Annotated in this window: 49 protein-coding genes and 1 tRNA gene (2 of these 50 running past the window's edge); 8 read left to right on the forward strand and 42 right to left on the reverse strand. The window is 67.0% G+C overall.

Annotated features, from left to right (window positions below; genetic code table 11):
* The 10 genes from MYL53_RS10170 to efp all read right to left on the reverse strand — a co-directional run.
* Window positions 1-573: the 5' portion of a tetratricopeptide repeat protein gene (locus MYL53_RS10170; RefSeq protein WP_247853672.1), read on the reverse strand. The gene continues 288 nt to the left of window position 1, outside the view; the window shows 573 of its 861 coding nt (coding positions 1-573); its start codon is at window positions 571-573; its stop codon lies beyond the left edge, outside the window.
* 139 nt (window positions 574-712) lie between these two features.
* Window positions 713-1633 carry a tetratricopeptide repeat protein gene (locus MYL53_RS10175; protein ID WP_247853674.1) on the reverse strand — a complete coding sequence of 307 codons (921 nt, stop codon included), beginning with the start codon at window positions 1631-1633 and terminating at the stop codon, window positions 713-715.
* 82 nt (window positions 1634-1715) lie between these two features.
* Entirely contained in the window at window positions 1716-2699 is a 984-nt protein-coding gene (locus MYL53_RS10180; RefSeq protein ID WP_247853676.1) for a tetratricopeptide repeat protein, read from the reverse strand.
* A gap of 19 nt (window positions 2700-2718) precedes the next feature.
* Complete coding sequence (locus MYL53_RS10185) at window positions 2719-3714, reverse strand: tetratricopeptide repeat protein (protein WP_247853678.1); 996 nt, start codon at window positions 3712-3714, stop codon at window positions 2719-2721.
* 2 nt (window positions 3715-3716) lie between these two features.
* On the reverse strand, window positions 3717-7178 hold the full coding sequence (locus MYL53_RS10190; protein WP_247853679.1) for a LysM peptidoglycan-binding domain-containing protein: 3462 nt from the start codon (window positions 7176-7178) through the stop codon (window positions 3717-3719).
* Window positions 7166-8038, reverse strand: a complete 873-nt coding sequence (locus MYL53_RS10195; RefSeq protein ID WP_247853680.1) for a DUF4123 domain-containing protein — start codon at window positions 8036-8038, stop codon at window positions 7166-7168. Before MYL53_RS10195 ends, MYL53_RS10190 begins: the two co-directional genes overlap by 13 nt.
* Window positions 8023-10155, reverse strand: coding sequence for a type VI secretion system Vgr family protein (locus tag MYL53_RS10200; RefSeq protein WP_247853681.1), 2133 nt, complete (start codon window positions 10153-10155; stop codon window positions 8023-8025). Before MYL53_RS10200 ends, MYL53_RS10195 begins: the two co-directional genes overlap by 16 nt.
* Window positions 10156-10394: 239 nt before the next feature.
* Window positions 10395-10913, reverse strand: a complete 519-nt coding sequence (locus tag MYL53_RS10205; RefSeq protein WP_247853682.1) for an Hcp family type VI secretion system effector — start codon at window positions 10911-10913, stop codon at window positions 10395-10397.
* Between the two features lie 225 nt (window positions 10914-11138).
* Window positions 11139-12113: an EF-P lysine aminoacylase EpmA gene (gene epmA, locus MYL53_RS10210; protein WP_247853684.1), complete on the reverse strand. Its 975-nt coding sequence runs from the start codon at window positions 12111-12113 to the stop codon at window positions 11139-11141.
* A 200-nt stretch (window positions 12114-12313) separates the two neighbouring features.
* The gene (gene efp, locus MYL53_RS10215; RefSeq protein WP_247853686.1) at window positions 12314-12880 is read right to left on the reverse strand and encodes an elongation factor P; all 567 of its coding nucleotides are present in this window, start codon (window positions 12878-12880) and stop codon (window positions 12314-12316) included.
* 108 nt (window positions 12881-12988) lie between these two features.
* Between efp and epmB the strand changes: the two genes are divergently transcribed.
* Window positions 12989-14014 carry an EF-P beta-lysylation protein EpmB gene (gene epmB, locus MYL53_RS10220; RefSeq protein ID WP_247853688.1) on the forward strand — a complete coding sequence of 342 codons (1026 nt, stop codon included), beginning with the start codon at window positions 12989-12991 and terminating at the stop codon, window positions 14012-14014.
* A 164-nt stretch (window positions 14015-14178) separates the two neighbouring features.
* On the opposite strand, the gene leuA is transcribed toward epmB, so the two are convergent.
* The 7 genes from leuA to pgi form a co-directional block, all read right to left on the reverse strand.
* Window positions 14179-15885, reverse strand: coding sequence for a 2-isopropylmalate synthase (gene leuA, locus MYL53_RS10225; protein ID WP_247853690.1), 1707 nt, complete (start codon window positions 15883-15885; stop codon window positions 14179-14181).
* 357 nt (window positions 15886-16242) lie between these two features.
* Window positions 16243-16500, reverse strand: coding sequence for a TIGR02647 family protein (locus MYL53_RS10230; protein WP_247853692.1), 258 nt, complete (start codon window positions 16498-16500; stop codon window positions 16243-16245).
* Between the two features lie 77 nt (window positions 16501-16577).
* Complete coding sequence (serB, locus tag MYL53_RS10235; protein WP_247853693.1) at window positions 16578-17801, reverse strand: phosphoserine phosphatase SerB; 1224 nt, start codon at window positions 17799-17801, stop codon at window positions 16578-16580.
* Between the two features lie 82 nt (window positions 17802-17883).
* Complete coding sequence (gene parC, locus MYL53_RS10240) at window positions 17884-20145, reverse strand: DNA topoisomerase IV subunit A (protein WP_247853695.1); 2262 nt, start codon at window positions 20143-20145, stop codon at window positions 17884-17886.
* Between the two features lie 144 nt (window positions 20146-20289).
* Window positions 20290-22170 (reverse strand): DNA topoisomerase IV subunit B, encoded by a 1881-nt coding sequence (gene parE / locus MYL53_RS10245; protein WP_247853697.1) that lies wholly within the window; start codon window positions 22168-22170, stop codon window positions 20290-20292.
* Between the two features lie 39 nt (window positions 22171-22209).
* The gene (locus MYL53_RS10250; RefSeq protein WP_247853698.1) at window positions 22210-22836 is read right to left on the reverse strand and encodes a YqiA/YcfP family alpha/beta fold hydrolase; all 627 of its coding nucleotides are present in this window, start codon (window positions 22834-22836) and stop codon (window positions 22210-22212) included.
* A gap of 259 nt (window positions 22837-23095) precedes the next feature.
* Window positions 23096-24787, reverse strand: coding sequence for a glucose-6-phosphate isomerase (gene pgi / locus MYL53_RS10255; protein WP_247853699.1), 1692 nt, complete (start codon window positions 24785-24787; stop codon window positions 23096-23098).
* A gap of 82 nt (window positions 24788-24869) precedes the next feature.
* On the opposite strand from pgi, the gene cmoA reads away from it, so the two are divergent.
* On the forward strand, window positions 24870-25613 hold the full coding sequence (gene cmoA / locus MYL53_RS10260) for a carboxy-S-adenosyl-L-methionine synthase CmoA (RefSeq protein WP_247853700.1): 744 nt from the start codon (window positions 24870-24872) through the stop codon (window positions 25611-25613).
* A gap of 1 nt (window position 25614) precedes the next feature.
* Window positions 25615-26607 carry a tRNA 5-methoxyuridine(34)/uridine 5-oxyacetic acid(34) synthase CmoB gene (cmoB, locus tag MYL53_RS10265; RefSeq protein WP_247853702.1) on the forward strand — a complete coding sequence of 331 codons (993 nt, stop codon included), beginning with the start codon at window positions 25615-25617 and terminating at the stop codon, window positions 26605-26607.
* Between the two features lie 114 nt (window positions 26608-26721).
* Here cmoB and cysN read toward each other — a convergent pair whose 3' ends face one another.
* The 6 genes from cysN to MYL53_RS10295 form a co-directional block, all read right to left on the reverse strand.
* Window positions 26722-28149: a sulfate adenylyltransferase subunit CysN gene (gene cysN, locus MYL53_RS10270; RefSeq protein WP_247853704.1), complete on the reverse strand. Its 1428-nt coding sequence runs from the start codon at window positions 28147-28149 to the stop codon at window positions 26722-26724.
* Window positions 28150-29127, reverse strand: coding sequence for a sulfate adenylyltransferase subunit CysD (gene cysD / locus MYL53_RS10275; RefSeq protein WP_425591746.1), 978 nt, complete (start codon window positions 29125-29127; stop codon window positions 28150-28152). It abuts the gene before it with no gap.
* A gap of 122 nt (window positions 29128-29249) precedes the next feature.
* Window positions 29250-29984 (reverse strand): metallophosphoesterase, encoded by a 735-nt coding sequence (locus tag MYL53_RS10280; protein WP_247853706.1) that lies wholly within the window; start codon window positions 29982-29984, stop codon window positions 29250-29252.
* Window positions 29985-30051: 67 nt separating this feature from the next.
* Window positions 30052-30498 (reverse strand): DUF1249 domain-containing protein, encoded by a 447-nt coding sequence (locus tag MYL53_RS10285; RefSeq protein ID WP_016856122.1) that lies wholly within the window; start codon window positions 30496-30498, stop codon window positions 30052-30054.
* Window position 30499: 1 nt separating this feature from the next.
* Window positions 30500-31147, reverse strand: coding sequence for an NUDIX domain-containing protein (locus tag MYL53_RS10290; protein ID WP_425591747.1), 648 nt, complete (start codon window positions 31145-31147; stop codon window positions 30500-30502).
* A gap of 98 nt (window positions 31148-31245) precedes the next feature.
* Window positions 31246-31893, reverse strand: a complete 648-nt coding sequence (locus MYL53_RS10295; RefSeq protein ID WP_247853707.1) for a hypothetical protein — start codon at window positions 31891-31893, stop codon at window positions 31246-31248.
* Window positions 31894-32042: 149 nt separating this feature from the next.
* Between MYL53_RS10295 and greB the strand changes: the two genes are divergently transcribed.
* Together greB and MYL53_RS10305 are read left to right on the forward strand one after the other, a co-directional pair.
* Window positions 32043-32576, forward strand: a complete 534-nt coding sequence (gene greB, locus MYL53_RS10300) for a transcription elongation factor GreB (RefSeq protein WP_247853708.1) — start codon at window positions 32043-32045, stop codon at window positions 32574-32576.
* A 278-nt stretch (window positions 32577-32854) separates the two neighbouring features.
* The gene (locus tag MYL53_RS10305; RefSeq protein WP_247853709.1) at window positions 32855-33277 is read left to right on the forward strand and encodes a hypothetical protein; all 423 of its coding nucleotides are present in this window, start codon (window positions 32855-32857) and stop codon (window positions 33275-33277) included.
* 99 nt (window positions 33278-33376) lie between these two features.
* Here MYL53_RS10305 and MYL53_RS10310 read toward each other — a convergent pair whose 3' ends face one another.
* Window positions 33377-34375 (reverse strand): methyltransferase, encoded by a 999-nt coding sequence (locus tag MYL53_RS10310; protein ID WP_247853711.1) that lies wholly within the window; start codon window positions 34373-34375, stop codon window positions 33377-33379.
* Window positions 34372-35169: a methyltransferase domain-containing protein gene (locus tag MYL53_RS10315; RefSeq protein ID WP_247853713.1), complete on the reverse strand. Its 798-nt coding sequence runs from the start codon at window positions 35167-35169 to the stop codon at window positions 34372-34374. The genes MYL53_RS10310 and MYL53_RS10315 overlap by 4 nt, the downstream gene beginning before the upstream one ends.
* Window positions 35170-35281: 112 nt before the next feature.
* On the opposite strand from MYL53_RS10315, the gene MYL53_RS10320 reads away from it, so the two are divergent.
* Window positions 35282-35358 (forward strand) — tRNA-Arg (locus tag MYL53_RS10320).
* A gap of 87 nt (window positions 35359-35445) precedes the next feature.
* Here the strand turns inward: MYL53_RS10320 and MYL53_RS10325 are convergent.
* The 10 genes from MYL53_RS10325 to MYL53_RS10370 all read right to left on the reverse strand — a co-directional run bounded on the left by MYL53_RS10325 (window position 35446) and on the right by MYL53_RS10370 (window position 47037).
* Complete coding sequence (locus MYL53_RS10325; protein ID WP_247853714.1) at window positions 35446-36573, reverse strand: alkene reductase; 1128 nt, start codon at window positions 36571-36573, stop codon at window positions 35446-35448.
* 153 nt (window positions 36574-36726) lie between these two features.
* Window positions 36727-38721 (reverse strand): diguanylate cyclase, encoded by a 1995-nt coding sequence (locus tag MYL53_RS10330; RefSeq protein ID WP_345740370.1) that lies wholly within the window; start codon window positions 38719-38721, stop codon window positions 36727-36729.
* Window positions 38722-38867: 146 nt separating this feature from the next.
* Window positions 38868-39872 carry a hypothetical protein gene (locus MYL53_RS10335; RefSeq protein ID WP_247853716.1) on the reverse strand — a complete coding sequence of 335 codons (1005 nt, stop codon included), beginning with the start codon at window positions 39870-39872 and terminating at the stop codon, window positions 38868-38870.
* Window positions 39873-39974: 102 nt separating this feature from the next.
* Complete coding sequence (locus MYL53_RS10340; RefSeq protein ID WP_247853718.1) at window positions 39975-41108, reverse strand: porin; 1134 nt, start codon at window positions 41106-41108, stop codon at window positions 39975-39977.
* A 476-nt stretch (window positions 41109-41584) separates the two neighbouring features.
* Window positions 41585-42643 (reverse strand): ProQ/FINO family protein, encoded by a 1059-nt coding sequence (locus MYL53_RS10345; protein WP_247853719.1) that lies wholly within the window; start codon window positions 42641-42643, stop codon window positions 41585-41587.
* A gap of 98 nt (window positions 42644-42741) precedes the next feature.
* Window positions 42742-43281 (reverse strand): dihydrofolate reductase, encoded by a 540-nt coding sequence (locus MYL53_RS10350; RefSeq protein ID WP_247853721.1) that lies wholly within the window; start codon window positions 43279-43281, stop codon window positions 42742-42744.
* Window positions 43278-44129 (reverse strand): thymidylate synthase, encoded by an 852-nt coding sequence (locus MYL53_RS10355; RefSeq protein WP_282103477.1) that lies wholly within the window; start codon window positions 44127-44129, stop codon window positions 43278-43280. Before MYL53_RS10355 ends, MYL53_RS10350 begins: the two co-directional genes overlap by 4 nt.
* Window positions 44130-44210: 81 nt before the next feature.
* Window positions 44211-44999 carry a prolipoprotein diacylglyceryl transferase gene (gene lgt, locus MYL53_RS10360; RefSeq protein ID WP_247853723.1) on the reverse strand — a complete coding sequence of 263 codons (789 nt, stop codon included), beginning with the start codon at window positions 44997-44999 and terminating at the stop codon, window positions 44211-44213.
* 101 nt (window positions 45000-45100) lie between these two features.
* Window positions 45101-45895 (reverse strand): sulfite exporter TauE/SafE family protein, encoded by a 795-nt coding sequence (locus MYL53_RS10365; RefSeq protein ID WP_247853725.1) that lies wholly within the window; start codon window positions 45893-45895, stop codon window positions 45101-45103.
* Window positions 45892-47037, reverse strand: coding sequence for a response regulator (locus MYL53_RS10370; protein ID WP_247853727.1), 1146 nt, complete (start codon window positions 47035-47037; stop codon window positions 45892-45894). The genes MYL53_RS10365 and MYL53_RS10370 overlap by 4 nt, the downstream gene beginning before the upstream one ends.
* 107 nt (window positions 47038-47144) lie before the next feature.
* Here MYL53_RS10370 and MYL53_RS10375 point away from each other — a divergent pair, with 107 nt between their 5' ends.
* The gene (locus MYL53_RS10375) at window positions 47145-47939 is read left to right on the forward strand and encodes an NRDE family protein (protein WP_247853729.1); all 795 of its coding nucleotides are present in this window, start codon (window positions 47145-47147) and stop codon (window positions 47937-47939) included.
* Window positions 47940-47943: 4 nt separating this feature from the next.
* On the opposite strand, the gene ptsP is transcribed toward MYL53_RS10375, so the two are convergent.
* A complete protein-coding gene (ptsP, locus tag MYL53_RS10380; protein ID WP_247854021.1) occupies window positions 47944-50208 on the reverse strand; it encodes a phosphoenolpyruvate--protein phosphotransferase in 2265 nt (754 codons plus the stop codon).
* Between the two features lie 75 nt (window positions 50209-50283).
* Window positions 50284-50778, reverse strand: a complete 495-nt coding sequence (locus tag MYL53_RS10385; protein WP_035594262.1) for an RNA pyrophosphohydrolase — start codon at window positions 50776-50778, stop codon at window positions 50284-50286.
* Window positions 50779-50962: 184 nt separating this feature from the next.
* Here MYL53_RS10385 and MYL53_RS10390 point away from each other — a divergent pair, with 184 nt between their 5' ends.
* Window positions 50963-51619 carry a histidinol-phosphatase gene (locus MYL53_RS10390; protein ID WP_247853731.1) on the forward strand — a complete coding sequence of 219 codons (657 nt, stop codon included), beginning with the start codon at window positions 50963-50965 and terminating at the stop codon, window positions 51617-51619.
* A gap of 134 nt (window positions 51620-51753) precedes the next feature.
* Here the strand turns inward: MYL53_RS10390 and MYL53_RS10395 are convergent, their stop codons facing one another.
* The 5 genes from MYL53_RS10395 to MYL53_RS10415 all read right to left on the reverse strand — a co-directional run.
* A complete protein-coding gene (locus MYL53_RS10395) occupies window positions 51754-52728 on the reverse strand; it encodes a malate dehydrogenase (protein WP_247853733.1) in 975 nt (324 codons plus the stop codon).
* 139 nt (window positions 52729-52867) lie between these two features.
* On the reverse strand, window positions 52868-53359 hold the full coding sequence (rsd, locus tag MYL53_RS10400) for a sigma D regulator (RefSeq protein ID WP_247853735.1): 492 nt from the start codon (window positions 53357-53359) through the stop codon (window positions 52868-52870).
* Between the two features lie 85 nt (window positions 53360-53444).
* The gene (locus MYL53_RS10405) at window positions 53445-53996 is read right to left on the reverse strand and encodes a disulfide bond formation protein B (protein ID WP_247853737.1); all 552 of its coding nucleotides are present in this window, start codon (window positions 53994-53996) and stop codon (window positions 53445-53447) included.
* Window positions 53993-55624, reverse strand: coding sequence for a glutamate--cysteine ligase (gene gshA / locus MYL53_RS10410; protein ID WP_425591748.1), 1632 nt, complete (start codon window positions 55622-55624; stop codon window positions 53993-53995). Before gshA ends, MYL53_RS10405 begins: the two co-directional genes overlap by 4 nt.
* Before the next feature lie 226 nt (window positions 55625-55850).
* Window positions 55851-57671, reverse strand: the 3' portion of a protein-coding gene (locus MYL53_RS10415) for a Tex family protein (protein WP_247853739.1). 543 nt of this gene lie beyond the right edge of the window; 1821 of the gene's 2364 nt are visible here — the last part of the coding sequence; its start codon lies off the right edge, out of view; its stop codon occupies window positions 55851-55853.

Here is a 57671-nt window from a genome sequence, read left to right on the forward strand (position 1 = left end):
TGCGCCAGAGACTTTAACTTCCCACTCCCAAGACTCTTGCTCTTTACCTTGCTCCTCCAACATACTAGAAACTGTTCGCATCGCAGGCACATATCCTTGTTCTGCCGCCTGTCGTGCAAGTTTTTCCGCGTCTTCTAGACGACTCTCTTCCGACCAATAAAAGCCATATCCATCTCGAATCATCTTGGCCAGACGATCCTGGGCTTCAGGGTTACCGGCTTCTGCGGATTTCTCCAGCCATTCATGGCCTTCATCTCTATCGTCCAGAGCGCCATAAATGTAATACAGCGCCAACATGGCGTCGGTGTCTCCGTCCTCGGCTAGAGGCAACTGTTCATCGCGCGCCTTTTCGCGCCAGCCTTCGTCATCTTCGGGGCACTCGCCACCAGCGACGCAGGCGCCGCCGCTCCATAGGCGCAGCATCGAATAAGGATCATCATGTCCTGCAGCCTGGAGATACCAATCCATGGCCTCGTGTGATAGTCCTCTAGCCAGCAGACGGTTCGCCTCCCCCAGATAGTACATGGACTCGACATCTCCCGCCTCGGCGGCCTTCTCAAGATAGGGCTGCATCTTGATCCACTCTGACAGCCCCCAGAGCCGCATGCCTTCGTCTTTAGCGGCCTGAACCTCGGGCTCGAAGGCCCATGCCGACAGAGGGCATACTAGACATGTAACGAGTAGCAGGGCGGTACACCATGATCGCCGCATCCTAGTAACCAAAACGCGGTGGGAAGTTAGATAAAGGGGGCTCTTTTTCGACCCACTCTCTTGCTAACATCTTGGCTTGCTCAATTTCTTCAGAGGTTATTTCGTCTTTGTTACGCCTCATTGCACTTTGCGCAGAATGGTTGCTAGTTTCTTCCACCATAGCTAACAGGATTGCCCATCCAAGAACGACGTCTTGCTTATTCTGACACATGTCGATTCCAGCTTCGGAATTAAGCTCTTGCGGATTTAAATAGCACCACCCTATCCCGAAGCGCTCCCCGACATCGCCATGTTCAGAGGCTTTTACAGTCCACTCCCAAGCTTGCTCAGGCTTCTCTTGTTTCTCCAGCACACCTGCTAAGTCACTCATCGCAGGCACATAGCCCTGTTCTGCAGCCTTACGAAACCACTCCTCAGCGGCTTCCAGACGCCTGGATTCCAAGAAGTACCAGCCCTGGCCGCCACGAATATTCATCCCCAGCCGCGTCTGGGCCTCGGGGTTGCCCGCTTCCGCCGCTTTTTCCAGCCATTCCTGTCCATCTCCACTATCGTCCACCAGGCGATAGATATGGTAGAGTGCCAGCATGGCGTCAGTATCCCCTGCCTCGGCCTTAGGTAGAGTCTCGGCCAGGGCCTTCTCTCGCCAGCCCTCAGCGTCCTTCGGGCATTCGTCACCGGCGATGCAGGCGCCGCTCTGGAACAGGCGCAGCATGGCATAGGGTTCGCCTTGCTCGGCAGCTTTGAGATACCAGTCCAGGGCCGCTCGCGTCATATTCATCATGCGCTGACGACGCTCCGCTTCTCCCATGTAATACATGGCCTCAACATCACCGGCCTCGGCAGCTTGCTCTAGATAGGGCAAAGCCGAAGTCGAGTGCTGGATGTTGTAAAGGCGCATGCCTTCGTCCTTGGCGGCCTGCACCTCGGGCTCGAAGGCGGAGGCCGATGGAGGACATACCAACCATGCCAGGATCAGCGGGGCTGTGAACCATGATCTACGCATCCTAGAAGCCAAAACGGGGTGGGAAGTTGGATAGAGGCGGCTGCTTGTTTAGCCATTCATCGAACATGGCTTCAGCTTTGTTCTTCTGACGGTCATTAAGCTCGCCCTCATTCCACTCAAGGACTCTTTCGGCAGCCCGAAGCTCTATTCCTCTTTTAAGGGCCGTCAATATGGCCCAGCCTTTCATTACATCTCTCTTATTACTGCAAACATCAACACTTGTTTCCTTGTTCAGCTCTTCAGGGTTGAGGTAACACCAACCCAGAGTCAAACGGTCATCTACATGACCATTATCAGAAGCTCTAACCTTCCATCTCCAAGCCTGGTCATGCTTATCTAATTTTTCTAATACGTCAGACAAACTACTCATCGCCGGCACATAGCCCTGCTCCGCGGCTTTACGAAACCATTCCTCGGCAGCCTCCAGGCGCCGGGATTCCAGGAAGTACCAGCCCTGACCGCCACTAATGTTCATGCCTAGCCGCGTCTGGGCTTCGGGATTGCCCGCTTCCGCCGCTTTTTCCAGCCATTCGACGCCCTCTCCGCTGTCGTCCATCAGGCGATAGATATGGTAGAGCGCTAGCATCGCATCGGTATCGCCCGCCTCGGCCCTGGGTAGAGTCTCGGCAAGCGCCTTCTCGCGCCAGCCCTCGGCGTCCTCCGGGCATTCGTCGCCGGCCACGCAGGCACCACCCTGGAAAAGGCGCAGCATGGCATAGGGATCGCCCTGTTCGGCGGCCTGGAGATACCAGTTCATGGCTTTCAGGGTCATCCCGCCCATCTTCTGACGTCGCTCAGCTTCACCCATATAGTACATGGCCTCCACATCACCAGCCTCGGCGGCTTCTTCCAAATAAGGCAACGCTCTTGTCGACTCGCCAATATTATAGAGTCGCATGCCTTTGTCTTTGGCGGCCTGGTTCTCAGGCTCGAGGGCGGTGGCCGATAGAGGACACGCCAGCAATGCTAGAGTCAGCAAGGCCATGCACCATGATCGCTGCATCCTAGAAACCAAAACGCGGGGGAAAATCAGACACATCTGGCCCTTTATTCACCCATTCCTCAACAAGAGCTTCTGTGCGTCTTTTTTGCTCTTCGGTGAGTAGATTCTTATTGTCTTCAAGGATGTCTGAAGCTGTCTCATTACCCACTTCTTCTTTCAAAGCAGCTAAAATCGCCCACCCCTTTACGGCATCTTGCTCGACAGGGCAAAGATCAACCTCTGCGAGATTCTCATATTCACCTGGATTCAAATAACACCAGCCCACTCGGGTCCGCAAACTTTCATCACCCAGATCAGAGCCCTTGAGACTCCACCTCCAAGATCCTTCAAAGTCCTCAAGCTTGATTAACACCTCACTTAGGCTTTTCATCGCCGGCACATAGCCCTGTTCAGCGGCCTTTCTAAACCATTCTGCGGCAGCCTCCAAACGCCTGGACCCCAGAAAGTACCAGCCCTGACCGCCACGAATATTCATGCCCAGCCGCGTCTGAGCTTCGGGATTGCCCGCTTCCGCCGCTTTTTCCAGCCATTCGACGCCCTCTCCGCTGTCGTCCATCAGGCGATAGATATGGTAGAGCGCCAGCATGGCATCAATATCCCCTGCTTCGGCCTTGGGTAGAGTCTCGGCAAGCGCCTTCTCGCGCCAGCCCTCGGCGTCCTCCGGGCATTCGTCGCCGGCCACGCAGGCACCACCCTGGAAAAGGCGCAGCATGGCATAGGGATCGCCCTGTTCGGCGGCCTGGAGATACCAGTTCATGGCTTTCAGGGTCATCCCGCCCATATTCTGACGTCGCTCAGCTTCACCCATATAGTACATGGCCTCCACATCACCAGCCTCGGCGACTTCTTCCAAATAAGGCAACGCTCTTGTCGACTCGCCAATATTATAGAGTCGCATGCCTTCGTCCTTGGCGGACTGCACCTCGGGCTCGAGGGCGGTAGCGATGCCAGGCAGGATTATCAGAATACTGGCGAGTAAAATATGGGTAAGGCGCATCCTTACGACTCCCGGTAGGTTACATGTGTGCCGCCTGGTGTCGTCACCCGTTGGCATTGAACATCTGCATCTCGTCCCAGGCGGTTGGCTATATCGATATACTTGTTTCTCGCCCTGAGGACTTCAGGCAACACAGATCCTTTCTCTTCCATGAACTGATCCAGTCGATAACGGTTCTCGCAATAGGCCTGTCCGCGAGCTGCCTTATTATCGCGTTCATTTTCGCTGTCCTCGGCGCCGGCATAATCGCCATCGGCCGACATTCGGGCCACGGCCTTCTCGAACAATCGCTGGGCGGCGCTGCGACGATAAACCCCATCGCGATGCCCCTGCTCTATCCACTCCAGGCATTGAGCAATGGCGATCTGCTGCAGATCGATGGCATCGTCATACTCGTCTCCCTTCATATAGCTCCACAGGCTCGGCCGGGTGGCCAGCACGTTCAGCAGCGGCCCCAAGGCCTCGGGGGTAAGATGTTGAACCCAAGCGGACATTTGAGAAGATAGCTCGGAGTTCCCCGAGGTATCGACAATGGCAAAGGCGATAACCCCAGCGCGATCGCTCTGGGTCAACTGGTTGTAGAGTCGCCGAATGCCGTCCCGTCCTCGAGCCGCCAGCAGCCCCACGTCCAGCAGCGTGGTGGTGGCCAGATAAGTCAGCTGACTGATGCTATCGAAGGCGTCCTCATCGACCCAGTCGACGAAGCCATAGTCGTTGTCGCGCAGGGCCTGGCCGATCATCATCAGCCACAGATCCAGCTGCTCGAGGTCCAGCTCGACGGCAATCTTCCCGCCCACCGTGACGCCGGCGAACACCTTGGCCTTGGCGTAGGCCACAAACCGGCCATTGCGAAGCCCCAGCCGGAACCCCAGCTCGGCCCCGATACCCACGCCGACCTCCCCACCCAGCAGAGCTTGGCCGAGGCCACGCCACTGGTCCAGGTCACGTTGCTGTGTCTTGAGGCTGAGCCAATCCTGATCCGCAAGCTGGGGCAGCTGACGGGTGATATCCTCGGGCGGCTGCCAGCGCAGCTCACACTGGGTCTGCAACCCGAGCGTCGCGCCGGCGAAGGCCTTGAGGGTCGCGCCTTCGGCCTCGCGCTGGGCCCAATCGACGCCGGTCAACTGCAAGCCGTTCTCATTGAACGCCAAACCGGTCTCGGCGCCCAGGGCCACGCTGGCGCCGGCGAAGCCCTTGGCCACCAGTTCCATGCGGATGGAGTAGCATCCCATGCTGCGCCTTTCTCCATCGCGGTTGGCCAAGACCGCGTCGAAGGGAACGGCCTCATCCTCCCCCGGAAGATGCAGGGTACCCAGGCTGATTTCCCCTCGGGCCAGACTCCAGGTGCCCTTTACCTCCCACTGGAAGCCGGCCTTCACTCCGGCGCCATGATCCTGGCCAGCCTCCCAGCCACCGTCTTGCCTTTCTAGGGTTCCCTGACGCTTCTGCTCGGCGCCAAGTTGACCACCGCCGCTGCTCTCTACCTTGACGTCGAAAAGCTCAAGGCTAGCGTCCCGCTCGAGCAGCGTCAGTGATTCGTCAAACTCGTGGGAGAGCGCCTGATTCAGCTCGCCATGAGGCATGCCGACCAGGCGCAGCATCTGTGCCTGGGCACTGGCGTCGAACAGACGCAGCGTCTCACGGGCAGGACCGGTGAACAGCATACGCTGCAGGGCCTCACCCCATTGCGACCTGGCACCATCGTCCCTTAGCGAGGCCACCTCATACGCCTGGTCGTCGAGATACTGGAAGAACGTCTCCGGCCGGAAGAAGCCGAGGCCTTCATCGAACCACTCGGCTCGGCGCTCGATCTTCTCGCAGCCCTGTCCCTCCAGCCACTGCGACAAGGCGGTTTCCGGGGCCTCCCATAGCGTAGCCGGCAATGCCCCATCCGCCTCCAGTTGGCGACTCAATTGCTGTCGCTCGTCCTCACTCATGTCTCGCTGGAGCTGATGCAAGCTGAGATGACTCAGCGCACGCGCTCCCTGCGGCGAGCTGAACTCGCGCAGCGGAAAATCCTTGCGCACCAGCACATCGATGCTCTGCTTCTCGTACCCCAGTGCATGGCGCTGATCTTCTAGATCAGCCTGCCAGAACAGCACACGTTGGGGCTGCATGGCCGCCACCGCCTGACGGGCAGTGGCATAAAGCGCGTCGAGCTGTGAGGTCCGGCGCTCGAAGCGGCGACGCTCCTCGGCGAAGAGGTGCATGGGCAAGGCGGCATTGCCGGCGGTGGCGGTCGTCCACTCCTCCAGCCTGGCCTCGACGTCGTCGTAGATATCCACCGCCTCCTTGAGAAGACGATTGTAGTGATTGAAGGCATCGATGCCGGGATCAAGGTCCGCTCTCGAGGTCTTGAGCGCTGGATCCGCCAAGGCCCACTCGGGAGTGGCGATGCCCAGCGTCGCGAGCGCCACGATACTGTCCCGGTAGGCTTTGATATCCTCGTTCATCAGCTCGACGCGCTCGGAGAAGTAGTCGACGAGCGCCGTGCAGCGGGACGAGTCCTTGGGAGACATGCTTTCGCAGTCGGCAAGGAAGTCTTGATATTCCTTGAGAGCTTCCTGGAGGGGGAGCAACTCGCCAGGCTGAGTCACGGAGATAGCGTCGCCCACGACCCTCGCTCGACAGAGGCGATAGGTTTCCAGCGCCTCGGCGATATCGTCCTCCCAGGGCCCGTAGTAGCGACTCCCATCGATGACGTAGCCTTGCGCCTGTGCCCGCTCGCTCCCCTTGCGATAGAGCGCATTCAGTTCATCGAGTAGCTGCGTTTCTTCGGGATGTTGAGCCCGCTCATGATAGTAGGAAATCGACACGATCAGCGGGGATACCCAAAACCAATCAGTCTCGGTCAGGCCTTCGTGCTCGGCCACGCGACGGGCGGCATCCCCCTCGGCCTCTCCGCTAAGTTCGGCCAAGCGACTCAACATGTTACGGCACTGTTGTCGCTCGCCCTCGTTGAGGAAGTTTTCCGGCCGCGCTGGCAGAAAACACTCCATCAAACCGGCGTCATCGTTCAAGTGAACCTGCCGCGCCTCCGGATCTTCCACTGCGACCCAACCCGCCAGCTCGTCTGCCGCTTCATGCAATGACTCGGCGACGCTTTCGGTCAGTAGCCAGAAGGTACCAGTGCCGGTCAGGTAGAGAATATCGGCCCAAGCATCGTCCTCACAGGGAGGCGGGGCGGCTTCCTGTACTTCCCCGCCTGCAGCGGGCGGCGGATCGAAAAATGGCAACTGCAGCACCGTGAACTCTAGCGGCGAGGATGAGGCGGAAGACGCCTTCGCGATCCAGTCTCCAGTCTTTCGCCTTGCCCCCGTACCGGGCAGCGTCAGGGTCCCGTCGCGCAGGATCATATCCGGGTCTTGGATCTCCGGATTCAGCTCCAGTAGTTTTTCGACCGAGACCTCCCAGGTCTCGGCCAGTTCGCTCAGGGTATCGCCATCCTTGATCACATAGTCCATTCGAGCGTGTTCCTATCTTGTGCCTGAAGCATCTCCATGCGTTCGCGAAGGGCCTTGACCTTGCGCCAGGCCGGCTGATCCGAATCGAGGATCTCGCAACTCTCCTCGCTCTCGCGCCATGCCGTCTGCTGCACATAGGGCAGCAGACTCTCCAGGTGGCGGGCCCGGGTGATGCCGTGACGGTTGAGCACGGCCAGCCCTTCCAGCCAGGCGGCGTCGACCTCGTCGAGCCGACCCCCCAGCCGCTCGGCCAGGAACCAGGCCTGAGGGGCCGCCTTGAGCGCCGCTTCCATGTCGGGCGTCAGGCGCGGCGGGGCATCCAGCGCATCGGCTGCCTCGAGCCTCTTCCAAGCCTGCCAATGCCCCGTGGGCGTGGGGATGGCGAGCTCGCCTAGCGGCGACAAGATTTGCGCCAGCGCTGCGGGCTCGGCGCTGGCCAGTAGAGCGGTCAGGGCCGCCGGGTCCTGCAGGTTGACCAGCGACTGCCCGCCGTGAGGGTCCGCCCAGACGAACAGGTCCTGCAGGTGGGCGATCAGCTCGGCAATGTCCGTCGTCGGTAACGGCTGACAGCACCAACCCAGGCGGCGTTCACGACACAGGGCCTCGCCGACGCACCAGGCGTCGCTGCCGGGCTCGAGAAGCACGGCCCAAGGGCCGGCCTCCTGCAGCGGGGCAAGCGGCGTGGCGGCGAACAGCGGCACGTGTTCATGGATGCCCTCGTGGCCCAGCAGCGCGCCACTTGCCTCGGAGGCACGGCGCTGGTCGAGGACCATCACCAGGGAGCGTTCGGGCGACAGCCAGGCCTCGGGCTCGCCGCTGAGGTAGGCCCGCTCGGGCAGGCGCGCTAGCCAGCCAGGCATGGGCAATCCTCCCGGCTGCACTGAGTCTCGCTGATCTTGCCGCACAGCGGCATCAGCGACGCTTCCGAGAGCTTGTAATCGAGCAGCGGGGGCAGCGCGATGGGCGTGATTGCCTCATGTGTCTCCGGCTCGGCATGGCCGGGCAACAGCGGCGCCTGGGCGCCCTGGCCGGTGCCGCTGCCGGGGCTGCCGCCAGCGTTGACCTTGACGCTGGGGCCGACGATGGTGATGCCGCCGCCGTCGATCTTGAGGAAGCTGCCGCCGGCCTTGAGGGTCAGCTCGCTGCCGGCTTCCATGACCACCTTCTGGCCGGCCTTGATGTGCAGTTCGCGGCCGCTCTCGGTGAGCCAGGCCTGGCCGGCACTGAGGTGCAGGCTGCCGTCGATGGTCAGGTGCTGGGCGCCATCGTTCTTCTCGCGCCGCTCGCCGTGCACGCTGTGATGATCATCGCGGTCGATCTCGGCGATGCGGTCGCGCTCGATCTTGAGGTCGCTGTCGCGGCGGATCTCCTCAAGACGGTCGTTCTCGGTCAGCAGTTCCAGATCTTTCTGGGCGTGCACCCAGATCTGCTCCTGGTCGTGCTGGTCCTCGAAGCGCAGTTCGTTGAAGCCTTCACCCTGGTGGGTCTGGGTGCGCAGCACGGTGCGCGTCTTGTGTTCGGGCAGCGAGTACGGCGGCGTGTTGACCGCGTGGTAGGTGCGGCCAGTAATCAACGGCTGGTCCGGGTCGCCTTCCAGGAAGGAGACGATCACCTCGTGGCCGATGCGCGGGATCGCCATCATGCCGTAGCCGCCGCCGGCCCAGTCCTGGCTGACCCGCAACCACGCACTCGCCGTCTCGTCCGGCGCCGCATAGCGGTCCCAGGGGAACTGGCAGCGCACGCGGCCGTGCTCGTCGCAGTGGATCTCCTCGCCCTCGGGGCCGACCACGAAGGCTACCTGGGGGCCGTCGACTCGCGGCTTGGGCTGAGGCGCGGGGCGCCAGGCGGCGTCGTCCGGGGTCAGGCTCAGGGTGTTGTGATACCGCGTCATGGCTTCCGAGCCTGACTCTCCGGCCTGGCCCCGCAGGCCATCACGGTCACTGGCGGTAATGCCGACGGCATCTTCCTCCAGCGCCTGGGGCTGCTCGCCCTGGTGGACCACCTTGATGACCTGCCAGCCGCGATTGAACTCGCCGACGTCATGATCGGCCAGGGTGAAGCGCGCGCCCGGGGTGAGCTCGGGCAGGTCGCTCTCGCCGTCGAGCGTCAGGGCGTCGTGGCGCAGGTGCTCGAGGCGATGGCGGGTGAAGGCTCGACCCGAGGCATCGGCCTTGTAGCGGCCTGGGTAGTCGTAGTGTTCGTAGTCCGACCGTTGTGAGTGCGCGTCCAGGCCCGCGGCCTCCCGATCATGAAGCTGATCGTAGGCCGGCTGCTTGAACGAATAGTCCTTGAGCTGGGCCCGGGCCGGGCGCACCCGGGCGGTCTGGGTCAGCCGCCGCAGGTGGCCCTTGGGCGCGCTGCCGCCGGCGCGATGCAGATAGGTGCGCTCGCCGAGCCCGGTGAGCACCTGGGGGGCGTCGGCGAACACCAGCCGATGGGCGCCGAGATCGGCGTCCTCGAATTCATGGAAATAGAACAGCCCTTCCTCGGCGGCCAGGCGCTCGAGAAAGGCGAGGTCGGTCTCGCGGTACTGCACGCAGTACTCGCGCTCGGCGGGCTCGCGACTCACCGCGAAGGCCACGTCGGTCAGGCCGCGTTCCTCGCACAGAGTATTGAGGATGGTCAGCGGCGAGACGCGCTGGAAGATGCGCGAGTTCTGACGCAGCGAGAGCCGCCACAGCGAGGGGCGGATCACCACCTCGTAGTGGCTGCGGCGATGGCCGCGGTCGCCACGGCCGAACTCGGCCACGATGCCGTGGACCCGGCGCTGGGCCACGCCGTCCTGCCACACGGTCAGGCTCGCCGGGCGATCGAGCAGTGTCTGTGGCGAGAGGTCCGCGGCGCGGCTGGCGACGCGCACCTGCAGATGGAAGGGCGCCGAGAGCGCCTCTTCATGGGTGAAGTCGACGACGGCCAGGTCGGCCTCATCGGCCCCCGTGAGGCTCAGGGTGAACTGCAGTCCATTGGCCTGGGTCATGGCATCCCTCCTGGAGGCCGTGTCCGATCCTTGGATCACCGGCCGCGAAGGGCCGGCGAAAGGGCTAGATTACGCGAGTGCGGCGCCGACACAAGTCGACGGCGGCATGGCTCAGGGCTCGCCTGACGGACGAGAACGACCAGCGCTGAGACATGCCGCCGCCAGGGCCGAGGCCCTGGCGACGAAGACGGTGCCCGCCGGCGCGAGCATTGGCTGGGGCACCGCAGGGCGCGAGGCGATCAGGCCTCGATCGGGGCGCGCCAGTCGTCGGAACCGGAGGTGCCGGCGACGGTGTGTTCCCAGTCGATCTTGCGATAGGCCAGGGACACGTCCATCAGCTGGGTGAACTCGGAGCTGTTGGAATCCTGGGCATGGGGCATGCGCAGGTTGATGTCGACGATGGTGGCGTCGGTCAGCGAGGTGGTGAAGAAGTGCTCCTGCTTGCCCTCGACGGAGGTGCGGTACCACTTCAGCTCGACGTTCGGCAGCATCTCGCCGGAGGCCAGGGCGTTGTACATCAGCGGCACGGCCTTGTTCAGGGCCACGGTGAAGATGAACGGCTTGTGGGCGCGCTGGCCGGAGGGCTGACCGGACTGCGGGTCGGTCGGCACGGTGACGATGTGCTTGAATTCCTGCACCAGCATCTGGTCCTCGTGACCCTCGACGTAGATGTTGCCGACGGACTCGGGGGTGAAGGCACCGGCGGTGATGTTGCCCTGGGTCTGGCCTTCGATGCTGATATAACACGGCGTAGGCATGTGTCTGCTCCTTGACGATGAATGACGGTGTCCGATGGACACCCTGAATAAGCACTTCCTGGGCCAATGTATAAATAATTATTAAAAATCAGTTTGTTATAGAATTCATGCCGCACATGGATAAATATACTTAGGCAAGATATTGCCCAGACCGAGCAAGAAGTTGCCCAGCGGGCAAGATCTTGCCCGTCTTGCTCAAGACCACTCAGATCCACCCAGGCCCGCTCAGGCCCTTGGCGTGGCGAAAGCCATCACCTCGGCCACGCTGTCATGCCCCAACGCCAGCTGGAACAGCCGATCGAGCCCCAGAGCCACGCCGCTGCCCGCCGGCATGCCGGCCTCGAGCGCGGCCAGCAGGCGCTCGTCCACGTCGACCTCGGGCAGGCCGGCAGCTCGACGGGCGACGTTGTCTTCCTCGAAGCGGGCGCGCTGCTCCGCGGCGTCGGTGAGCTCGTCGTAGCCGTTGGCGAGCTCCAGGCCGTGGCGGTAGACCTCGAAGCGCGAGGCGACCCACTCGCCGTCTTCGGGGTCGCGATGGCGCCGCGCCAGCGCCGCCTGGCCGGCCGGGTAGTCCACCACCACGTCGATGCCCTCGCGTCCCAGCTGCGGCTCGATGGTAAGGCTGATCAACAGATCCAGGCAGTCATCGCGCGAGGCCTCGGCAATGTCGAGCCCGCCGGCCTCAGCGGCCCGGCGACGCAGGGCGTCGAGCGGTTCGCGGAAGGGATCGAGCCCGAGGTGTTCGCGAAACAGCTCGCGGTAGCGGCGGCGACGCAACGGGCCGGGATCTTCCGGCAGCGCCCGGCGGATCAGCGCCTCGGTCTCGGCGATCAGGCCCTCCAGGTCGAGGCCCGGGCGATACCACTCCAGCATGCTGAACTCGAGGTTGTGGCGCCCGCCCACCTCGCCGTCGCGGAAGCTGCGGGCGATCTGGAAGATCGGCCCGCTGCCGGCGGCCAGCAGCCGCTTCATATGGAACTCCGGCGAGGTCTGCAGCCACAGCCGCTCGCGGCCGGCCGGCGTCACGGCCTCGCAGGACAGCGAGGCCAGGTGCACGTCGGTGCTGCCGCCGTGGCCGAGCACCGGTGTCTCCACCTCCCACACGCCGCGCTCGGCGAAAAAGGCCCGCACCTCAGCCATCAAGCGTGCACGCTCGCGCAGCGTCGCGATCTCGGCCGTGGGCCGCCAATCAACCGTCATCGATATGTCTCCTGAAACAACAGAAGGCCACACCCGAGAGAGTGTGGCCTTCTAAGGGCGAGGTTCGCCGCGCTAGCGCCCTCTCCGAGCGACGCTCAGGGAAGGCGGATCCCGGTGAGGCGGCGGAGTTTAGCAGCGCTAAATGAGCAAGCCGATCCGGGATTCAACGCCGCCTGAGCGAGCGCAGGAAGGGCCCGACATCAAGCGCGGGAGACGTACTCGCCGGTACGCGTATCGACTTTCAAGACTTCGCCCTGGTTGATGAATAGCGGCACGCGCACCACGGCGCCGGAGGACAGGGTCGCCGGCTTGGAGCCGCCCTGGGCGGTATCGCCCTTGAGGCCGGGATCGGTCTCGGTGACTTCCAGCTCGATGAAGTTCGGCGGGGTCACGGCGATGGCGTTGTCGTTCCACAGGGTCACGGTGTAGACGACCTGCTCCTTGAGCCACTTGTCGGTCTCGCCCAGGGCCTTCTTCTCCACCGCGTACTGCTCGAAAGAACCGTCGGTCTTCATGAAGTGCCACATGTCACCGTCGGTGTAGAGGTACTCCATGTCCAGCTCGAGCACGTCGGCGCCTTCCAGCGACTCGCCGGACTTGAAGGTGCGCTCCCAGACGCGGCCGGTCATCAGGTTGCGCAGCTTGACGCGATTGAAGGCCTGGCCCTTGCCCGGCTTGACGTAATCATTCTCGAGGATGGCGCAGGGGTCACCATCCAGCATGACCTTCAGACCGCCCTTGAATTCGTTGGTAGAATAGTTCGCCATGATGATCGTTCCATATTCCAGCGCGCCGCTGGCCGAGGCCAAGGGCGCGCGCAAGCAAATGACAGTGGCCGAGGGGCAATCCCTCGCTCGCCTCGAAGTGTGCCCCGCATGATAACCCGAAGCCCGATTCCTTTGCAGTGCCGGCCCGCCGAGCCCGCCCCCGGCGCCTGGCAGGCGCAGCTGGCCGGCGCGATTCGCGACCCGCACGAGCTCTGCCGCCGGCTCGGCCTCGCGCCCGACTGGTTGCCCGGCGCCGAGGCCGGCCATCGTCTGTTCGAGGTGCGCGTGCCGGAGGCCTATCTCGCCCGCATCCGCCCCGGCGACCCGAGCGACCCGCTGCTGCGCCAGGTGCTGCCGCTCGGCGAGGAGGCCGAGGCCGCGCCCGGTTTCGTCGCCGACCCGCTCGAGGAGGCCGGCCATACCCCGAAGCGCGGGCTGATCCACAAGTACGCCGGCCGGGTGCTGCTGATCGCGAGCCCCGCCTGCGCGGTGAACTGCCGCTACTGCTTCCGACGCCACTTCCCGTATGAAGAGAACGCGCCCTCGCGGGCCCAGTGGGAGGAGACGCTAGCCTACCTGCGCGACGACGCCTCCATCCACGAGGCGATCCTCTCCGGCGGCGACCCGCTGGCGGCCAGCGACCGCCAGCTGGCCTGGCTGGTCGAGCGCCTGGAGGCCATCCCGCACCTCAGGCGGCTGCGGATTCACACCCGGCTGCCGGTGGTGATCCCCGACCGCATCGACGGCGCCCTGCTCGACTGGCTCGGCAGCACGCGGCTGCAGAGGGTCATGGTGCTGCATATCAACCATGCCCAAGAGATCGACGACGCCGTGGTCGAGGCCTGTCGGCGGCTGCAGGCCGCGGGCGTGACCTTGCTCAACCAGAGCGTGCTGCTGCGCGGGGTCAACGACGATGTCGACACGCTGGCCGCGCTCTCTGAGCGGCTGTTCGAGGCCGGCATCCTGCCCTACTACCTGCACGTGCTGGACCCGGTCGCCGGCGCCGCCCACTTCGATATCGACGACGACGCGGCCCGCGCGCTGGTCGCCGAGCTCAGGACGCGACTGCCCGGCTTCCTGATGCCGACCCTGGTGCGCGAGGTGCCGGGCGAGGCCAGCAAGACGCCGCTATAGGCGGCACGGAAACGGGAGGCGGCACGGGGTCAGACCCTTAAGCCCCCTTAGGGATTTTGTCCCTAAGGGGGCTTAAGGGTCTGACCCCACAGCGGGCTTCCACAGCAGGCTTAAAGAAAACCCGAAGGCCTGGGCCTTCGGGTTTTCTTGTAGCTAGGCGCTGGTCAGGCCAGCGTTTCGGCGGTCACGTTGGCCGCCGGCTCCTCGGTGGAGTGCTTGCGGTTGATCGCGCTCAGCACGCCCTTGATCGAGGCGCTGGTGATGCTCTCGTCGGTGCCGACGCCAAACACCGCCTCACCGTTGACGCGCACCTCCACATAGGCGATCGCCTCGGCGTCGGCGCCCTGGCCGCGGGAGTGCTCATGGTAGTCGATGATCTCGACGTCATGGCCCTCGCTGGCCAGCGCCTTGACGAAGGCCGCCAGCGGACCGTTGCCCTGGCCCTGGATGACGCGGCGCGCCCCCCCCTCCTCGACGGTGGCGTCGAGGGTCACGGTGGGGCTGTCCGGCTCGGAGGACATGCGATGGCTGATCAGGGCGAAGGGCTCGCGCTGCTCGAGGTACTCGTCGACGAAGGCCTGGTAGATCATCTCGGAGGTGATCTCCTTGCCCAGCCGGTCGGCCACTTCCTGCACCACCTGGCTGAACTCGATCGACAGGCGGCGCGGCAGCTCGATGCCGTGCTCCTGCTCGAGGAGGTAGGAGACGCCGCCCTTGCCGGACTGGCTGTTGACGCGGATCACCGCCTCGTAGCTGCGGCCCACGTCGAGCGGGTCGATCGGCAGGTAGGGTACCGCCCAGACGGCATCCGGGTTCTCGCGGCGCTCGGCCATGCCCTTCTTGATGGCGTCCTGGTGGGAGCCGGAGAAGGCGGTGAACACCAGGTCGCCGACGTAGGGATGACGCGGGTGCACCGGCAGCTGGTTGCAGTACTCCACCTCGCGCATGATCGGCGTGATGTTGGAGAAGTCGAGGTTCGGATGCACGCCCTGGGTGTAGAGGTTCATGGCCAGGGTGACGAGATCGACGTTGCCGGTGCGTTCGCCGTTACCGAACAGGCAGCCCTCGACGCGGTCGGCGCCGGCCATCACCGTGAGTTCGGCGGCGGCCACGCCGGTGCCACGGTCGTTGTGCGGATGCACGCTGACGATCAGGTGATCGCGATGGGCGACGTGGCGACAGAACCACTCCACCTGGTCGGCGTAGTTGTTCGGCGTGGCGCATTCCACGGTGGCCGGCAGGTTGACGATCATCGGCTTCTCGACGCTCGCCCCATAGGTCGCCTCGACGGCGTCGACGATCTCCACCGCGAAGTCCATCTCGGTGGTGGTGAACAGCTCCGGTGAGTACTGGAAGGTCCAGTTCGTTTCCGGCGCCGCCGCCATGTGCTCGCGGATGCGGGTGGTGGCGTCGACCGCGATCTGGATGCACTCGGGCTTGCTGACGTTGAACACCACGCGGCGGAACACCGGATCGGTGGCGTTGTAGACGTGAACGATGGCGTTCTTGGCGCCCTTGAGCGCCTCGAAGGTGCGGTCGATCAGATGCGGGCGCGCCTGGGTCAGCACCTGGATGGTGACGTCGTCCGGCACCTTGTCGTCTTCGATCAGCGAGCGCACGAAGTCGAAATCGGTCTGCGAAGCAGAAGGGAAGCCAACCTCGATCTGCTTGAAACCGATCTTCACCAGCAGGTCGAAGAAGCGCTGCTTGCGCTCCTGGTCCATGGGATCGATCAGCGCCTGGTTGCCGTCGCGCAGGTCGACGGCGCACCACTGGGGCGGCGTCTCGATGCGCTTGCTCGGCCACTGGCGGTCGGGCAGGTCGACGGCCACGAAGGGGCGGTACTTGGTGGAGGGGTTATCGAGCATCATGGCGGCGTTCTCCCGGGCGGTTTATTGGAGTCAGAAACGGCGACGCCCCGTCTGCCGGTGGGCAGACGGGGCGTCGTCGCAGTGTTCAGCGCGGCTCGTCACGACTCCGCAGACCGGTCGTACGGCGCGAGAGACACGAGGAGCGAAAATGTTCATGGAGATAACGGTAGCGGTGCGGGACATGTGACAACCTCGAATTCGACCTGGACATGGGCGATGCAAACGGCATCGCCCGGCGCGCTCAGCGGCGGGCTAGTAGTCGTAGGTCGAGAACGAGGTTGTGCGATGTCATGTTCATGCCCTCTAGAAAATCAGCCTGGCGGCGGCTTGTCAACTCTCGCCGGCCGACGGGGGCATTCAGGTCGTCGCGTCGGCCGTCCCGAGGAGGACCAGCAGGTCGCGTGCATGCTCGGCGGCCTCCTGGCCAATGGCGGTGAGATAGCCACCATCGGCCTGGGTCACCAGGCCCTTGCGATGCAGACGTCGAGTGGCCTCGATCATGGCCGGCTCGGCGCTCGAGTGCACCTTGATGCCCTCCTGATGGTTGATCGGATTGAACAGGCCGAGCACCTTGAGTTCGTCGAGCAGTTCCGGAGTGAAGCTGGGCTGTGGCATGGCACTTTCCTTGGTGTTGTTGTGTGCGTCTTCCGACGCTACCGCGACCGGGCCGACGACGCCAGCGCAAAAAACCCTCAGCGCTCCTCGAGATCGCCTTGGCGATAGCCGATCAGGTACAGCACCGCATCCAGCCCCAGGGTCGAGAGCGAGTGCCGGGCCTGCTGGCGCACCAGCGGCTTGGCGCGGAAGGCGATGCCGAGGCCGGCGGCGGCCAGCATCTTCAGGTCGTTGGCGCCGTCGCCCACGGCGATGGTCTGCTCCATGGAGAGCCCTTCGCGCTCGGCGATCTGGCACAGAAGCTCGGCCTTGCGGTCGGCGTCGACGATCGGCTCGCGCACCTCGCCGGTCACCTTGCCGTTCTCGATCACCAGCTCGTTGGCATGAACCTCGTCGAAACCGAGCCGATCCTTCAGGTAGTGGGCGAAGTAGGTGAAGCCGCCGGAGAGGATCGCGGTGCGATAGCCGAGCCGCTTGAGCTGGCTCATCAGCCGCTCCAGGCCGTCCATCAGCGGCAGCTCCTCGGCGATCTCGGCCAGCACCGACTCGTCGAGGCCCTTGAGCTTCGACATGCGCTCGCGGAAGCTCTGCTGGAAGTCCAGCTCGCCGCGCATGGCCCGCTCGGTGACCTCGGCCACCTCGTCGTAGACGCCGTGACGACGCGCCAGCTCGTCGATCACCTCCGCCTGGATCAGGGTCGAGTCCATGTCGAAGCACACCAGCCGGCGGTGGCGACGCCAGATGGAATCCTCCTGCAGGGCGATGTCGACGCCGTGGGCGGCGCCCAGCGCCAGCGCCTTCTCGCGCAGGGCCTCGAGGTCGACGTTGTCGCCGCGCAGCCAGCACTCGACGCAGGCGCCCTGGATGGCGTCGTGCTCGCCGGGCACGCCGCCATCCAGCGGCTCGCGGCCGGAGAGCCGGTGGATCAGCTCCACGGTCAGGCCCTGCTCGGCAGTCAGCGCGCCGACCTCGGCCAGGATGCCGGCCGGAAGATGCGGCGCCAGCAGGGTAAGGATCAGCCGCGGCTGGCTGGCCTGCACGCTCCAGCGGTGATAGTCCTCGGCGCCGATCTGGATCGCCTGGACATCGAGCCCCAGCCGATCGCCGGCGGCGGACAGCGCGCCTTCCAGGTCGCTGTCGTGGTCGAGCCCCACCAGGGCCTCCAGCGACACGATGCCGAAGGTCACGCTCTGGTTGATGTCCAGCAGTCGCGCGCCGCTCTGGGCCAGGGCACGGCCCAGGCCGGCCAGCTGACCGGGCTGGGCGGCGCCGGTGGCACGGATCAATAGTCGTCTCGTCATTGCAACCCCGATAGCTAGAAGCTCAACGCTTGAAGCCGGAAGTATGCCGGTTTCCAGCGCCGAGCCGGGTTTTCTTCACGCTTCAAGCTTCCGGCTTCAAGCTTTCCAGGCGGTCGACCTTCTGCAGGCCACGGGGCAGCTTGCTGCCGCGCCGGCCGCGTTCGCCTCGATAGTAGTCGAGATCGTCGGCCTTGAGCGTCAGCTTGCGCTTGCCGGCGTGCACGATCAGCGCGTCGCCGGGCGCCAGCAGCGTCAGGTCGCGCAGGAACTCCTCCCGCCGCGCGGCCCGGCCGCCGGGGATATCGAGCATCTTGTTGCCCTTGCCCTTGGCCATCTCCGGCAGCTGGTCGAGCGGGAACACCAGCAGCCGACCCTCGTTGGAGACCGCCGCCACGCTGATGCCCTCGCCTTCCGGCACCGCCCGCGGCGCGACCACGTTGCAGCCCTGGGGCACGCTGAGCACCGCCTTGCCGGCCTTGTTCTTGGCGACCAGCCCTTCGAGGCGGGCGACGAAGCCGTAGCCGCCGTCGGTGGCCAGCAGATAGCGGGTGGTCGGCGGCGCCAGCAGCACCCCGGCCATGTGGGCGCCGGCGGCTACGTTGACGCGCCCGGTGACCGGCTCGCCCTGGCTGCGCGCGCTGGGCAGGTTGTGGGCGGTCAGCGTATAGGCGCGGCCGGTGTCGTCGAGCAGCACCAGCGGCTGGTTGGTCTTGCCGCGGGCGGCGAGATGGAAGCGGTCGCCGGCCTTGTAGGAGAGCCCTTCGGGGTCGATCTCGTGGCCCTTGGCGGCGCGGATCCAGCCTTTCTCGGAGAGCACCACCGTGATGGGGTCGGCGCCGAGCAGCTCGACCTCGGACAGCGCCTTGGCCTCCTCGCGCTCGACCAGCGGCGAGCGGCGCTCGTCGCCGTAGTCGGTGGCGGCCTGGCGCAGCTCTTCCTCGATCAGGTCGGTCAGCGCGGCCTCGGAGCCGAGCAGCTCCTCCAGGCGGGCACGCTCGGCCTCGAGGTCGTCCTGCTCGCCGCGGATCTTCATCTCCTCGAGCTTGGCCAGGTGACGCAGGCGCAGCTCGAGGATCGCCTCGGCCTGACGCTCGCTGAGCCCGAAGGCCTCGATCAGCGCGGCCTTGGGCTCGTCCTCCTCGCGGATGATGCGGATCACCTCGTCGATGTTGAGGTAGGCCGTGAGCAGGCCCTCGAGGATGTGCAGGCGATCCTGGACCTTGCCCAGCCGATGCTCGAGGCGACGACGCACGGTGCTGCGGCGGAAGCGCAGCCACTCGCCGAGCAGGTCGGGCAGCGGCATGACCCGCGGCCGGCCATCGAGGCCGATCGCGTTCATGTTGACGCGCACGTTCTTCTCAAGGTCGGTGGTGGCGAACAGGTGCGCCATCAGCGCCTCGATGTCGACCCGGTTGGAACGCGGCTCGATGACCAGCCGGGTGGGCTCCTCGTGGGTCGACTCGTCGCGCAGGTCGGCCACCATGGGCAGCTTCTTGGCCTGCATCTGGGCGGCGATCTGCTCGAGCACCTTGGCGCCGCTGACCTGGTAGGGCAGCGCGGAGATCACCACGCTGCCCTCCTCCAGGCCGTAGCGGGCACGCATCTTCACCGAGCCGCGGCCGCTCTCGTAGATCTTGCGCAGCTCGCGGTGCGGGGTGATGACCTCGGCGGCGGTGGGGAAATCCGGCCCCGGCAGGCGCTCCATCAGGTCGACGGTGGTGGCCTCGGGATGGCGCAGCAGGTGGCAGGTGGCCTCGACCACCTCGCCCACATTGTGCGGCGGGATGTCGGTGGCCATGCCCACGGCGATGCCGGTGCCGCCGTTGAGCAGCACGTGGGGCAGCCGCGAGGGCAGCACCACCGGCTCCTGCATGGTGCCGTCGAAGTTGGCGGTCCAGTCCACGGTGCCCTGGCCAAGCTCGCTGAGCAGGGTCTCGCTGAACTTGGACAGCCGCGCCTCGGTGTAGCGCATGGCGGCGAAGGACTTGGGATCGTCGGGGCTGCCCCAGTTGCCCTGGCCGTCCACCAGCGGATAGCGATAGCTGAAGGGCTGCGCCATCAGCACCATCGCCTCGTAGCAGGCGCTGTCGCCGTGGGGGTGGAACTTGCCGAGCACGTCGCCGACGGTACGCGCCGATTTCTTGTACTTGGCGCTGGCGTTCAGCGCCAGCTCGCGCATGGCGTAGACGATGCGCCGCTGGACCGGCTTCATGCCGTCGCCGATGTGCGGCAACGCCCGGTCGAGGATGACGTACATCGAGTAGTCGAGGTACGCCTTCTCGGTGTACTCGCGGAGGGACAGGCGCTCGACGTCGCCCTCCGCCACCTGGATATCCATGGTCATGGGTTCGGGGCCCTATCTGCCATCATGGAAACTTCGCGGGCCGTGCCCGCACGATACGTTCTGGAAAAGCTCGAAGCTGAAAGCTTGAAGCTGGAAGTTGCCCCCCGAAACATCGCGGGTTTTCTCCAGCTTCGAGCTTCGAGCTTAAACCTCGATCTCGGCGAGGTTGCCGTAATCTTCCAGCCAGCTCTTGCGATCGGAGGCGCGCTTGCGGGCCAGCAGCATGTCCATCATCTCGAGGGTACCGTCGCCCTCCTCGCGGGTCAGCTGCACCAGCCGCCGGGTGTCGGCGGCCATGGTGGTCTCGCGAAGCTGCAGCGGGCTCATCTCGCCCAGGCCCTTGAAGCGCTGCACATTGGGCGTGCCGCGCTTGCCTTCGAGGCGCTTGAGGATCGCCGCCTTCTCGCTCTCGTCCAGGGCATAGAAGACCTCCTTGCCGAGGTCGATGCGATACAGCGGCGGCATGGCGACGAAGACGTGGCCGGCGTCGACCAGCGCCGGGAAGTGGCGCACGAACAGCGCGCACAAGAGCGTGGCGATGTGCAGGCCGTCGGAGTCGGCGTCGGCGAGGATGCAGATCTTGTGATAGCGCAGCTTGCCGAGGTCGTCGCTGCCGGGGTCCATGCCGATCGCCACGGCGATGTCGTGGACCTCCTGGGAGCCGTAGATGTCGTGGGACTCCACCTCCCAGGTGTTCAGGATCTTGCCGCGCAGCGGCAGGATGGCCTGGGTGTCGCGGTCGCGGGCCTGCTTGGCGCTGCCGCCGGCCGAGTCGCCCTCGACCAGGAACAGCTCGCTGGCCGCCGGGTCCTGCCCCGAACAGTCGGCCAGCTTGCCGGGCAACGCGGGGCCGGAGGTGACCTTCTTGCGCGCCACCTTCTTGGCGCTCTTCTGGCGACGCTGGGCGGCGCTGATGACCAGCTCGGCCAGCGCCTCGGCCTGGTCGACGTGATGGTTGAGCCACAGCGAGAAGGCGTCCTTGACCACCCCGGAGACGAAGCCGGCCACCGCGCGCGACGACAGCCGCTCCTTGGTCTGGCCGGCGAACTGCGGGTCGAGCATCTTCACCGAGAGCACGAAGGAGACTCGCTCCCACAGGTCCTCGGCGGTCAGCTTGACGCCGCGCGGCAGGAGGCTGCGGTAGTCGCAGAACTCGCGCAGCGCCTCGAGCAGCCCGGCGCGCAGGCCGTTGACGTGGGTGCCGCCCTGGGGCGTGGGAATCAGGTTGACGTAGCTCTCGAGCAGCGGCTCGCCGCCCTCCGGCAGCCACTGCACGGCCCAGTCGACGCCGTGCTCCTCGTCGGCGAAGTGGCCGACGAAGGGCGAAGCCGGCAATACCTCGTAGCCGTCGGTGGCCTGGGCCAGGTAGTCACGCAGGCCGTCCTCGAACTGCCACACGCTCCGGGTGCCGTCGGCCTCGGTCAGCGAGACCTCGAGCCCCGGGCACAGCACCGCCTTGGCGCGCAGCAGGTGCTTGAGCCGCGTCAGCGACAGCTTCGGCGAGTCGAAGTAGCTCGCCTCCGGCCAGAAGCGCAGGACGGTGCCGGTGGCGCGCTTGGCGGCACTGCCGATCACCTCCAGCGGCGAGGCCAGCTCGCCGTGCTCGAAGGCCATGCCGTGGCGCTCTCCGCCCTTGAGCACCTCGACCTCGAGGCGCTTGGAGAGCGCGTTGACCACCGAGACGCCGACGCCGTGCAGGCCGCCCGAGAAGCGGTAGCTCGAGTTGGAGAACTTCCCGCCGGCGTGGAGCTTGGTCATGATCAGCTCGATGCCGGAGACGCCGTGCTCCGGATGGATGTCGATGGGCATGCCGCGCCCGTCGTCGCTGACCTCGACGCCGCCGTCCTCGAACAGCCGCACGCCGATCTTCTTGGCGTGGCCGGCTAGCGCCTCGTCGACGCTGTTGTCGATGACCTCCTGCACCAGATGGTTGGGGCGCGCGGTGTCGGTGTACATCCCGGGGCGCTTGCGCACCGGTTCGAGCCCGGCGAGCACCTCGATCGAGCTGGCACTGTATTGGGTCATGGCGTCGTCTGTGTCCTATGCATGTTCGAATCCGCGCGCTCAGCCGCGGGGCGCCACCCGCCCGGCTTCCAGGGCATGGCCGCCCTGGGCGAAGATGGCCGGCAGGTAGTCGGCCAGCGTCGAGAAGCCGTGGTCGCCGCCGGGCTCGAGGATCGTCCGGGCGCCGCGATAGAGCGCGAAGGCGTCGCGGGCGTCCAGGGTCTCGTCGGCGGTGCCCAGCAGCAGCAGGTAGCGCGCCGGCGTGACCCGCTCGGGCGTCAGCGCCTCCAGCGCCCGCCGATGGGCGGCCTCCACCGTGAAGCGCTCACCGTGATACGGGTTGACGAAGGCTTCGCCGATCCAGGCCTCGACCAGCCGCGCCGGGGCCACCGCCGGATTGATCAGCGCCGCCGGCAGGTCGTGGCGCTCGGCGAGCACCGTGGCCAGAAAGCCGCCCATCGAGCTGCCCACCACCAGCGGCCGGCTGCCCAGCTCGGCGAGCCGGGCCTCGGCCGCTTCCAGGGCGCGGTCAGGGCGATGCGGCAAATCCGGCGCGGCGCAGGGCAGGCCGACCGCCTCACAGGCCTCGCGCATCAGCGCCGCCTTGGGCGAGGCGGCGCCGCTGTTGAAGCCGTGCAGGTAGAGCACGCCGCTGGCCGGCACGCGCGGCAGAGCGGCGCTCAGCATACCCGACCCCCTGTATAAATGGCCAGCCGAATTCCCGGTAAAGCCAGGCCGTCGACAGGTCTACGAGAGGCGCTGTAAACCCTTCCCTGGGCGCTACTTTTGCCCTGCGGCGCTCTCGCATCCCGCTCCGCTTGCAGGTCCGGTGCTGGCCTTCCTTGGCCAGCCCGTTCGTCGGAATCCGCCTCACCCTTGGCAAAAACCCTCTCTTCGACCTGTCCCCGGCACTCCCCGGCCGGAACTGACACAGTATTCAGCCGGCTCACGCGTCCGCCTGGGGCTCGGCCGCCCATACCGCCTCGATCAGGCCGCGGGTGGAGTCGTCCATGCCCTCGAGGCCGGCCTCGTGCTGGAGGATGCGCTGGGTCTCGCCGGCCATGGTCTTGCCCAGCTCCACGCCCCACTGGTCGAAGGGATTGATGTCCCAGATCGTCGCCTGCACGAACACCTTGTGCTCGTAGAGCGCCACCAGCGCGCCCAGGGTCTGAGGCGTGAGGCGGTCGAGCAGCAGGGTGCTGGAGGGCTGGTTGCCGCGATAGCGACGGTGGCCCGGGCGCGGGCCGTCCTCGTCGTCGGCCACGGCGGCGTCGCCGAGCATCAGCGCCCGAGACTGGGCGAAGCAGTTGGCGAGCGTCAGCCGATGCTGACCCATCAGGTGATCGCGGGTAGCCGGGTCCGGCACGTCATCGTAGCGCACCTTGGGCGCGATGAAGTCGCACTCCACGGCCTGAGTGCCCTGGTGCAGCAGCTGATAGAAGGCGTGCTGAGCGTTGGGCCCGAGCTGGCCCCACAGCACCGGGCAGGTGGAGTAGTTCACGCTCTCGCCGTCGTGGGTCACCGACTTGCCGTTGGACTCCATCTCCAGCTGTTCGAGGTAGGCGGCGAAATACTCGAGGCGGCCATCGTAGGGCAGGATGGAGTGGGCGCGGATGTCGAGGAAGTTGACGTTCCAGATGCCGGCCAGCGCCAGCAGCACCGGCAGGTTGTCGGCAAGCTCCGCCTCGCGGAAGTGACGATCCATCTCGTGGGCGCCGGCCAGCAGGCCGCGGAAGTGCTCCATGCCCACCACCAGGGCGATGGGCAGGCCGATGGCGCCCCACAGCGAGTAGCGACCGCCGACCCACTCCCAGAACTCCAGCTGGTGATCGTCGGCGATGCCCCACTCGCTCATCTTCTCGGGGCTGGCCGAGACGCCGATGAAGTGCTGGCGCATCAGCAGCGCCTCGTCGACGCCCTCCTGGCGGGCGCCGCCCAGCAGCCGCGCCTTGAGCCAGTCCCGCGCGGTGCGCGCGTTGGACAGGGTGTCGATGGTGGTGAAGGACTTCGACGACAGCACGAACAGCGTGGTCTCGGGATTCAGCCGCGCCAGGTAGTCGGCCAGCTGGGAGCCGTCCATGGTCGAAGCGAAGTGCACGTCGATGCGCTGCTCGACGTCGGGGCGATAGTCGGCCAGGGCATGGGTGACCATCAGCGGGCCCAGATCGGAGCCGCCGACGCCGAGGTTGACCACGTCGCGGATCGGCTTTCCGGTGGCGCCGCGCCACTGGCCGGCGTGGAAGCGCTCGACCATGGCCTCCATGCGATCCAGAGTGGCATGGACCGAGGCCACCAGGTCCTGACCCTCGACCTCGAGGCGGGCATCGGCGGGCAGGCGCAGGGCGGTGTGCAGCGCCGGACGATCCTCGCTGCGGTTGACGCGCTCGCCGGCCAGCAGGCCGCGGATCGCCTCGGGCACGTCGGCCTCGCGGGCCAGGTCGAGCAGCAGCTCGAGGGTCTGGTCGGTCCAGCGCTGCTTGGAGAGGTCGAGGGTCAGCCCCGCGGCGCTGCGGCCGAAGGTGGCGTAGCGGCTCGGCTGCTCGACGAAGAGGTCGCGCAGGTGCCGGCGCCCCATGCCCGCGGCATGCTCGGCGAGGGCGCACCAGGCCCTCCGCTGATCGATGGGGGTATGGCTCATGGAATTTCTCCTGGACATCCTGTCGTGCAGCCGACAACAGGGGAGTAGAATGTCGGGCTTCCAGCCCATGAATCCCTGCGATATGAGTGACGCATCTTACCGTGACGCCATCTTTTCCACACCCCTGGACCGGGTGGCGCGCTTTTCGTTCGACGAGCGGGTGGTCTCCTGCTTCCCCGACATGATCCGGCGTTCGGTGCCGGGCTATGGCCAGATCCTGGCCATGCTCGGCCCGCTGGCCCGGCGCCACCTGCGCCACGGCGGCCACGTCTATGACCTGGGCTGCTCGCTGGGCGCCTCCGGGCTCGCCCTGGCCGGCCAGCTGCCGCCGGCGGCGTTCCGCTATACCGGGGTCGACCTGTCTCCGGCCATGGTCGAGCGCGCCCGTGAGACGCTGACCAGCGAGAGCCCGGACCACGACCTGACGGTGATCGAGGGCGATATCCGCGCCCTCGACTACGAGCCGTCGGGGATGATCCTGCTCAACTTCACCCTGCAGTTCCTGGCCCCGCAGGATCGCGACGCCGTGATCGCCCGACTCTATGAGGCCCTGGAGCCCGGCGGCGTGCTGGTGCTCTCGGAGAAGATCAAGGCCGCCGACGAGCAGGAGAACGCCTGGCTGGTGGAGCGCTACCACGACTTCAAGCGCGCCAACGGCTACAGCGACCTGGAGATCAGCCAGAAGCGCACCGCGCTCGAGAACGTGCTGGTGCCGGACACCCTGGACGCGCACCGGGAGCGGCTGGCCCGCGCTGGCTTCTCGCGCTCGCTGGTGTGGTTCCAGTACCTGAACTTCGCCTCGCTGATTGCCTTCAAGGAAGACTGACGTGCCGATTCCCGACGCCCATCGCCCGCTCTATCGGGCCTTCCTCGACCAGGGGCTCGACGCCTGGCTGGCCCGGCTGCCCGAGCAGCTGGCCCGCGGCCTCGACCGCTCGCGCTTCGGCGACCTGCCGGCCTGGGAGAAGGCGGTGGCCAAGCTGCCGCCACTGCCGGAGCACCGCGAGGTGCGCCTCGATGCCGACCACGTCACCGTGGACGCCGACCTCGACGCCTCGCGCCGCCGCCAGAGCGAGAGCCTGCTGCGCGTGCTGGCGCCGTGGCGCAAGGGTCCCTACCGGCTCGGCGGCGTGACCATCGACACCGAATGGCGCTCCGACTGGAAATGGCAGCGGGTGGCGCCGCACTTGGCGCCGCTGGCCGGCCGGCGGGTGCTCGACGTGGGCGGCGGCAACGGCTACCACGCCTGGCGCATGGCCGGCGACGGCGCCAGCTTCGTGCTGGTGATCGACCCCTCGCCGCGCTTCTACTGGCAGTTCCAGGCGGTGCGCCACTTCGTCGGCAATGCCGACCACGGCGCGGTGCACTTCCTGCCGGTGGGCATCGAGGACGTGCCGGAGGCGCTGGCCTTCTTCGACACCGTGTTCTCGATGGGCGTGCTCTACCACCGCCCCTCGCCGCTGGAGCACCTGGCCCAGCTCAGGGCTGCCCTGCGCCCGGGCGGCGAGCTGGTGCTGGAGACGCTGGTAGTCGAGGGCGACGCCACCACGGTGCTGCTGCCGGGCGAGCGCTACGCCGCCATGCCCAACGTCTACTTCCTGCCCTCCGCCGCCGCGCTGTGCGGCTGGCTCGAGCGCGCCGGCTTCGACAACGTCCGGGTGGTCGACGAGGCCGACACCTCGCTCGACGAGCAGCGCGCCACCGAGTGGATGACCTTCCAGTCGCTGGCCGACTTCCTCGACCCCGACGATCCGACCAGGACCCGCGAAGGCCATCCGGCGCCGCGCCGCGCGGTGCTGGTCGCCAACCGGCCACGCTGATACCGCTTTCAGCTGCCGCCACCGGCTTGTACAGCGCCTGCATACCCTAAAAACAACGAGGCCCCGCCGCTTTCGCGACGGGGCCTCGTATCGTCCGCAAGGCGGATCGGGGCATCAGCGGCCGAGCAGCTGGCTGATGTCCTTGGCCTCCCAGTGCGGGAAGTACTTGCGCACCAGGGCGTTGAGCTCGACCTCGAAGCCGGCCCAGTCGACGTCGCCCGCGGCCCCGCTGCCGGCCTCGGCGGCGCCGCGGATCATTCCCGCGCCCACGGTCACGTTGGACAGCCGGTCGATGACGATGAAGCTGCCCGTGCCCGGGCTGCGGTCGTAGCTGTCGATCGGCACTTCGCCGGTCAGCGCCACGCGGCAGCGGGCGATGGCGTTGAGCTCCAGGCGCTCGGCCTGATGCTGCTCCAGGGTGTTGACGTCCACCTGGTAGTGGATGGTGTCGACACTGCCCGCCACCGAACGGCCGGCGAGGCGGATGTCGACCTGACGACCCGGCTCCAGGGCCTGCTCGCTCATCCACACGATGTCGGCGTCGAAGGCCGCGGCCTCGGTCACCTCGGCATCGGCGGCCACGATCCAGTCGCCGCGGGAGATGTCGATCTCGTCGGCGAGGGTCACGGTGATCGCCTGCCCCGGCCAGGCGTCGTCCAGGTCGCCGTCGAAGGTGACGATGCGCTCGACCTTGGAGGTCTTGCCGGACGGCAGCACCTTGACCGCCTGGCCGGGGCGCAGCACGCCCGCTTCCAGGGTGCCGGCGTAGCCGCGGAAGTCCAGGTTCGGGCGGTTCACGTACTGCACCGGCAGGCGCAGGTCGGTGAGGTTGTGATCGGCGCGGACCTCGACGCTCTCGAGCAGCTCGAGCAGCGCCGGACCGTCGTACCACGACATGGCCTCGCTCGGGTTGACGACGTTGTCGCCCTTGAGCGCGGACAGCGGTACGAAGCGGATGTCGTCGGCGCCCAGCTGCTCGGCGAAGGCGCGGTACTCGGCGACGATCTCGTCGAAGCGCGCCTGGCTGTAGTCGACCAGGTCCATCTTGTTGACCGCGATCACCAGGTGGCGAATGCCCACCAGGTCGGCGATGAAGCTGTGGCGCTTGGTCTGGGTCTGCACGCCGTAGCGGGCGTCGATCAGGATCACCGCCAGACCGGCAGTGGACGCCCCGGTGGCCATGTTGCGGGTGTACTGCTCGTGCCCCGGGGTGTCGGCGATGATGAACTTGCGCTTGTCGGTGGAGAAGAAGCGATAGGCCACGTCGATGGTGATGCCCTGCTCCCGCTCGGACTGCAGACCATCGACCAGCAGCGCCAGATCCACCTCCTCGCCGGTGGTGCCGCTCTTCTTCGACGCCTGGGTGATGGCCGCCAGCTGGTCGTCGAAGATCATCTTGGAGTCGTGCAGCAGCCGGCCGATCAGGGTCGACTTGCCGTCATCGACGCTGCCGCAGGTGATGAAGCGCAGCAGGTCCTTGTTCTCGTGCTCGTGCAGGTACTGCTCGATGTTGTCGGCGATGAGATCGGATTGATGTGACATTTAGAAGTACCCCTCGCGCTTCTTCTTCTCCATCGAGCCGGCCTGGTCGTGGTCGATGGCGCGGCCGCTGCGCTCGCTGGTGCGGGTCAGCAGCATCTCCTGGATGATCTCGGGCAGCGTGGTGGCGGTGGATTCCACCGCGCCGGTCAGCGGGTAGCAGCCGAGCGTGCGGAAACGCACCCACTTCTCTTCCGGCACCTCGCCCTCCTCGAGCGGCAGACGGTCGTCGTCGACCATGATCTGCATGCCGTCGCGCTCGACCACCGGACGCGGCGCGGAGAAGTACAGCGGCACGATCGGGATCGACTCGAGGTAGATGTACTGCCAGATGTCCAGCTCGGTCCAGTTGGAGAGCGGGAAGGCGCGGATCGACTCGCCTTTGTTGACGCGGGCGTTGTAGAGGTTCCACAGCTCGGGACGCTGGTTCTTCGGGTCCCAGCGGTGGTGCTTGTCGCGGAAGGAGAACACGCGCTCCTTGGCGCGGCTGGCCTCCTCGTCGCGGCGCGCGCCGCCGAAGGCGGCATCGAAGCCGTACTTGTCCAGTGCCTGCTTGAGCGACTGGGTCTTCATCACGTCGGTGTAGCCGCTGGAGCCGTGATCGAAGGGGTTGATGCCGGCGGCACGCCCCTCTTCGTTGATGTGCTCGATCAGCTCCATGCCGGATTCCGCGGCCATGCGGTCGCGGAACTCGATCATCTCGCGGAACTTCCAGGTGGTGTTGACGTGCATCAGCGGGAACGGCGGCGGCCCGGGATAGAAGGCCTTGCGCGCCAGGTGCAGCATCACCGAGGAGTCCTTGCCGATGGAGTACAGCATCACCGGGTTGGCGAACTCGGCCGCCACCTCGCGGATGATGTGAATGGACTCGGCTTCCAGCTGCTGCAGGTGCGTCAGCCGCCGCGGCGTCAGGCCGGCAGCGGCACTGCTGCCCTCGGCCGTGACGGCACTATCGCGTGTCGGTGCATGAAGACTGTTCATGGCCCGGCTACCTCGCATGACGTGGGCGGAAAAAGGATCATGCGCCGGAGAGTACCGCCTAACCAATAATAACGTAAAAGAATTAATATCTATCTTTTTATACGAAATGGAGCTACCTGTCCTCAGATCTCGACGCGCTCCACCCAGGTAGCGAAACCTTCCCGAGTCAGATCGATGATCCTGAAGCCAGGCCGCGAGGCCTCGTCCACGGCGAAGTCCGCGGCACCGGGCAGAAACTGGTCGCTGGTCGAGGGGCTGCCGTAGACGGGCACGCCGCCGGCGGCCTCGGGGCCACGTCCGGCGAAGGCCTGATGGATATGCCCGCAGATCACCGCCTCGACGAGCGCATGGCCGGCCACGACCTCCCAGAAGGCCGCGGCGTCGGTCAGGCCGAGCGCGTCCATCCAGGCGGAGCCCACCGCCACCGGTGGATGGTGCATGGCCACGAGCGTCGGCCGGTCGTCCTCGGCGAGGCGGGAGGCGAAGGCCGCCAGCCGCGCCTCGCCGAGCTCGCCGGCCTCCTGACCGATGCGCTGGGTATCGAGCAGCAGCAGGCGGCGCTCGCCCAAGTCCACGGTCTCATGAAAGGGACGGCAGTCGGCCATCAGCCCGGACTCGTCGTGATTGCCGGGCAGCCAGAACCAGGGACAGTCGAGCGGCGCCAGCAGCCGCTCGGCCTGAGCATAGGAAGCGGCGGTGCGGTCCTCGCTGATGTCGCCGGTCAGCAGCACCATGTCGGGGCGCTGGCGGACGGCGGCGGCCACCACGCGTTCGAGCTGGCGATGCGGCAGGCCGGTGCGCGAACGAGCCTCGGGGTCGGCGTGCAGGTGGCAGTCGGTGAGCTGGATCAGTCGCATCGGGCCGGGGCGTCCTTGATGACGGCCCTCTGGCGGGGCCTGGGTGTTTCCGGGGTCGTTCGGCGCGTCACGGCAGCTCGGGCAGATCCATGGAATGGCCGTGGGCCAGGCCGTGGTCGAGCCACTCGCCGAGGAAGCGGTTGAGCTGCAGCTTCTCGTCGGGCTGGTGCATGCGCGCGTTGGGATAGCGATAGCGGCCGTCGAAGTGGCGCTGGCGCTGGAAGTCGTTGACCTCGGCCATGCGCACGTCGTGGTAGAGATGCACGCGCATGCGCGGCGCCTCGAGCACGCCGTCGAGCACGCCGCGCTGGGAGACCCGCACGATGCTGGTGTAGGGCGCTCGCTCCAGGAGCTCCAGGCACAGCGCGCCGACGCGACGCCCATGGCTGACCAGCTCCACCTCACGCGTCTCGCCGACCTCCATGTCGCCCAGCAGGCGGGTGAGCCGCACGTAGTTGGCGGTGCACTCGCCCTGCAGGGTCTTCAGGTCAGTCACATAGGCGTTTCTCGACACGCTACCTCCTCGCTCGCAATGAGGCCCGCTCCGCCGCCAGCCAGTGGAAGGCGATCAGGCACATGGCATTGTCGAGTCTTCCAGCCCGCATGAGTTCCCAGGCCCGGGCGAAGGAGAGCACGTGCACGCGGATGTCCTCGTGCTCCTCGTCGAGGCCGTGAATGCCGCCCAGGCCCTGGCTGTCGATGAGCCCGCAGAACAGCGTGACCCGCTCGTCGCAGGCCCCCGGGCTCGGGTAGTAGGTATGCAGCTCGATCAGCTCACCTACCGGGCAGCCAGCCTCTTCCTCGGCCTCGCGGCGGGCGACGTCGGCGCGGCTTTCGCCGCGCTCGACCAGCCCCGCCACGACTTCCAGCTTCCAGGGCGAGGCCGGATCATCCAGGGCGCCGGCGCGAAACTGCTCCACCAGCGCCACGGCGTCCCGTTCCACATCGTAGAGCAGCACGCCCACGGCGTCATGCCGGCGATGCACCTCGCGCACCACCGGCGCGCTCCAGCCGCCCTCGAACAGGCGGTGTCGCAGGTGCAGCTCCTCGAGGCGGAAGAAGCCCTGGTGCAGGCAGCGCCGCTCGATCATCTCCACGTCGCCGGCATCGAAGGGCGCGGCATCGAGCGCATCGGCGGCGTGCTGTGGATCGTGTTCCGACATGAACTCTCCGGTGATCGCGAAAGCGCCCATTATCCCGGTGCGACAGAAGCCTGCCAACCTCGCCGCCCGCCTCGCCCTTCATGCCGATAGGCGCCCGCCTACTCTTCGAGTCGAGCGACCATGGCCCTGGCCTCGTCGCGCAGCGCCGCGTCGGAGGCCTCACGCCCTTCGCGAGGCACCCCGTTGAGCGCCCGCCGGGCATGCGCCAGCGCCTCGGCGTCCCTGCCCTCGTCCTCGAGGAAGGCCGCGTAATAGACATTGACGTCGATGCCTTCGGGGCGGATTTCCTCGGCGCGGCGGAACATCCGCTCGGCGGTCTCCTCGTCGCCGAAAGCCACCGGCCAACCCGGGGCGCGATCATAGAGCGCCCCCAGGGTCACGTAGGCCGAGCCCTGGAGCCCACGCGGGTCCTGCTCGAGGGCCGATTCCAGCACCCGGCGCGCCTCCTTGGCCGCCCCCAGGGCGTCGAGGCCACCGCTTTCCCGGGCCAGGGACGCCAGGATGATGCCGTGCCAGACGCTCGCCTCCGCCCCCTCGGGATGCGACTCGGTCAGCGCCTTCGCCTCCGCGGCGAGGGACTCGAGGGCGGCAACGCGACGCGCCTCCGGCATGGCGGTGGTGGTGTGCTCCCAGCGGCTGCGAAGCGAGAAGAGCTCGTCCTGCGGGGCCTGAGACTGAGCCTGGAGCAGCGGGGCGAACACGAGCCCCATCCCGAGAACGAGGGTCGGCAGGCGACGTGACGACATGGCGCTTTCCTCATGCGTTGTGATTGTGGTTGTCCGGATGACGCCTTGAAAATGTAACGAACGTTTGAATCAATCGCCAATCTGGCCTCGACTGTTCCCTCGCCTCACAATGGAGGCCTTCGCTTCGCATCCACAGGAGGGCGCCGCCGATGAAAGGCCGCAACATGACCCGCTGGCGCGATCCCGCCAAGGACCCGCGCCAGGAACCCAAGAGCAACCTGATCACCGCCGAGGGCGCCGAGCGCCTGCGCGGCATCCTCGACCACCTGTCGCGGGTCAAGCGTCCCGCCCTCTCGACCAAGGTCGGCGAGGCCGCCGCGCTGGGCGATCGCAGCGAGAACGCCGACTACACCTACAACAAGAAGGAGCTCAACCGGGTGATCGCCCGGATCCGCTACCTGACCAAGCGCCTCGACGAGCTGCAGGTGGTGGACCGGCTGCCCGAGGACACCGAGCGGGTGTTCTTCGGCGCCTTCGTGACGCTGGAGGACGAGGACGGCGAGGAGATGCGCCTGCGCATCGTCGGCCACGACGAGACCGACACCGGCAAGCACTGGATCAGCGTCGACGCGCCGCTGGCCAAGGCGCTGCTCGGCCGCTCGCTGGACGACGAGGTCACGGTGGCCGCGCCCGGCGGCGAGAGCACCTATCTCATCACCGAGATCGACTACCGTCGGCCCTGAACGGCCCGCTCTTTCCCGCTCGCCATACGCGCGATGGCGACAGCCATAAAGCCTTCCATATCAATCGCTTGAACGGAACATGAATGGCACGCCGTCGCCAGGGACCAACGATTGCGGTCACGTCGCGACCATGAAGGCTCGCCACGATCCGACGCACCTTGAGTCAAGTGTCTGTTCTTGCACGAAGTATCATGGCACTGGCATGGCGCTGGCTTGGGAGGAAGCAGACGAGCCCATCGGCTCGTGACACGCCAAGCACGCACTCCAGGAGGAATCCCATGAAGACGCTGCTGAAGACGACCCTGCTTCCCCTCGCCCTGCTCGGTGCCGGCGCCGCCGTCGCCAACCCGCCATCCTTCGATCGGCTGGATCTCAACGGCGACGGCGTGCTGAGCGCCGAGGAAGCCCTCGCCGTGGACGGCATGGATCTCGAGACGGCGGACACCAACGCCGACGGCGCCCTCAGCCGCGACGAATACGAGGCCGCCCGCCAGACCCTGCCCGGCGCCGCCGAGGGCGGCATGAACGGCTCGAGCCAGATGGGCGGTTCGGCCGGCATGGACGCCGGCGGCAGCACGGCCGGCTCCGGGAGCCTGGGCGGTTCGGGGAACATGAGCGGCACCGCCGAGATGGGGGGCTCCGCTGGCATGGAAGGCTCTGGCGGTATGGAAGGCTCCAGCGGCCAAGGCGTCGCCCAGTAAGCTCCTGCCCCACCATCACACCACTCGACCCACGCCCGCCGGGGACGCCCGGCGGGCGTGGGTCGCATCGTTGGTGATCGCGTGGTCCGTGAAGCGCGCCTAGACGCGGGCCAAGTAGACCCGAAAACGCCGATCGTCGGCGAGCACCTCGAAGCCGCCGAAGGCCCGCTCCAGCAGATCGGGATAGGGCAGGAAGGCGTTAGCCACCAGCACCAGCCGACCGCCGGGGCGCAGGTGCCTCGGTGCCTCGGCGATCAGCCGCCCCGCCGGGCCATAGTCGATGGCCCGCTCCTGATGGAAGGGCGGGTTACTGACGATGGCATCGAAGCGACGCTCGTCGAGGCCGTCGAAGACGTCGCCGGCCAGCACCTCGCCGGCGAGCCCGTTGGCGGCCAGGGTGCGCCGCGTGGCCTCGACCGCGAAGCCGTTGACGTCGAGGGCGGTCACCCCATGGCCGCGACGCGCCAGCCAGGCGGCGAGGATGCCGTCGCCGCAGCCCAGGTCCAGCACCTCGCCCGTTGCCGGCAGCGCCCCGGGCAGCTGCTCGAGCAACAGCCGGGTGCCGTCATCCAGTTTGCCGTGGCCGAACACGCCCGGGTGGCTGGCCAGGGTCAGCCGCTCGCTGCCGAGCTCCGCCTCGAACGAGGTCCAGGCGGCGTCGGGGTCGAGGGCGACGCGGTCAAGGCTCGAGGCGAACAGGGTGCAGCGCCGTGCGCTGTCGACCTTGCGGCAGCCCAGGCCCAGCGCCGCCAGCACCTTGAGCACCCGCTTGATGCCCCCCTGGTTCTCGCCTACCACCTGCAACGGCGTGCCCGCCGGCAGCCGCGCGCACAGCCACAGCAGCCACCACTCGCCCAGGGCGTGGGCCTTGGGCCAGAACAGCACCACGCCGGGCGGCGTCGGCGCATCATCGTCGAAGGGTGACAGCGCCGGGCGACCGCACTGGCGCCAGGCCGTCAGCACCGCCTGGTCGGCGGCCAGCAGCACGCCCTCGCCGCTCTCCAGCCAGGCATCACGGGGCGGCGCTACCCACAGCCAGCGTCGATAGTCGGCGTCCTGGCGCTGCAGCAGCTGGCAGACGGGGGTCTCGGCAGTCATCGCACGGGCTCCTCGGGGCGAATCAGGGTGTAGAGCAGGTAGCGGCCCAGCCGCCAGTGGGGGTCGACGCGGCAGTACTGCCATTCCAGCGCCAGCAGGTCGCGGCGCTCGGCGTCGGTCTGCGGCGGCTGACGCAGGTAGTCGTGGAAGACGCGCACGCCGGCCGTGGCGCGCACCTCGAGCCCCGTTTCGGCGGCCCAGGCTACGATCTGGTCGTGGGTCATCGGTGAGATGGGCGTCAGGCGCTTGCGCTGGCCCTTGCCCTCCAGCCGGTCGGCCAGGGCCTTCTCGAGATTGCCCTTGACCACGTTGGAGAGCCTGAGCGCGTCGCGGTTGAAGACCATCAGCGACAGCTGGCCGCCGGGGGCCAGCAGGCCGGCCAGGGTGACCAGCGCCGCCCGCGGATCACCCAGCCACTCGAGCACCGCATGGCAGGTGATCAACGGCCAGGGGCCGGGCGCCGCCTCCGGCAACGTCTGCAATGGCGAATCGACGAAGCGCACCGGGTGGCCTGCCAGGGCCTCCCGGGCCCGCTCGCGCATCTCGTCGGCGGGCTCGCACAGGGTGACGGCGTGGCCACGCTCGGCGAGCCAGCCGGCCAGCTGACCGAGCCCACCGCCGACCTCCAGCGCCGGCTGGCCGTTCAGGTCGAGCATCTCGGGCAGCAGGCGGTCGAGCAGCGCCAGGCGCAGCTCGCCGCGCAGGCCGCCGTAGAGGCTGGCGGCGAACTTGTCGGCCAGGCCATCGAAGTGGCGGTCTCCCGCCGGGGAAAGAAAGGAGGACGGCTCGGGCATGCCACTTCATCCGCATGAGTGATGCCGGCATTCTACCCGGGAAGGCGCCGCCACGGCACCGCCGCGACGGGTTTATCTCGCCAGCTCAGGCGCTTATACTAGCGCTCGTTTCGCCCCTATAGCTCAGCTGGATAGAGCGTCCCCCTCCTAAGGGGAAGGTCTCAGGTTCGAATCCTGATGGGGGCGCCACGCTTCCCTCCCCCTTTTCTTTTCTCGACATGTCACGCCGCTGGTCCCGACCGCCGACGCCGAAACGCCGACGGCCGGCAAGGCGACTCAGCCCTCGCTGCCCAGACGGTCGTAGCCATTGTCGAGGAAGGGATAGTCGGTATAGCCCTCGACACCGCCACCGTAGAAGGTATCGGGATTCGGCTCGTTCAGGGCCGCCCCGGTGCGGATGCGCTCGACCAGATCGGGGTTGGCGATGTAGGGCCGACCCATGGCCACGGCATCGGCGATGCCCGACTCGATCAGGCGCTCGGCGCGCTCGGCGTCGTAGTGGCCGCAGAAGATCAGGCTGCCGCTGAAGCGCTCGCGCATGCTACGGCGAAAGTCGTCGGTGAACGTGATCTCGCCGCCGGCCCAGTCGGGCTCGTTCAGATGCAGGTAGGCGATGCCGCGGGCGGACAGCTGCTCGGCCAGATAGTGGGCCATGGCCTCGGACTCGTCGTCGGTGAGCCCGAACAGCTCGATGAAGGGCGTCAGACGCACGCCGACGCGCTGCGGCCCGACCTCCTCGGCGACGGCGTCGATGACCTCCAGCGGGAAGCGCGCCCGGTTCTCCAGCGAGCCGCCATACTGGTCGGTGCGATGGTTGGTGCCGGTGGCCAGGAACTGGTTGAGCAGGTAGGCGTTGGCCGCATGCACCTCGACCATGTCGAAGCCGGCGCGATCGGCGCGCCGCGCCGCCTGGCGATAGTCCTCGACGATGCCCGGCAGCTCGTCGGTCTCGAGCGCCCGGGGCGTGCTGGTGGGGTGGCGGCCGGCGCTGCCGTCCGGAAACTCGACGAAGCACTGCGCGCCTTCGGCGTCGAGCGCGCTCGGCGCCACCGGGGCCTGGCCGTCCGGCTGCACCCATTCGTGGGAGACGCGCCCGACGTGCCACAGCTGCAGCGCGATGCGCCCGCCCTTGGCATGCACCGCCTGAACGACGCCCTTCCAGCCGGCCTCCTGCTCGTCGGTCCAGATGCCCGGCGTATAGACATAGCCGCGCGCCGTGGGCGAGATGTTGGTGGCCTCGCTGATGATCATGCCGGCCCCGGCCCGCTGGCCGTAGTAGGCCTGCTGCGCCTCGCCGGGCACGCTGTCCGGGGTGCGGGCGCGGGTCAGCGGCGCCATGAGAATGCGGTTGGGCAGCGTCAGCTCGCCGAGGCGCGTCGGGGTCAGCAGGGTATCGACGGACATGTCGCGTCTCCTTGCACAGAATCGGTTGAGGGGTGTCGCGACGCAGGCATCCCGGCGGAAGCCGAACACGCGTCACGATTGTCCAACGATATGGAGACGCCGAGGCGACCTCACAACCCCTTCACTCGCTTATTTTTAGCTAAAGAACAAATCTCAGTCCGACGCCCCGTGGCAGATCACGGCGCGGTTGCGGCCCTCTCGCTTGGCGCGATAGCTGGCGGCATCGGCACGCTCGATCACGGCAGCGATGCGCTGATCGCCTTCGCGGAAGCTGGTCAGCCCCAGGCTCAGCGTGACCCGATACGTTCGACCTTCGTGCTGGACGTCGACACTGCCCACGGCATCGACCAGGGTCCGGGCGATCTTCTCGGCATGCTGCGGCGTACAGCTCGGCAGCAGCACCGCGAACTCGTCGCCCCCCTGGCGTGCCACGTGATCGCTGCCGCGCACCTCCCAGGCGATCACCTGGGCGATCCGCTTCAGCATCTCGTCACCCAGGGCATGGCCGCCCTCATCGTTGATCGGCTTGAAGTGATCCAGATCGAACAGGATCAGCGAGGACGGCGTTCCCGTCTTGCGCCAGTCGGCCAGCGCCTCCTCCAGGCGACGCTCGAAGCCGCGCCGGTTGAGCAGGCCGGTCAGCGGATCATGCTCGGCCTCCCACTGGCGCAGCGCCTCCTCCTCACGCCGCGCGGTGATGTCCTTCACCGTACCGACGAAGCCCAGCGCCTCTCCCCCATTGGCCACCGGCCCCGCATGCACCTCGAGCCACAGCGTCTCGCCGCCCAGCCGGCAATAGCGGAACTGCTGCTTGAGACTCTCGCCACTTGCCATGCGGTAATGCCATAGCTCCATCAGGGTATCCCGGTCATCGGGATGGACGTATGCCGCCCATTCCCTCTTGGCATCATCGGCCAGCGTGAAACCGGTCAGCTCGACCAGCACCGGATTCATGTAGGTCATGTTGCCCGCCGTGTCGGTCACGAACATGCCGACAGGCGAGCTGGCCAGCGTCGCGTCGAGGAAGGCCTGCCGCTGCTGCAGGCTGATCAGTGCCTGACTGCGCTCCACCTCGACGCGGTTGAACGTTTCGGCGACCTGCTGAAGCTCATGCATCCGGGTCTTCAGCGTCACCCGATTGCGCAGCCCTCGGCCGACCTGCTCGATCTGCCGCTCCAGGCGCATGAGCGGCCGCAGGGTCAGCCACAGCACCCAGCCGATCATCGGCAGCAGCAGGCAGGCGACCGGCACGAACCACCACCCCAGGCGCCGCGCCCAGCCCGCCAGCGGCGCCATGACCTGATCGCGAGGCAGCGTCACGCTGACGATCCAGTTGGCCGGCCAGATCTGGCGATAGGCCCTGTAACCGATGCCGTGATCGGCCAAAGGCTCACGCGCCTCGCCCTCCCAGCCGAGCAGAGCCAGGGACCGCGCGTCGCTAAGCTCATCTTCCGGCATCGTGCGCAGTACCTGGTCGTCCTCGGGATGATAGAGATAGGTACCGCCCACGCTCATCACGCTGGCATAGCCCCGTTCGCCCAGTCTCAGACGATCCAGCCGTCGGAAGAGTCGATCGCCGTTCAGCCTGATGGCACCTCCGATCACCCCCAGGAAATGCCCCTGCGCGTCCAGCCGCGGCACGGTAAACATGACCATCGGGATATCGCTCATGAACGACACGAAGGGTTCGCTGACGTAGGGCTGTCGGAAGTCGCGCACCTGTCGGAAGTAGTCGCGGAACGATAGATCGGCACCGAGCGAATCCGTCTTCTCCGGCCACATCGCTGCCAAGCGACCGTCCGCTCCCATAACGACGAGCCAATCGAACCACTCCAGCAGGGCACCGTTGCGATGTAGCTGATCCTGGACGGTGGCCTCGCCGGCGCCATGTTCATCATCGAGCTCGGCTCCCAGACGCTCCAGGGCACCGAGGCGCGACTGCACCTGGTGCGTCAGGTCGTCGGCGATGAGCCCGGCCTCGTAGCGCAGATGGGTATTGCTGGACGTCTCGAGCAGGGCATCGCCGGTTCGCCAGCCGAAGGCGAGCAGCAATGCCATCACCACCAGCCAGGTCGCGACCAGCCCGAGCATCAGGCGCCCCTTGAGGGAGAGCGCATGGCGGGCGTAATGGGGAACACTGAACCGCAAGGGACACCTTTCCTTGATAACGACACTACCGCTATATCAAAGAAGGATTATATGTGCGAGCCCACCGCAACAATTACGGGAGCTCGAGCGATATTCGCCCATGAATCAACGCAAGGGGAGCATGGCGCTCCCCTTGCACGAGCGCCTCAGTGCTTCTCGATGCGCAGCTCGTAGTTGTTCACCCCCGTCATCGCGGAGCCGAACTTCTGGCCCTGCACTCGGATGCGGTAGCGGCCCGGCGCCAGCTCGGTGGTCATGTCGACGTCGCCGTCGAAGCCCTGCCCAGCGCCCTGGGCGACCACATGGCCCTCGTCGTCGAGCACTTCCAGCTCGATGCGATAGGTGTCCTCGTAGCCGGTCGGGAAGGTCGAGGTGGTGATATCGACCTTGCCCTGCTCGGCCACGTTGAAGGTCAGCACCTCGCCGCGGGCGCGGATCTTGACGTCGGTGACGATGGTCTCGAAGCCGGACCGCTGCGGCGCCTCGGGCGATGCCTGCTGCGCGGCCGCTTGGGTCGGCTCTGCGCTGCCCGAGGCGCTGGCCGCCTCAGCGGATGCGGGTGCCGAAGCACCACCGCCCAGGGTCGCCACGGCATCGTCGCCGCGCACGAAGACCGAGTCACCGCCCTCGCGGCTCTTGCCGGTGAAGAAGATACCCTCGCCTTCGCTGACGCCGTCCTCGATGACGCGCCCCTGCTCATCCAGGCCGGCCACGTCGATCGAGTAGCCGTCGCCGGCGCGGCCACGAGTGCCGAAACGCCGCGCTTCCACGCGCAGCACGTAGTCGCCGGGCGCCAGCTGTTGGCGCATCTCCAGGCCGCCGTTCTGCCCCATCGCCTCGCTGCGGGCGATCACTTCACCGTTCTCGTTCTCGAGCACGGCGGCGATGCGATAGTCATCGGAGTAGCCCGCCGTTACCCGGCTGGTAAAGCGATAGCGCCCCGCCTCGGTCACGGTAAAGGCGTGTTCATTGACGCTACCGAACAGGAAGCTCTGGCTATGGGCATCGGTCTCGGCATTGAAAAAGCCCGTCAGGTCCATTCCCTTGCCTTCCTCGCGGAAGCGCTCTTCCATCTCGCTGGCCAGCGCCGGCGCGGCGGTGAGAGTCACGCCCAGCGCCAGCAGGCCCGCGGTCACGATCGGCCGTTTCATAACACCTCGCTTATGTCTTTCGTTGCTCCCAATGAAAAAAGCCGATCCCGGGGGATCGGCTTTCGATATCAACCCTGTCGCAGGATACTCCTGCCGGCAGGATTAGAACAGGTAGGTCACACCCACGCCAACGCCGTCGCCAGCATCGTTGTCGGCGTCGTACCAGGCACCCTCAACCCAGGTGTACATGGCGTCGGAAATGTTATAGGTGGCGCCGAGAATAACCTCGTTGCGGTTATTGTCGTCGCTGTCGTCGTCGTTCGGCTGGCTGTTGGCATCGATATCAGAGATGCCGCCGCCGCCCACGTCGACGTACTGGTAAGCCGCGTAGACGTCGCCCATGCCGTAGCCATAGCGTGCGCCCAGGGCGTAGTAGTCAGAGTCTTCGACCAGATCGTTATCGGACTCGAAGCGCTCGTACTTGACGGCCACGCGCAGGGATTCCCAGGTGTACTGCGCAGTCACGCCGTACTGGTCGCCCAGATCAAAGTTCGGGTCGTCCACGACAACGGGATCGCCGTCGCTGTCAGTGACGCTGACCAGCTTGCCGTCGTAGTTGTCCAGGTTGTCGTAGACCGCGGCAATGGAGAAGTTGCCGGCGGCGTACTTCACACCACCGAAGGCGGAGGCGTTGGAGTCGGCCTCGACTTTGTGGGTCACGCCGCTGCCCAGAGTACCGGTGAACTCGTTTTCCTCGGCGTCGCCCTTGTACTGGGTACCGATGGCGAACTGGAAGCCGGAGAAAGACGGAGTGGTGTAGGTGACCTTGTCGCCTTCGCGATCGTTGGTGCCGACATTCAGAATATTGCCGCTGGAATCAGTAGCGTCGAAATATTCATTGTTGGTGATCGGATCCTGGATCCAGTCATCGATCAGCGGATCGTAGGAGCCCAGGCGGACGTCACCGAAGTTGCCCTTCAGGCCGACGTAGGCCTGGTCACCGCTGTCGCGGCCAGCAATCTTCATTTCGTCGGCTTTGAAGTCATCGAACTCGAGCTTCAGGTAGCCGGTCAGACCGTCGTAGATAACGTGCTCGGCGGCGAAGCCGAAGGTAGAACCGTTATCGGCGATTTCGTCTGTGCTATCGCCATTGGAGTCATTGGTGTTGACATAGGCAATCTGGATGTTGCCGTAGATGTCGAGCTTGGTGCCGTCCTGGTTGTAGACGGTGGCGGCCTGGGCGCCGGAGGCGGCCATGGCACCGGCGATGGCAGTCGCTAACAGTGTCTTTTTCATTGCGATAATCCTTTTGACTAGCTTGCTGTTTCGATCGATTGCCGCGCGCTCTTTTCGAGTCTTTGCGGCCGGTTTGCCGGTCTTGGTGCCGGTTCTCGTTGTTGCTCGATCCCTCGCGGGGAGCGGCAGCAGCGAGCCTGACCACGGCGAAACCTTGTTATAGTCCAATGCTCGCAGAAGGAACTCTATACCGGGATTTACGAGAGCGCAACAAGAAAAAAACACTGTTTTCCTTCGTCACATCACCCTATCACCGCGCGTTCCCGCCACGATCGCGGCCGAGGCGCCTCACGGCGGCTCTCCGCCGCCACCTCTGCCAAGCGACCCGCAACGCCGCTGCGCCGCGTGCGCTTCACCATGCACTAAAACAGTGTTCGGTAGCGATGAGCAGACTCATCATGCCCGGGGGATATGACGCTTTCAAGTCAGACAAACGGAGGAATGCGCCTCCTCCGTCAACGCTAACGGGAACGACTTCAACGACCGTTGTGGCGCGCCATCAGCTCACCGAGCTTGCGCTGGATACGGTCGTCGGCAGGCTCGTCCGGTGAGGCGCGCTCGGCGGCGACGGCCTGCGAGGGGGATGATGATGAAGGGAGATCGGAAGGCGCCGCGACCCGCTCCGATGACGCGTCACGCCGCTCCGCGCGCGGCTTGCGCGGCCGCTGGGACCTGGCGGATTTTCCCTTGCGCTGGCGCTCGGCCTGGAGACGCTCCAGCTTCTTGTGGGCATGATCGGCGGCGCCGCGATCGACGATGCCGGCGGGCGCCCCGTTCAGATCGATGCGCTCGGCGCCTTCGCGCACCGACTTGAGATAGCGCGGCAAATTGACGTAGCAGGCCAGCGCGCGGCGCACCAGCTTCTCGGGCCAGGGCTCGAGGGCATTCAGATCCTCGTGGATGCCGACCTTGAGCGGCCGGGTATGCCCCTTGAAGAAGGCATCGCCGTAGCGCTGATACCACTGGGCCAGCAGCGCCTGGGGCGACGGCGCCTCGCCGATGGGCAGATCGCTCTGCGCCCCGGCGGCCGCGGCCGGTTCAGCGGCCGCAGGTTCTTCCGTAGCCACGGGCTCTTGCTCGGTCGCGGCCTCTTGCTCGGGCACGGTAGCGCGATGATGGCCCATCAGCGCGGAGAGGCCACGCGCCTGTCGATGCGGTGCCGCGACCGGCTCCGCCGGCGCCTTGTCATCGAGCCGCTGCTGCAGCCGATGGGCGTGGGCCTCGAGTTCGCGGTTCTGCTCGTCGAGCTCGCGGTTCTCTTCGGCGAGCTCCAGCCGCAGCCCTTCGGATTCGGCCAGCTTCGCCTCCAGCGCCCGGAGGCGGCCTTCCAGCTCATCGCGCTGCGACAGGCCGGCTTCCGCCCTCGCCTGCAGCTCGGCGTTGCGCGCCTCCAGGGCCTGACGCCCCTGCTCCAGCTCGGCCAGCCGGTTCTGCAGGGCCTGATACTGAACGTGCTGCTCGAGGCGTTGCTCGAGCAAGGCATCGAGGCGAGATTCCAGGGCCGTCATGAGACGACGGGGGCGTTCATCGATCAACTCCGGATCCTCCATGCATGCCCGGGATAAGGACGACCTCTTTGGATACAGGCGCAGCCGCTTTCCATATGACCGGCGCCGCCAGTCGTCAGTCTGTGTCACTCGGATGCGTCTGGCAAACCCCGGCGGCGGTATTGCACGAAGTCATAGGCCGGCTGCCCCTCGGCGGGACGGCCCGGCACGCGCTGGCACTCTTCCCACTCGGCCTCGTCCAGCTCGGGGAAGCGGGCATCGCCTTCCACCTCGACGGCCACCTCGGTGAGATAGAGCCGGCTCGCCTTCGGCAGCGCCTGGGCGTAGATCTGCCCGCCGCCCATCACCATGATCTCGTCGACGCCGTCGATGGTGGCCTGCTGATCGGCCAGCGCCAGCGCCGCGTCCAGGTCGTGGCAGACGCGCACGCCGTCGGGGCTGAAGCCGGCGTCGCGTGTGACCACGATATTGAGCCGCCCGGGCAGCGGCCGGCCGATGGACTCGAACGTCCTGCGCCCCATGACCAGCGGCTTGGCCTGAGTCATGCGCTTGAAGAACTTGAGATCCTCGGGCAGGTACCAAGGCAGCTGGTTGTCCACGCCGATGACGCGGTTCGCGGACAGCGCGGCGATCATCGCCACCGGAACGAGCGTATCGTCGTTCATACGGCCACCTCTGCCTTGATGTGGGGATGCGGATCGTAGTCCTCGATGGCGATGTGCTCGAAGCGGAAATCGAACAGATCGGTGACGCTCGGATCCAGCACTAGGCGCGGCGCCGGGCGCGGCGTGCGCGACAGCTGCTCCCGGGCCTGGTCCAGATGATTCAGATAGAGGTGAGCATCGCCCAGGGTGTGCACGAAGTCGCCGGGCTCGAGGCCCACGACCTGGGCGATCATCCGCGTCAGCAGCGCGTAGCTGGCGATATTGAAGGGCACGCCGAGGAAGATGTCGGCGCTGCGCTGGTAGAGCTGGCAGGACAGCCTGCCGTCGGCGACATAGAACTGGAACAGGCAGTGGCACGGCGGCAGCGCCATCTCGTCGACCAGGGCCGGATTCCAGGCCGAGACGATCAGCCGCCGCGAGCGCGGATTGGTGCGGATCTGCTCCAGCAGATTAGCGATCTGGTCGACGTGGCCACCGCGCGGGTCCGGCCAGCTGCGCCACTGATAGCCGTAGACCGGGCCCAGCTCGCCGTTCTCGTCGGCCCACTCGTCCCAGATGCGCACCCCGTTATCCTTGAGGTAGCCGATATTGGTGTCGCCGGCCAGGAACCACAGCAGCTCGTGGATGATCGAGCGCAGGTGCAGCTTCTTGGTGGTGACGAGCGGAAAGCCTCGAGACAGGTCGAAGCGCATCTGATGGCCGAACAGCGAGCGCGTACCGACGCCGGTACGGTCGTCACGCTCCACGCCGTGATCGAGCACGGCGCGCATCAGGTCCAGATAGGGCTGTTCGAGGGCGGGAGAAGCGGTGGCGGTCACGGGCATGGTCGACGGCTGAAAATGGGCCATACATTCTACATGCCCAGGCGTGAGTCGCCCATCCCGCCCCTCACGCCTCACACCTCACACCTCACACCTCACCCCCACACCTCACACCTTCGCATCCACCGGCCGGCCGCGAGACCAGGCCATCAGCGCCACGCCGGCGACGATCATCGGCAGCGACAGCAGCATGCCCTGGGTCACCCAGCCGAAGGCGATGAAGCCAAGCTGCGGGTCGGGGCGGCGCACGAACTCCACGCCGATACGGAAGATGCCATAGAGCGTCAGGAACAGGCCGGACATCAGCCCCCGCCGACGCGGCGTCGACGAAACCCACCACAGCACCGCGAACAGCACCGCGCCCTCGAGCGCCGCCTCGTACAGCGACGACGGATGACGCGGCTCCGGCCCCTGGCCGGGGAACACCAGCCCCCAGGGCACGTCGGTAACGCGCCCGGGCAGCTCGTGGTTGATGAAGTTGCCGATGCGCCCCGCCCCCAGGCCGATCGGCACCAGCGGCGCGACGAAATCGGTGAGCGCCAAGAAGGCCAGCCGCTTCTTGCGCGCGAAGTAGAGCGAGGCCAGCAGCACGCCGATCAGGCCACCGTGGAAGCTCATGCCACCGTCCCAGACACGGAAGATCCACAGCGGATCGGCGAGCCACTGATCGAGGCCGTAGAAGATCGCATAGCCCAGCCGGCCGCCGAGCACCACGCCCAGCGCGGCATAGAAGATCAGATCGCCCACGTCGTCGCCGTTCAGGCCGATGCGGGGCGCGCGGCGGCGCCCCAGCCACCAGGCGGCGATGAAGCCGATGACGTACATCAGGCCGTACCAGTGAACCTGGAGCGGCCCGAGCGAGATGGCCACAGGGTCGATATCGGGATAGCGCAGCATGGAGTCCTCGAACGATACGGTCAGGAGTTAAAGAGTTAAGGCGTAAGGCGTAAGAGCGTCAGGGGTAAGACGTCAGCCGCCGGCCGCCGTTCGCGGCCGGGTCATATCAGGAACTTGAGGCCGACGGCCACCAGCAGGCCGGCGAAAGCCAGACGCAGCAGGCGCGCGGGCAGGCGATGGGCCAGCTTCACGCCGACCCGGGCGAAGGGCACGCTGGCGAGCACGATGCCGAGGAAGGCGGGCACCATGACATAGCCCATGGCGCCGGCCGGCAGCCCGGGCTCGCCCCAGCCGACGACGATGAAGGTCACCGCCCCGAAGGCCGCGATCGGCAGGCCGCAGGCCGAGGAGGTGCCGACGGCGCGGGTCATCGAGGCCCCGCAGCGAGTCAGCCAGGGCACGCTCAGGGTGCCGCCACCGATGCCGAACAGCGCCGATACGCCGCCGATCACCACACCGGCCAGCCCCATGGCCGCCCGCCCGGGCTGCCGCTGCCCCGGTCGGGGGCCGCGCCCCAGCGCCATCTTGGCGGCCACCGCCAGCAGGAAGACGCCGAACAGCGTACCCAGCGCGCCACCGGAGAGGCTGCCGGCAACGAACACGCCGGCGATCGCCCCCAGCACCAGCCCCGGCAACAGCGCCAGGAACCAGTCGCGCTGGACGCTGCCGCGTCGATAGTGGCCCCAGGCCGAGGAAGCGCCGGTCACCACGATGGTCGACAGCGAGGTGCCCACCGCCAGGTGCATGACGACGTCCGGCGACAGGCCCTGCAGGTCGAAGGCGAATACCAGCGCCGGCACGATCACCAGTCCGCCGCCGATGCCGAACAGCCCGGCCAGGGTCCCGGCCAGGCCGCCCAGCAGCAGATAGCCCATCCAGATCAGCAGCGCGCTCATGCGTCGTTCTCCCGGAGCAGACGACCGGGCAGCCAGTGATGGACGCGATCCAGCAGGTCCTGGGGGCGATAAGGCTTGGCCAGATAGTCATCCATGCCGGCCTCGCGGAAGCGCTGGCGGTCCGCCTCGCCGGCATTGGCCGTCAGTGCCACCATCACGCTGCGCGCACCGTCGCCCCGCTCGGCCTCACGGGCGCGCCAGGCGCGGCAGGTCTCCACGCCGTCCATGTCGGCCATGTAGATATCCAGGAACACCAGGTCGAAGGCCGTCGTCTCCAGGCTGTCCAGCGCCTCTCGGCCGCTGGTGGCGGTCACCACCTCGACGCCCTGCCCCTCCAGCACCTTGCGCGCCAGCATCAGATTGACCGGGCCGTCGTCAACCACCAGCACCCGCACCGTGGCCGGCGGCCCCGTGGGCGCCCCCGTCGCGTCGGCATCGCCGAGGTTCTCCAGCAGCACCGCGGTTTCCGCCAGCCGCTCCTGAAGCCCTTCGATGGCCGCGCGCTCATCATCCCCGTCGGGACGCTTCCAGCGCTCGCCCTGCAGCACCTCCGACACCGCGTCCATCAGCGGACGCAGCATCTGCTGCAGGTGGCTGAGATAGTCGGACTTGAGCCGCGATTCCTCCTGGGCGCGCACGCGACCGGTTTCAAGGCGCATCAGCTGACCACGCTGGGCCTGAAGATCGTCATTGAGGCGGCGCTCCACGCCGCGCACGGCCTCGATTTCGGCCTGCCAGCGCTTGGCCATGGCATCGCAGCTCTCCGCCACGGCCTCCAACCGCCGCTCGAGGGGAAGATGGGTTGCGTCCAGACGACCGGCACCTGAGGCATCGTCGCCACCGCCGGCGCGCAGCCGCTCGCCCAGCCGGGCGAAGGCCGCCTCGACCCGGGCCTCCTCGCTGCGGATACGCTGGCGCAGCAGCATCAGGAAGGCCGTCACATTGAGGCCGCTGCCGATCGCCAGCACCAGCAGCCACCAGACAGTGTCGCCCCAGGACGCCGGCGAAAGCACCAGCCAGCGGCCGCTCAGCCCTACGATCAGCCATAGCCCGACCAGCACCACCTGCAGGACCAGCACCGGCCACAGTATCGGCGTGACCAGACGTGACCAGGCCCGCTCCTTGTCTTTCTCGACACTCATTGTCATCCCTGTACCGCGTCGATTGGCGTCAGCAGAGTGTACGATGCCGGGCCATCCCTGTCATGACGGGGCTTCCCGAGCCTCGGCGGGCGGGGTAGGCTGGCGCCATGTGTCTGATCGCCCTCGACCACCGCCCCGATGGCCCCATCGTCCTGCGACTGGTGGCCAACCGTGACGAATTCCACGCCCGCCCGACGGCGCCGATGGGCGCCTGGGAAGACGCCCCCGGCATCGTCGGCGGCCGCGATCTTCAAGCCGGTGGTGGCTGGCTCGCCGCTCACCGGCGTGGCCGCTTCGCCGCCGTGACCAATGTGCGCGATCCCGACCTGCCGATGCCCGAACGGGCGACGAGCCGCGGCGCCCTGGTGCGCTCGGCCCTCGAACGCGACGATCTGACCGGCTGGCTGCGCGAGCTGGCCGCGGGCGAGGCCCGCCGCTATGCCGGCTTCAACCTGCTGGCCGGCGACGGCCGACGGCTTTGGTACCTGCATCGCGGCCGCGGCGGCATCCAGCTAGAGCGCCTAGGCGCCGGTCTGCACGGCCTTTCCAACGCCGAGCTGGACACGCCCTGGCCCAAGCTGGTCGCCGCGCGCCGCGGACTCGAACACAGCCTGACAGACGGCCGCTGGCCGCAGGATGCCCTGGCGAGCTTCGCCGACCCCCGCGAGGCCGAGGACGCCCATCTGCCGGACACCGGCGTGGGGCAGGAACTCGAACGCCGCCTCTCGGCGGCGTTCATCGTCGGTGAAGACTATGGCACTCGGGCCACCAGCTGGCTGGAGTGGCACGCCGATGGCCGGCTGACGCTGGGCGAGCGGCGCTTCGGGCCGAACGGCATCGCGCTGGGCGAGCGTCGGGAGACGCTCGTGACGCCGCCCCTGGCGGCCGTCTCGCGGCGCTGAGCGCTCAGGCGTCCTTGGGCGGCAGCAGGTGCGAGAGCTCCCACTCGTGCATCCGCCCCTCCAGGCGCCGCCGCACGCCCACCGGCGACGACTCGGTCAGCACCTCATCGACCAGCGCCTGGGCCGAGGTCTGGCTGACGCGACGGATGGCGGCACGCACCTTGGGCAGGCTCGGCGCGTTCATCGACAGCGCATCGAAGCCCATGCCCATCAGCAGCAGCGCTCCGGCCGGATCGGCCGCCAGCTCGCCGCACACCGAGATCGGCATCTCCAGCGCCGTGGCCTCGCGGGCCAGGCGCGCCATGGCCGAAAGCACCGCCGGGTGGCAGGCATCGTACAGATCCGCCACCCGCGGATTGTTGCGATCCACCGCCAGCAGGTACTGGGTCAGGTCGTTGCTGCCCACCGAGAAGAAGTCCACCCGCTCGGCCAGCGCATCGAGCTGGTAGAGCGTCGCCGGCACCTCCAGCATCACGCCCACCTTGGGCCTGGCCACCTCGACGCCGTCCTCGCCGAGCTCGCGGATGGCGCGCTCCAGCAGGCGCAGGGCGTCGTCGACCTCGTCGACGTTGGTGATCATCGGCAGCAGGATGCGCAGATTGTCGAGCCCCTGGGAGGCCCGCAGCATGGCTCTCAGCTGGACCATCAGCACCTCGGGATGATCGAGAGTCACGCGGATGCCGCGCCAGCCGAGGAAGGGATTGGCCTCCTCGATGGGGAAGTACGGCAGATCCTTGTCGCCGCCGATGTCCAGGGTGCGCATCACCACCGGCAGCGGGGCGAAGCCCTCGAGCTGCTCGCGATAGAGCTTGGTCTGCTCCTGCTCACCGGGAAAGCGCTCGGTGATCATGAACGGCACTTCGGTGCGATACAGTCCCACCCCGCCGATCCGCGACTTGAGCGATGCCATGGCATCCACCGCCAAGCCGGTGTTGACCAGCAGCGGCACGTCGTGGCCATCCGGGGTGCGGCTGGGCAGGTCCTGCTCGTGCTCGAGCAGCTCGGCGAGCGCCCGCTCCTCTTCGATCAGGCCCTCGTAGTGGCTCTCGATATCGGGGCTCGGGCGCACGAACAGCCGCCCGCGATGACCGTCGAGCACCAGCCGCGCGCCGTTGAGCCGCGGCAGCGGCAGGTCGACCATGCCCAGCACCGTGGGAATGCCCATGGCGCGCGCCACGATCGCCACGTGGGAGGTACTGGAGCCGCGCACCGAGACGATGCCGGCCAACTTGTCCCGCGGCACCTCGCCGAGCATCGCGACGCTGATCTCGTCGCTGACCAGCACGGTATGATCGGGATAGACGGCGGGCGTCGAGGCGGTGTCTTCCTGAAGGTGGGCGAGCACGCGCCGCCCCAGGTCGCGCACGTCGGCCGCCCGCTCGCGCAGGTAGTCATCGTTCACCCGCTCCAGGTACTGCACGTGGCGCCGCACCACGTCGGCCAGCGCGCCGGGGGCCCACTGCCCCTCGCGGATGCGCTTGACCACCTCCTGGGACAGCGCCGCCTCGCCCAGCATCTGCTGGTAGACATCGAACAGCGCCAGCTCCTGGGCTGAGATGCGGTTGGCCAGGCGCTCGCCCGCGGCGCGTATCTCGTCGCGCACCCGGCCGATCGCCTCCTTGAGCCGCGCGATCTCGTACTCTTCATCGGTGGGAATCAGGTCCGGCACGCTGTCGAGGTCGGCCGGCGGCGCGATCACCACCGCCTCGCCGATGGCCATGCCCGGCGAGGCCGCCACCCCGGTGAAGGTGGCCTGGCCGCCGGGCAGCGACGGTCGGGTCAGGCTGCCGGTAGCCAGCGCATGAGCCAGCACACCGGCCAGCTGGGCGGCCATGGTCACTAGGAAGGCCTCGTCGGCCTCGTCGAAGCGGCGCTTGTCGGACTGCTGGACCACCAGCACGCCGAGCATGCGACGCTGGTGGATGATCGGCACGCCGAGGAAGCTGGAGTAGCGTTCCTCGCCGGTGGTCTCGAAGTAGCGGAAGAAGGGATGGGCGCGGGCATCTTCCAGGTTGAGAGGCTCCTCCCGCTGGGCCACCAGCCCGACCAGCCCTTCGCCCACCGGCAGGCTCACGTGGCCCACGGCCTGGGTGCGCAGGCCGATGGTTTCCATCAGCACCAGGCGATCGAGCTGGGTATCGAAGAGGTAGAAGGAGCATACGTCGGTGCGCATGGCCTTGCGGATGCGCCGCACCATGGTCGACAGGGCGGCGTCCAGATTGCGAGCCCCGTTGACCTCCAGGATGATGCGGCGCAGCACCTCGAGCATCGGCGTCTTGCTGTCCATTGTTGTCATGCCTCGCTGAGGGTGTTGCCGGGGCCGTCCCCGGCGCGTGTCGTGGCGTCAGCCATGCCCCAGGGCCAGGCGCTGGGCGCGCGGCGACAGTTCACGCAGCGCGCGCCGATAGACCTCGCGCTTGAAGGGCACCACCTGGCCCAGCGGATACCAGTAGCTGACCCAGCGCCAGCCATCGAACTCGGGCTTGGCCGCACCGCCATCCATGCTGATGCGGGTCTCGCCGCAGCGGATCCTGAGCAGGAACCACTTCTGTTTCTGGCCGATGCATACCGGGCGTGAACGCGTTCTCACCATGCGGCGCGGTAGGCGGTAGCGCAACCAGCCTCGGGTACAGGCAAGCACCTCGACGTCGTCGGCCGTCAGGCCGACCTCCTCGTAAAGTTCGCGAAACAGTGCCTGTTGCGGTGTCTCGTTCGCCTTGATGCCTCCCTGGGGAAACTGCCAGGCATTCTGCCCCACCCGACGCGCCCATAGCAGTTGCCCCTCGTCGTTGGCGAGGATGATGCCAACGTTGGGGCGAAAGCCATCTGCGTCGATCACGGACTTCACCTTATGAATCCAGTCTTCACTGCATTCTTCCACAAGGCCGTGAAGCGTATCAATACGCCAATGGGGGCCGCGCTCGTAGGGGCCGGGCGCATCTGCCATAATTCCGGGCTCGACGAGACATCGCCACCGACGCGCCGGGACAGCGGCGCGCGCCACGACCAACAAGAGGAAAGCCGTGAGCCTCGCCATCTTCGACCTGGACAACACCCTGCTCTCCATCGACAGCGACCATGCCTGGGGCGAGTTCCTGCTCGAGCAGGGCGCCGTGGACCCGGTGGCCTACAAGGAGGCCAACGACCGCTTCATGGCCGACTACGAAGCCGGCACCCTGGACATGGCGGAGTTCCTGGCGGTGGCCCTCAAGCCGCTGGCCGAGCACTCCTCGGCGCAGCTGACGGCCTGGCACCAGCAGTTCATGGCCAGCAAGATCGAGCCGCATATCTTGCCCCACGGCGAGGAGCTGATCGCTCGCCACCGGGCCAGCGGCGACACCCTGCTGATCGTCACCGCCACCAACCGCTTCATCACCGGCCCCATCGCCGAACGCCTGGGCGTCGACGACCTGATCGCCGTTGAGCCCGAGATGGTCGATGGCCGCTACACCGGGCGCGTCAGCGGCGTGCCCAGCTTCCGCGAAGGCAAGGTCACGCGCCTCGCACAGTGGCTCGAGGAGCGGGACGCCTCCCTGCACGACGCCTGGTTCTACAGCGATTCCCACAACGACCTGCCGCTGCTGGAGCAGGTCGACCACCCGGTGGCCGTGGATCCCGACGCCTCGCTGCGCCAGACCGCCGAGCAGCGCGGCTGGCGGATCATCAGCCTGCGGGACTGAGCCGGCTCAGAGCTGTAAGCTCGAAGCAGGAAGAGCGGCGCTTCGCGCCTGGAAGAAAAACAAATAAAAACCCCGCACAGGCCATGCCGTGCGGGGTTTTCTTACAGCTTCACGCTTCAAGCTTACGGCTGGTGTCAGCCCAGCAGATGCTCCACCGCGGAGCGCTCTTCGCGCAGCTCGGTTTCGGTGGCGGTCATGCGCTCGCGGCTGAAGTCGTCGATCGCCAGGTCCTGCACGATCTCGTACTTGCCGTTCTTGCAGACCACCGGATAGGAATACATGATGCCCGGCTCGATGCCGTAGCTGCCGTCGGCCGGGATGCCCATGCTGACGATGCCGTCGCTGCCCAGCGCCCAGTCACGCATGTGATCGATGGCGGCGGAAGCGGCAGAAGCCGCGGAGGAGGCACCGCGGGCCTTGATGATGGCCGCGCCGCGCTGCTGCACGGTGGGGATGAAGTCGTTCTCGTACCAGTCGCGCTCGACCAGCTCCAGGGCCGGCTTGCCGTCCACCTTGCAGTGGGCCAGGTCCGGGTACTGGGTAGCGCTGTGGTTGCCCCACACGATCATCGACTCGACGTCGGTGCTGTGCTTGCCGGTCTTCTGGGCCAGCTGGGTCAGGGCGCGGTTGTGGTCCAGACGCATCATCGCGGTGAACTGGCCGGCATCGAGGTCCGGCGCGTTGCAGGACGCGATCAGGGCGTTGGTGTTGGCCGGGTTGCCCACCACCAGCACGCGCACGTCGCGGCTGGCGACGTCGTTCAGGGCCTTGCCCTGGGCGGAGAAGATCGCGGCGTTGGCCTCGAGCAGGTCCTTGCGCTCCATGCCCGGACCGCGCGGACGGGCGCCGACCAGCAGGGCGAAATCGGCATCCTTGAAGGCGACGTTGGGGTCGTCGGAGGCGACGATGTCCTGCACCAGCGGGAAGGCGCAGTCGTTGAGCTCCATCACCACACCGTTGAGCGCGTCCATGGCCGGGGTGATCTCGAGCAGCTGCAGGATGACCGGCTGGTCCTTGCCCAGCATGTCGCCGGAGGCGATGCGGAAGGCCAGGGAGTAGCTGATCTGGCCGGCTGCGCCGGTAATGGCAATACGGACGGGGTCTTTCATCGTGGCTCCTTCGGTTGTCGCCGTGAGGATCGGCCGGGGCGACGGAGCGGCCCGGCCGGGATCTAAACCGAGGGAAATGGTATGCCTGCGGTGCACAAAACTCAATTCGACCTGCGCAGCAGGCGCGGCCGCGCTGCCCTCAGGCGCCGCTGGAGGCCTGAGCGGCGGGGGCGTGTACCGCGTGCAGCCGGGCAATCAGGCGATCTTCCAGCGAGAAGCGCTCGGAGAGCCCCTTGGACAGACGCTCCAGCCAGGCCGGCAGCCGCGTCAGGTAATGCTGACAGCGCACCGGCGTGGCGTAGTCCTCGTCGAAGGAAAGCACCAGCTCGGTGGACATCTCGAGGCGCTCGAGCAGCCGTTCGGCGAGCCCCAGGGCATCATCATCCTCGAAGGCCTCGGCCTCGGCCTTGAGCTGGGGATAGATCTCGAAGTGCCCGGCGCTGATGTAGTCCATCAGCAGTTCGCTGAAGGCGTCGATGCGCGGCTTGGTGATCGCCTCGAGCTCGGCGTCGCAGGCCGCCTTGAGCTCCTCGAAGTGACGCAGCAGCGTGCGCCGTTCGCCGAGCCAGCGATCGATCAGCCTGTGGACGCCCCCCCAGCGTTCCTGTGCGCTCTTGCAGTCTTCCAGCATGGTGCTTCCCTCGCTCGATGGAACCGACCTCGGACACCCAGGCCCCGGGCCCGAAGCCTCAGAGTCCTCCCTGGGGCGAGCGCTGTCAATCCTGCGACGGATCTCCCGACCAACGATAGCCGTGGCGAGTCTGCAGCGACCGCCACAGCAGGCCCAGCGGCACCAGCACCAGCACCACAAAGCCGATCAGCGTCCAGCCCGGCAGCGACAGCCCCAGGAAACGCGCGCTGATCTCGGCGCACTCGCCCGAGGCGCTGAGCACCATGGAAATCACCTTCTGCAAGGGCAACACTTCCAACATGTAGTCGAGCCCCGGACCGCAGCTCGGCACCTGATCGGCGGGCAGCGACTGCAGCCACAGGTGACGCCCGGCCAGGCCGATGCCGGTGCCCACCGCTAGCAGCGAGAGCAGCCCGTAGAGCGCCGCGCCGAGGCGGCCCTGCGGGTCGTGCAGCGCCGCCACGGCGAACACCACGCCGGCCGAGATCACCGCCACCCGCTGAAAGATGCACAGCGGGCAGGGCTCGAGCCCGACGATGTGCTCCAGGCCCAGCGCCACCGCCATCATCAGCACGCAGAAGGCCAGGCCGGCCAGGCTCCAGCAGCGCACGCGCGCCTCGCGCAGGGTATCGATCATGCCGCACCTCCCGAACGCAGCGGGCTGAAGGCGCGAGACTCGCGAGCCCGGGCGAAGTAGTCGGCCAGGAAGTCGGCGAAGGACGCGACGTCGGCGGCCTCGATGTCGCCCTGCTGCTGGTGGGAGGTCTCCACCAGCTGGTCGAACAGCGCCTCGCGGGCGCGCTCGATGGGCTCCTCGCGCAGGCGCTCGCCCTGCTCGCCGGCCAGCGCCAGCACCGCCTCGACGAATTCCTCATCGCGATTTTCCAGGCGCTCGAGCAGTCGGCCGGACGGCGTCAGCGACGGGTCCTCGAGGCGCGGCGCCAGCGCCGCCAGGGCGTCGGCGTGGGGCGTGCCGTCCTCGAGGCGATCCAGCAGCGCGGCGATCTCGCCGAGCCCCGTGAAGATCTCGCCACCCCAGTCGGCGATCGAACGCTTGGCGCCGTGATGATCGAGGCGCAGCTCGGGATCGCGCCCGCGGGACACCACCAGGCGGCGGTTGAAGTCCAGGTGTTCGCACTCCTCGTCGGAGATCCAGGGGCTGTCGGTGAGCAGGCACCACAGCAGGAAGACATCGATGAAGCGGCTCTGGTCGGCATCGATGCCCAGCGGATCGAAGGGGTTGAGATCCAGGCAGCGTACCTCGATGTACTCCACTCCGCGGGCCTCCAGCGCCTGGCTGGGGGTCTCGTCGTGACGCGCCACCCGCTTGGGCCGGATGTCGCTGTAGTACTCGTTCTCGATCTGCAGGATGTTGGCGTTGAGCTGGCGCCACTCGTCGCCCACGCGCACGCCGCGGGCCTCATAGTCGGGCCAGGGCGTGAAGATGGCGTGACGCAGGGTGTTGACGTAGTTCGACAGCGAGTTGAAGCAGATCTTGAGCTGCTCCTGCACCTTGTTCTGATAGCCCAGGTCGGACATGCGCAGGCTGGTGGCGTAGCGCGAGACCAGGGTCTCGTCGCCGTGGGCCTCGAGCCCCTCCGGCACTCGGCCATCGGGCAGGAAGCTGCGGTCGACCGCCGGCGAAGCGCCGAACAGATACAGCAGCAGCCAGCTGTGGCGGCGGAAGTTGCGAATCAGCGCGAAATAGCGCGCCGATCGATAGTCCTGCATCGCCGTCTCGCCCTCGCCGTCCAGCTCGCGCAGCAGCGCGAACAGGTCGTCAGGCAGCGAAACGTTGTAATGCACGCCGGCGATCGCCTGCATGATGCGTCCGTAGCGCACGTCCAGGCCACGGCGGTAGACGTGCTTCATGCGCCCCACGTTGGAGTCGCCGTAGTCGGCGATCGGCACGCTGTCGTTGCCGTCGAGCCGGGCCGGCATGCTGGCCGGCCAGATGCGCTCCTCGCCCAGCCGGCGATAGGTGAAGCGATGCAGGTCGGCGAGGAAGTCCAGGGCGTCTTCCGGGCGGCTGTAGACCGGGGTGATGTACTCCAGCAGCGACTCGGAATAGTCCGTGGTGATGTGCGGATGGGTGAGCTTGGAGCCCAGCGCCCGCGGATGGGGACTCTGGGCGATGCGCCCGGCGTCGTCGACGCGCAGCCCTTCCTTCTCGATGCCGCGGCGCAGGCGACCGAAACGCCCCTGGTCGGCCAGCCGGCCGAGGCGCTCGATGTGGGGGGAAAGCGGTTCGGACAAGGTGATCACCCCGTGTCGGGGACGCCGACGCCGGCGTCCCGGTGGACGTTTCGGGCGCCGCGGCACCCGCAAAGACCTCAGATTATGGTGCCGAAACTCGGCGATTCAAGGTAAGTCGGCTAATAGGTTCGAGGTTCGAGGTTCGAGGTTCGAGGTTCGAGGTTCGAGGTTCGAGGCGGCAGGATGATGCCCTAGGGATCCGACTCCTCGCCCCTCACTCCTCACTCCTCGCCTCCTAACGGTCACGCTTGGCCTTGAGCAGCGCCGCGCCCAGGGCGCCGAGCTGGCCATCCTCCTGGCCGCCACCCTTGCCGCCCTGCCCCTTGTCTCGGCCGCCCTTGCGCGGGGCCTTCCGGCCCTGGCGTTCGCCGGCGCCGCCGCGTCGGGTCGGCTGGCCGTCCTCGCCGGGCTGGTCGTCGAGACGCATGGAGAGCCCGACGCGGGCGCGCTCCAGATCCACGCTCATCACCTTGACCTTGACGATGTCGCCGGCCTTGACCACCGAGCGCGGGTCCTCGACGAACTTGTCGGACAGCGCCGAGATATGCACCAGACCGTCCTGATGCACGCCGATGTCGACGAAGGCGCCGAAGTGGGTGACGTTAGTCACGCTGCCCTCGAGCACCATGCCGGGCTCCAGGTCCTTGAGCGTCTCGACGCCCTCGCGGAACTCCGCCGCCTTGAACTCGGGGCGCGGGTCGCGGCCCGGCTTGTCGAGCTCCTTGAGGATGTCACTGACGGTGGGCACGCCGAAGCGCTCGTCGGCGAAGTCGGCGGGCTTGAGGGCCTTGAGGGTCGCGCTGTCGCCGATCAGCCCGCCCAGCTCACGCTGGCTCTGCTGGGCGATGCGCTCGACCAGCGGATAGGCCTCCGGGTGCACGGCGCTGGCATCCAGCGGATTGTCACCGCCCATGATGCGCAGGAAGCCGGCGCACTGCTCGAAGGTCTTGGGCCCCAGGCGGCTGACGTCGAGCAGCTGCTTGCGGCTGGCGAAGGCGCCCTCGGCGTCGCGGCGGGCGACGATGTTCTCGGCAAGCCCCGCGTTCAGGCCGGCGACCCGCGACAGCAGTGCGCTGGAGGCGGTGTTCAGGTCGACGCCCACGGCGTTGACGCAGTCCTCGATCACCGCCTCCAGGCTGCGCGACAGCTGCACCTGGGAAACGTCGTGCTGGTACTGGCCGACGCCGATCGACTTGGGCTCGATCTTGACCAGCTCGGCCAGCGGATCCTGAAGCCGGCGGGCGATGGAGACCGCGCCGCGGATGGTCACGTCGAGCTCGGGCAGCTCGCGGGCGGCGTATTCCGAGGCCGAGTACACCGAGGCGCCGGCCTCGCTGACCATCACCTTGGAGAGGCGCTGCTTGCCCGCCAGCGCCTTGACCAGCTCGCCGGCGAGCCTGTCGGTCTCGCGGCTGGCGGTGCCGTTGCCCACCGCCACCAGGGCCACGTCATGCTTGTTCACCAGCCGCGCCAGCACCGCCAGCGACTCGTCCCACTGATTGCGCGGCGCGTGGGGGAAGATGGTGGCGTGCTCGAGGAAGCGACCGGTGGCGTCGACCACCGCCACCTTGCAGCCGGTACGCAGGCCCGGGTCGATGGCAAGCGTCGCCTTCTGCCCCGCCGGCGCGGCCAGCAGCAGGTCCTTGAGGTTGGCGGCGAACACCTCGATGGCCTCGAGCTCGGCGCGATCGCGCAGCCGGCCCATCAGCTCGGTCTCGAGGTGGGTGTAGAGCTTGACCCGCCAGGTCCAGCGCACCACCTCGCCCAGCCAGCGATCGGCGGGGCGGCCGTGATCGGCGATCTCGAAGTGCCTGGCGATCGCTACCTGGGCCGGATGCACGGCGGCCTCTTCCTCGCCGGGCAGGCGCAGGGTCAGCGCCAGCACTCCCTCGTTGCGGCCGCGGAACATCGCCAGCGCCCGGTGCGAGGGCGCCTTGGCCAGCGGCTCGTCGTGCTCGAAGTAGTCGGAGAACTTGGCGCCCTCCTGCTCCTTGCCGGCGATGACCCGCGAAGACAGCTCGCCGTCGCTCCACAGCCGCTCGCGCAGCCGGCCGAC

Source organism: Halomonas getboli (genome assembly GCF_023094245.1).
GTDB lineage: Bacteria > Pseudomonadota > Gammaproteobacteria > Pseudomonadales > Halomonadaceae > Halomonas > Halomonas getboli.

What these genes read in the sequence shown, in the direction of transcription:
- MYL53_RS10180 (WP_247853676.1), bottom strand. Translation starts at nt 2,699, where the DNA reads ATGGCCTTGCTGACTCTAGCATTGCTGGCGTGTCCTCTATCGGCCACC.
- MYL53_RS10185 (WP_247853678.1), bottom strand. Translation starts at nt 3,714, where the DNA reads ATGCGCCTTACCCATATTTTACTCGCCAGTATTCTGATAATCCTGCCT.
- MYL53_RS10190 (WP_247853679.1), bottom strand. Translation starts at nt 7,178, where the DNA reads ATGGACTATGTGATCAAGGATGGCGATACCCTGAGCGAACTGGCCGAG.
- MYL53_RS10195 (WP_247853680.1), bottom strand. Translation starts at nt 8,038, where the DNA reads ATGCCTGGCTGGCTAGCGCGCCTGCCCGAGCGGGCCTACCTCAGCGGC.
- MYL53_RS10200 (WP_247853681.1), bottom strand. Translation starts at nt 10,155, where the DNA reads ATGACCCAGGCCAATGGACTGCAGTTCACCCTGAGCCTCACGGGGGCC.
- MYL53_RS10205 (WP_247853682.1), bottom strand. Translation starts at nt 10,913, where the DNA reads ATGCCTACGCCGTGTTATATCAGCATCGAAGGCCAGACCCAGGGCAAC.
- epmA (WP_247853684.1), bottom strand. Translation starts at nt 12,113, where the DNA reads ATGACGGTTGATTGGCGGCCCACGGCCGAGATCGCGACGCTGCGCGAG.
- efp (WP_247853686.1), bottom strand. Translation starts at nt 12,880, where the DNA reads ATGGCGAACTATTCTACCAACGAATTCAAGGGCGGTCTGAAGGTCATG.
- epmB (WP_247853688.1), top strand. Translation starts at nt 12,989, where the DNA reads ATGATAACCCGAAGCCCGATTCCTTTGCAGTGCCGGCCCGCCGAGCCC.
- leuA (WP_247853690.1), bottom strand. Translation starts at nt 15,885, where the DNA reads ATGATGCTCGATAACCCCTCCACCAAGTACCGCCCCTTCGTGGCCGTC.
- MYL53_RS10230 (WP_247853692.1), bottom strand. Translation starts at nt 16,500, where the DNA reads ATGCCACAGCCCAGCTTCACTCCGGAACTGCTCGACGAACTCAAGGTG.
- serB (WP_247853693.1), bottom strand. Translation starts at nt 17,801, where the DNA reads ATGACGAGACGACTATTGATCCGTGCCACCGGCGCCGCCCAGCCCGGT.
- parC (WP_247853695.1), bottom strand. Translation starts at nt 20,145, where the DNA reads ATGACCATGGATATCCAGGTGGCGGAGGGCGACGTCGAGCGCCTGTCC.
- parE (WP_247853697.1), bottom strand. Translation starts at nt 22,170, where the DNA reads ATGACCCAATACAGTGCCAGCTCGATCGAGGTGCTCGCCGGGCTCGAA.
- MYL53_RS10250 (WP_247853698.1), bottom strand. Translation starts at nt 22,836, where the DNA reads ATGCTGAGCGCCGCTCTGCCGCGCGTGCCGGCCAGCGGCGTGCTCTAC.
- pgi (WP_247853699.1), bottom strand. Translation starts at nt 24,787, where the DNA reads ATGAGCCATACCCCCATCGATCAGCGGAGGGCCTGGTGCGCCCTCGCC.
- cmoA (WP_247853700.1), top strand. Translation starts at nt 24,870, where the DNA reads ATGAGTGACGCATCTTACCGTGACGCCATCTTTTCCACACCCCTGGAC.
- cysN (WP_247853704.1), bottom strand. Translation starts at nt 28,149, where the DNA reads ATGTCACATCAATCCGATCTCATCGCCGACAACATCGAGCAGTACCTG.
- cysD (WP_425591746.1), bottom strand. Translation starts at nt 29,127, where the DNA reads ATGAACAGTCTTCATGCACCGACACGCGATAGTGCCGTCACGGCCGAG.
- MYL53_RS10280 (WP_247853706.1), bottom strand. Translation starts at nt 29,984, where the DNA reads ATGCGACTGATCCAGCTCACCGACTGCCACCTGCACGCCGACCCCGAG.
- MYL53_RS10290 (WP_425591747.1), bottom strand. Translation starts at nt 31,147, where the DNA reads ATGTCGGAACACGATCCACAGCACGCCGCCGATGCGCTCGATGCCGCG.
- MYL53_RS10295 (WP_247853707.1), bottom strand. Translation starts at nt 31,893, where the DNA reads ATGTCGTCACGTCGCCTGCCGACCCTCGTTCTCGGGATGGGGCTCGTG.
- greB (WP_247853708.1), top strand. Translation starts at nt 32,043, where the DNA reads ATGAAAGGCCGCAACATGACCCGCTGGCGCGATCCCGCCAAGGACCCG.
- MYL53_RS10305 (WP_247853709.1), top strand. Translation starts at nt 32,855, where the DNA reads ATGAAGACGCTGCTGAAGACGACCCTGCTTCCCCTCGCCCTGCTCGGT.
- MYL53_RS10310 (WP_247853711.1), bottom strand. Translation starts at nt 34,375, where the DNA reads ATGACTGCCGAGACCCCCGTCTGCCAGCTGCTGCAGCGCCAGGACGCC.
- MYL53_RS10315 (WP_247853713.1), bottom strand. Translation starts at nt 35,169, where the DNA reads ATGCCCGAGCCGTCCTCCTTTCTTTCCCCGGCGGGAGACCGCCACTTC.
- MYL53_RS10325 (WP_247853714.1), bottom strand. Translation starts at nt 36,573, where the DNA reads ATGTCCGTCGATACCCTGCTGACCCCGACGCGCCTCGGCGAGCTGACG.
- MYL53_RS10335 (WP_247853716.1), bottom strand. Translation starts at nt 39,872, where the DNA reads ATGAAACGGCCGATCGTGACCGCGGGCCTGCTGGCGCTGGGCGTGACT.
- MYL53_RS10340 (WP_247853718.1), bottom strand. Translation starts at nt 41,108, where the DNA reads ATGAAAAAGACACTGTTAGCGACTGCCATCGCCGGTGCCATGGCCGCC.
- MYL53_RS10350 (WP_247853721.1), bottom strand. Translation starts at nt 43,281, where the DNA reads ATGAACGACGATACGCTCGTTCCGGTGGCGATGATCGCCGCGCTGTCC.
- MYL53_RS10355 (WP_282103477.1), bottom strand. Translation starts at nt 44,129, where the DNA reads ATGGCCCATTTTCAGCCGTCGACCATGCCCGTGACCGCCACCGCTTCT.
- lgt (WP_247853723.1), bottom strand. Translation starts at nt 44,999, where the DNA reads ATGCTGCGCTATCCCGATATCGACCCTGTGGCCATCTCGCTCGGGCCG.
- MYL53_RS10365 (WP_247853725.1), bottom strand. Translation starts at nt 45,895, where the DNA reads ATGAGCGCGCTGCTGATCTGGATGGGCTATCTGCTGCTGGGCGGCCTG.
- MYL53_RS10370 (WP_247853727.1), bottom strand. Translation starts at nt 47,037, where the DNA reads ATGAGTGTCGAGAAAGACAAGGAGCGGGCCTGGTCACGTCTGGTCACG.
- MYL53_RS10375 (WP_247853729.1), top strand. Translation starts at nt 47,145, where the DNA reads ATGTGTCTGATCGCCCTCGACCACCGCCCCGATGGCCCCATCGTCCTG.
- ptsP (WP_247854021.1), bottom strand. Translation starts at nt 50,208, where the DNA reads ATGCTCGAGGTGCTGCGCCGCATCATCCTGGAGGTCAACGGGGCTCGC.
- MYL53_RS10395 (WP_247853733.1), bottom strand. Translation starts at nt 52,728, where the DNA reads ATGAAAGACCCCGTCCGTATTGCCATTACCGGCGCAGCCGGCCAGATC.
- rsd (WP_247853735.1), bottom strand. Translation starts at nt 53,359, where the DNA reads ATGCTGGAAGACTGCAAGAGCGCACAGGAACGCTGGGGGGGCGTCCAC.
- MYL53_RS10405 (WP_247853737.1), bottom strand. Translation starts at nt 53,996, where the DNA reads ATGATCGATACCCTGCGCGAGGCGCGCGTGCGCTGCTGGAGCCTGGCC.